This window comes from Rhodococcus sp. G6(2025) (assembly GCF_058628105.1).
Genome location: NZ_CP179750.1, coordinates 1,698,925 through 1,756,333, shown reverse-complemented (window position 1 = coordinate 1,756,333; position 57,409 = coordinate 1,698,925). Strand labels below are relative to the sequence as shown.

Below are 57,409 nucleotides of genomic sequence, written 5' to 3'. Positions count from 1 at the left end.
CGACTGCGGGAGCTGGGCGAACTCGAACAGGCCGCCGGCCTCCACCTTCCGGAGGGTTACACCGCGTTCCCGGAGCGAGTGAAGCGCACCAAACGAGCGTTGCTCGAATTCCTTGTCGATGCACGCAACCGCGGACTGTCGACGGCCGCCTACGGCGCGCCGGCCAAGGGCAACACCCTGCTCAACTACTGCGGGATCCGAGACGACCTGCTCGACTACACCGTCGACCGGAGCCCCCACAAGCAGGGCAGGTTCCTGCCGGGAACCCACCTTCCCATCCACGCGCCCGACCACATCCGCGACACCCGCCCCGACTACCTGCTGATCCTCCCGTGGAACCTGCGGGACGAGGTGATTCGGGACATGTCGTACATCCGCGACTGGGGTGGCAGATTCGTCGTCCCCGTCCCCGAGCTGGCCGTGCTCGACTGAGCCCAGATCCCTCACTGCGGGAATCGAATTCGTCACCCCGGACCGGACAGCGCGACACCTGCGTGTATCGTGCTGTTTCCGGCTTCGAGGGGAAACGGCAATGGCGGCAGGTACACGGGTCGGCTCGCAGTTCGGGCAATACCATCTCAGGGCGCTGCTCGGCCGAGGTGGAATGGGTGAGGTGTACGAGGCGTACGACACCACCAAGGATCGCACCGTCGCCCTCAAGATCCTCGACGTGGACCTCGCGAAAGACCCCACCTATCAGCAGCGGTTTCGTCGCGAATCGCATGCCGCGGCCCGGTTGCAGGAGCCGCACGTCATTCCGATTCACGACTGGGGCGAAATCGACGGCGTGCTCTACATCGACATGCGCCTGGTCGTGGGACAGGACCTGCGTTCGCTGCTCCGCACACGGGGCCCGATGGGTCCCGCACACGCGGTCGCGATCGTCGACCAGATCGCGGCGGCACTCGACGCCGCGCACACCGACGGTCTCATCCACCGCGACGTCAAGCCGGAGAACATTCTCGTCACGGCGGGTGAGTTCGCGTACCTCGTCGACTTCGGTATCGCACACTCGAGTTCCGACCTCCGCCTCACCACCCTCGGCAGCGCTGTCGGCTCCTACGCGTACATGGCGCCCGAGCGGTTCGACAATGCGCCGGTCGATGCGCGCGCGGACGTCTACTCGCTGGCATGTGTCCTCTACGAATGCCTCACCGGGTCCATCCCGTTCCCGTCCACCAGCATCAGCAGCGCGATCCGCGCCCACCTCACGACGCCGGTGCCCAGCCCCAGCTCGATTCGACCCGACGTGCCCGCCACGTTCGACGAGGTGATCGCCCGAGGTCTGGCCAAGGACCCCCGTGATCGGTACCCGACGGCCCGCGGCTTCGCGGCTGCCGCCCGGTCCGCGTTGACCGCTCGCGAGCGGAAGACCGAAACCGACATCGTGACCCGCCCGGAACCCTCGCCGGGCATGCGGTCCGAACCGACGCGCGTCGACGACCGCGGCCGTCCCCCCGTCTACCCGCCGACCGCGTTCCACAGCGGGCCGCCCGCGCCGCCCCCGGCGGCGCTGTACTACCCCGCGACTCCCTACGCCGCCCCGCCGCCGGCTCGACGGTCGGTGGCCGTGCCGGTGATCGTCACCGTGCTGGTGATCGCGCTGCTGGCACTCGGCGGGGTGGTCGGATGGCTCGTGCTGGATCGGAACACCCCGGACGCGTCCACTGACGCCGCCGCCACCAGCAGTCGGGTCCGCATCCCGGCCACGGAGGACGTACCCGTCACGTCGGCGGCGCCGACGACGGTCCCGCCTGCCGTGACGACACCCAGAACGACGACGGCTCCCCCACCGCCGATCGCCGGCGAGGTGTCGGGCGCCGACGGGCAGGGTTTCCTGCCCCCGTCCGATGCACGGTGCAACTACACCAACCCGGCGGTGTTCGTCGGTCGCACCACGAAGTCTCTCGTCGTGGTCTGCGAGACCGGAGTGGGGCGCTATTACTACCAGGGCGTGCGCATCAGCGACGGCGCCGCCATCTCCGTCGACGACCCGATCTCGAGCGGTTCCGGCTTCGTGGCCACCGGCGACGGCGGCACCCAGTACCGGCTCACCCCGTCCGCCCTGACCATCGTCGGCGGCGACGGACGGATCCTCGCGACCGAACCGATGGTCGAGTCCGCACACCGCTGAACCGCCGTCTACGACGACAACGGGACGAGCGGTCGGAATCGGTGAGAGTATAGGGCTGTGAGCGCACAGGCAGAGCATGAGGAGAGACGTCGCCCGACCCCGGAAACTCCCTTGGGCTACCTCGAGCAGCTACCCGCCCTCGTCCTGCTCGAACGCCTTCCGGTTCCCGTCCTGGCGGTCGAGAGCGACGGCACCGTCGTCCACGCGAACAGTGCTTTCGAGGAGATGCTGGGTCATCCCGTCTCGTCACTGCGCGGACGTCCGGTGTCCGAACTCCTCGATCTGGACGACGCACCGACGGGTGCCGGCGCGGTCGAGCACCTCCGCGAGTCCGCCACCACACTCGTCGACCTCGCACATCAGGACGGATCCCGAGTGCGCGCACTCGTCAGCCGGCCCATCCTCCGCCGGCAGGACGATCCGGTGACCCTCGTCTGCTTCCACGACGTCACCGAACAACTGTGGAACGGCGGCCGGGCGCCCGGCTTCTGACCCCGCCCCACAGACGCACGGACATTTGCCAGCTTCACACGCAATTTGCCTGGGATTCCGGCGAAACCGTCTGCAAACAGCGCGGGAGGGATCGAGTGCGGGTTAGGTTGACTGCATGGCGACCGGCAAGAGCAAGGCTCCCGCTGTCGAACTGGAGGTCGGCGACCGGACCGTGCGGATCTCGCACCCGGAACGCGTCTACTTCCCCGCCACCGGTGCCACGAAGCTCGACCTCGCGAATTACTACCTGAGCGTCGGCGACGGGATCGTCCGCGCCCTGCGCGAACGTCCCTGCATGATGCACCGCTTTCCGGACGGCCTGAGCGGCGAGAAGGTGCACCAGAAACGGTTGCCGCACGGTGCACCGGACTGGGTCCAGACGGTGCGGGTGACGTTTCCGCGGTACAACCGTCACGCCGACGAACTGTGCGTGACGCACCCGGCGGACGTGATCTGGGCGGTGCAGATGTCCACGGTCGAGTTCCATCCGTGGAATTCACGCCGCGCGGACGTCGAACGCCCCGACGAGTGGCGGATCGATCTCGATCCGATGCCCGAGTGCGGTTTCGATACGGTGCGGCGCGTGGCCGGGGTGGTGCACGAGGTGCTCGACGAACTGGGTGCGACGGGCTGGCCGAAGACGTCCGGCGGAAGCGGCATGCACGTCTACGTCCGGATCCGGCCCGACTGGAGTTTCGGCGATGTCCGGCGGGCCGCGCTGGCCTTCGCCCGCGAGGTGGAGCGCCGGGCCCCGCAGGACGTCACCACCACCTGGTGGCGGAAGGACCGGGATCCGCGCAAGCTGTTCGTCGACTACAACCAGAACGCCCGCGATCACACCATCGCCAGCGCGTACTCGGTGCGGGGTGTGCCCGACGCGACCGTGTCCACACCGGTGACGTGGGACGAGATCGACGACGTGGACCCCCACGAGTTCACGATCGCCACCGTCCCCGACCGCTTCGCGAAACTCGGTGACCTGCATGCCGGAATCGACGACGCCGTGTTCTCGCTCGAACCGCTGCTCGAGTGGGCCGACCGCGACGAGGCCGAAGGCGAATCGGATCCCGGTGGCGCGGAGGACTGATCGCGGACAACTGACCGAGGGCGTCCCCACAAAGCGACACGCGCCCCGACCGTGCGGCCGAGGCGCGTGTCTGGCATGCCGGACTCTTCCCTACCGTGGCGGCGGGGGCGGTGGCGGCGGAGGCGGTGGTGGGTTGGGATTGCAGAGTTGGCAGCCGTCGACCGGCGGCTTGGGAACCGGTGCGTGACAATCGTTCTGACATGGTCTGGCGCCGGCGATTTCGGCCGTCCCCACCAGTGAGATCGAGAGGGCTGCGAGGGCCGCCCCGATGGCAGCCACGATTCTGGCGGAAGTTCTGGAAGTCGACATGTGGGTTCCTCCTGTGAGCTGAAGAACGGTGTGCACCGTCCATAGAGCTTCGGCGAAACACATGACGGCGGCCAGGCACCCTGGGGGTGGAAATCGCGCACCCGCTATCCCATCCGGCTGATCACGTCCAGCACGTCGCGGAGCGCCGACACGGAATGCGCGGGGAGGAAAGCATCGCAGAGGGGCAGCGCGGCCGCCATCGATCCGGCGAGCGGCCGGAAGTCGGGATCACCGGCGCGGGGGTTGAGCCACACCAGTCGATGGGCGCGGCGCCGGACCCGGGTGAGGGCCTGCGCCAGGCGAGTCGGGTCGTCGCTGTCCCAGCCGTCGGACGCGATGACCACGACTGCGCCGCGCAGCGCGTTGCCGTGCGGGGACGCCAGCAGTTCGCTCACGCTGCCCGCGATGTGGGTGCCACCGAATCTGTCGACCACCTTGTCGTTCGCCTTACGGACCGCGGTCTCGGCGCTGTGGTGGGCGAGCACGGGCGTGAGCCTCGTCAGCGACGTGGAGAACGCGAACACCTCCGGCCTGCCCGCGGTCTGTCGTTGCACCGCCGCCCGCATCAGATGGAGATAGATCGCGGCGTACGGCTGCATCGACCGGCTCACGTCGCACAGCATCACGATGCGCCGCGGACGGCTCCGCGGACGGCTGCGCGCGAGGACCACCGGCTCCCAGCCCGTGGCCCTCGACTGGTTCATGGTGGCGCGCAGGTCGATACGCCGGCCGCGGCGATGCACTTCGCGACGTCGGGTGCGGCGGGACGGCCACGCGGCGGTGGCCTGCTCCAGCCAGGACCCGAGGAGCCGGAGGTCGCCGGCGTCGAATCGGGCGAAGGGTTCGTCGGCGCGGGCCACGAGCCTGCTGGGCAGGGTGTCCGGCACGGCGGTGAGCGCGTCGTGAATGTCGTCCTCGCCGCTGTCGTCGCCGCCGGTCATCATCGGTCGTGTCATCCACGGCACGCCCTCGACGTCCTGCGCCTCACCGGGCCGGTCGCGACCGTCTCGGACACCGGCGAGGGCGGTCTCTCGTCCCGCAGCGCCGCGTCGCGCGTGCGGATCCACGGACAGCACGGCGTCCTCGAAGACCGCGGAGAACACCGCGTCGAACGACGCGAGGTCGTCGACGCGGTTGACCAGCGTCAGACGCGCCGACCAGTACAGCCGCGACCGCGAAGCCGGCGGCGACAGATGAAGTGCCTGCACGAACACCGCGGGGCCACTCGCCGAGACGACGACACCACGTGAGCGCAACCGGGCGACGAGTGCCACCGCGAACGCCGCGAGATCGACGCCCCGCAGGACGCCCGACGCGCTCATCGCCTGCGGCGGCCCACCACGAGGACGACCACGATCCCGGCGAGGATGGCAGCGAGGATCGGGGCGTACCGTTTCCACGCACCCGCACCGGACAGCGCCAGCAGGTCCAGCGGCGCCGGTTCGGCGGCAGGCCGGGCCACGGAAAGGTTCGTGGTGCCGGCCGCCTCGGGCTCGGCCGTGGGCTGGTCGGCGGGTCCCCCGGCGAGCTTCGCTTCCAGCGACTCCGCGAACTGCCCCATGAGTTTCTCCGACACCTGCTGGATCATTCCGCTACCGAACTGCGCGAGTTTGCCGACGATCTTCATGTCGGTGTCCACGGTGACGCGGGTGCGGTCGCCGACCTCGTGCAACTGGGCGATGATCGTCGCTGACGCGTTGCCGGACCCGCGCGAGTCCCTCCCGCGGGCATCGATCACGGCGCGATGCTCCTTCGGGTCACGCTCGACGAAGGCGGCCTTGCCTTTGAACTCGCTGGTCACCGGGCCGACCTTGACCTTCACCTTCCCCAGGTAATCGTCACCCTCCCGCCCTGTCATCTGAGCTCCGGGGAGCAGGGGAGCAACCTCCTCGAGGTCGCTGAGCACCTCCCAGGCCTGCTCGATCGGGGCGCTGACGGTGAACTCGTTGGCGATCTTCATGGCAGTTGCCTCTCATCCGGTGGCCAGGCCGTGCGCGTAGTCGGTGAATGCGTCCTGAACTATTGTGCGGTCGTCCGGGGTCTTCGCGAGGGCACTCAGGCTCTGGATCGCGTCGTCGCGCACCAGATCGGCCACTCCCAGCGCCGCGAGTGCGGACACCCAGTCGATCGTCTCGGCGATTCCGGGCGGCTTGTCGAGATCGAGTTCGCGGGCCCGGCCGACGAAGCGGGTGGCGTGCTCGATGAGGGGCGACGCCGCCACGGGCACCGTGCGGCGCACGATGGCGGCCGCCCGCGCCGGCTCCGGATAGTCGATCCAGTGGTAGAGGCATCGTCTGCGCAGCGCGTCGTGGAGGTCGCGACTCCGGTTGGACGTCAGCACGACGACGGGGTGTTGTTCGGCCGTGAACGTTCCCAGTTCCGGAACGGTGACCGATGCCTCCCCCAGGAACTCGAGGAGGAGTGCCTCGAACTCGTCGTCGGCTCGGTCTATTTCGTCGATCAGCAGTACAGGCGGGGTCGGTCCTCGGTATCTCACACAATGGAGGATCGGACGTTCCAGCAGGAACTCCTCGGTGAACAGGTCGTCCTCGGTCAGGCCGTCGCCCCGCGATTCGGCCAGTCGGATGGTGAGCAACTGCCGCTGGTAGTTCCAGTCGTAGAGGGCTTCGTTCGCGGTGAGGCCCTCGTAGCACTGCAACCGGATCAGCGGGGCGCCGAGGACGGTCGCGAGAGCCTTCGCCGCGGTGGTCTTGCCGACTCCGGGTTCGCCTTCGAGCAGGAGCGGGCGGCGCAGGGCCGCCGCGAGATACAGAGCCGACGCGGTTCCGAAGTCCAGGAGATAGTCCTCGGCATCGAAGCGCCGGACCACGTCCGCCACGTCCTCGAATGCCGCCGTCATACCGCTCCCTTCTCCTGCGCGAACGATGCCCGGCAACCCGGCCCGCAGAACCAGAAATCGTCGCCGCCGCGCCGTAGGTGGGCGGTGTCCCGTCCCACGACGACGCGCATCCCGCACACCGGATCGACCGCCTCGGTCACCGCCGCTCGCCGAGTCGAATCATCTTCGGGCGCGCGAAGTCCCGCGGTCCGCAGTTCCTGCACCAACTCGGCCGCGATCGACACCGCGATCTCCGCCGACGTCCGCGCCCCGATGTCGAGACCGACGGGGGTGTGTACCCGCGACCGTTCGGACTCGGTGAGACCCAGAGTGTCGAGGATGGCCCCACCGCGTAGTCGGCTGGCGACGAGCCCGACATACCCGACCCCGGCGTCGAGCGCCGCACGGATGACCTCCGCTTCGGGTCCGCCGTGACCGGCGAGCACCACCGCCGTGGTGCCGGAGAACTGCTCGAAACCGGCGTCGTCGTGCTCGACGGTGAATCCCAGCAGTTCCGCTATGCCCCCCAACGCCTGCGCGATCGGCGTGGTGCCGAAGATCCGCACCAACGGCGGTGGCAGTTGCGGCTCCAGGAAGATCTCCATGGCGCCGCCGGACAGGCACGGATTCACCACGACGGACGCGCCCGGAGTCTCGGGGAACTGCACCGCCCCGTCGGGAAGGACCCGCAGCAACACGCTCTCGTTGGTTGCCAGCGCGCCCAGGGCGGCCATGCGTACCGAATTCTGCGCGCACTGACCGCCGACGAACCCCTCGATCGTCCCGTCCTGCAGGAGGATCGCCTCGTCGCCGGTGTGGCTGGACGTGGGCGGCTGCGCCCGCACCACGGTCGCATGGACGAACGGCCTGCGGTCGCGCGCCAGTTGCGCCGCACGCTCTTTCAGATCCATCGGGCCTCCTCGCAGCCGACGGGCGACATTCAGATCGGGGGTGTCGCGCGGCCCTGCATGGCCTCCCACACCCGGGACGGGGTGAGCGGCATGTCGGCGTGCCGGACACCGAACGGGGCGAGCGCATCCACGACCGCGTTCACCACGGCCGCGGGCGATCCGACCGTCGCGGACTCGCCGATGCCCTTCGCGCCGATCGGGTGATGCGGCGACGGGGTCACGGTGAAACCGGTCTCGAGCTTCGGGACCTCGAGCGCGGTGGGGATCAGGTAGTCCATCAGTGATCCGCCGAGGCAGTTGCCGTCCTCGTCGAACTCGATGATCTGCATGAGCGCCATACCGATGCCGTCGACGATGCCGCCGTGGACCTGCCCCTCGATGATCATCGGGTTGATGCGCGTGCCGCAGTCGTCGACGGCGAGGAACCGCCGCACCTTCACCACCGCGGTGCCGGGATCGACGTCGACGACGCAGAAGTACGCGCCGTAGGGGTACGTCAGATTCTCGGGGTTGTAACAGATCTGCGCGTCGAGGCCACCTTCGATTCCCTCCGGCAGGTCGCCGGCGCCGTGCGCCCGCATCGCGATGTCCTGGATGGTCACCTTCGCCGAGGGATCGCCCTTCACATGGAATTCGCCCTTCTCCCATTCCAGATCCGCGACCGAGGCCTCGAGCATGCCCGAGGCGATGATCTTCGCCTTGTCCCGGACCTTGCGGGCCACCAGCGCCGCGGCCGCCCCCGACACCGGTGTCGACCGGCTGCCGTACGTGCCGAGCCCGAACGGCGTGTTGTCGGTGTCGCCGTGCACGACGTCGATGTCGTCCGGTGGGATCCCCAGCTCCTCCGCCACGATCTGCGCAAACGTCGTCTCGTGACCCTGACCCTGGGTCTGCACCGACAACCGCACGACGGCCTTGCCCGTCGGGTGGACGCGCAGTTCGCAGCCGTCGGCCATGCCCAGGCCGAGGATGTCCATGTCCTTCCGGGGGCCGGCACCGACGGCTTCGGTGAAGAACGACATGCCGATTCCCATCAGCTCGCCGCGTTCGCGGCGTTCCTTCTGCTCCTCCCGCAACTGCTGGTAGCCGATCATGTCCATGGCCTTGCGCATGGTGGTCTCGTAGTCGCCCGAGTCGTACACCCACCCGGTCTTGCTGGTGTACGGGAACTGTTCCGGCCTGAGCAGATTCTTCAGCCGCAGCTCCGCCGGATCCATCTTCAGGTCGAACGCCAGGCAGTCGACGAGCCGCTCGACCAGATACACGGCCTCGGTGATGCGGAACGAGCAGGCGTACGCCACCCCGCCGGGCGCCTTGTTCGTGTAGACCGCCGTCATCGCGCAGTGCGCGGCCTCGATGTCGTAGCTGCCGGTGAAGACGCCGAAGAAACCGGCCGGATACTTCACCGGGGCCGCCGTGCCGTTGAACGCACCGTGATCGGCCAGTACCTTCGTGCGGATCGCGAGGATCTTGCCCTCGCTGGTCGCCGCGATCTCGCCGACCATGATGTAGTCGCGGGCGAAGCCCGTGCTCATCAGGTTCTCGCTGCGATCCTCCATCCACTTCACCGGTTTGCCCGTCACGAGCGACGCCACGATCGCGCACACGTATCCCGGGTAGATCGGGACCTTGTTGCCGAATCCGCCGCCGATGTCCGGGGACACCACCCGGATCTTGTGCTCTGGGATCCCCGAGACCAAGGCGTAGATCGTTCGGTGCGCGTGCGGTGCCTGCGACGTGGTGTACAGGGTGAGCTTGCCGGACACCTTGTCGACGTCGGCGATCGCACCGCACGTCTCCATCGGCGCGGGATGCACCCTGGGGTAGACGATCTCCTGCTTCACCACCACGTCCGCCTTCGCGAACACCGCCTCGGTCGCGGCGGCATCGCCTGTCTCCCAGTCGAAGCAGTGATTGTCCGTCTTGCCGTCGAGGTCGTCGCGGATCACCGGCGCGTCGGGCGAGAGCGCGGCGCGTGCGTCGACGACGGGATCGAGCATGTCGTATTCGACGTCGATCAGTTCCAGCGCGTCCCGGGCCGAATAACGGTCCTCGGCGATGACGAACGCCACCTCCTGGCCCTGGAATCGCACCTTGTCGGTGGCCAGCACGGCCTGCACGTCGTTGGACAGCGTCGGCATCCAGGCGAGGTTCTTCGCGGCGAGGTCGGCGCCCGTCACCACTGCCGTCACCTTCGGGTGTTCCTGTGCGGCAGTGGTATCGATGTTCACGATCCGCGCGTGCGCGACCGGCGACCGCAGGATCGCCAGGTGCAGCATGCCGGGGAGGGTGATGTCGTCGACGTAATTTCCGAGCCCCCGGATGAAGCGGGGGTCCTCCTTGCGCAGCATGCGGCCGTGGCCGCAGGGTTTCTTGTCGTTGTCGACGATATCCGCGCCGCCAGACGGCGGGCGGGATTCGACGGTGGTCATGATGCACTTCCAGTCGTCGCGTGTTCCTCGACTGTCATCGGTGCGCCCTCGGCGCCCCGCGTCTTGTCCTCCTGCACGTCCGCGTCGAAGTCGCCTGCCGGTTCCGGCTCGGCGGCCTCGCCCGCCCGATGGTCGGCAGCCCACTGGATCGAGCGCACGATCGTGGTGTACCCGGTGCAGCGGCAGATCTGCCCGGAGATCGCTTCCCGGATGGTGGCCTCGTCGGGGCTCTCCTCCCGGTCGAGTAGTGCCCGCGCCGTCATCATCATGCCGGGGGTGCAGAACCCGCACTGCAGTCCGTGGCACTGCATGAAGCCCTGCTGGACTGGATCGAGTTCGCCGTCGTGTTCGAGGCCCTCGACCGTGCGAACGTCGTGTCCGCTCGCCATCGCGGCGAGCATCGTGCACGACTTCACCGGATCGCCGTCCACGGTGACGACGCACGTGCCGCAGTTGCTGGTGTCGCAGCCCCAGTGGGTTCCGGTCAGGCCGAGCTGGTCGCGGAGGAAATGGACCAGCAGCATGCGCGGTTCCACCTCGGCGCTCACTGCCTCACCGTTGACGGTCATGTTCACCTGCATGGCTATGCCTCTTCTCCGGTCGGCTCGTGCTCCACGTCGCTGCGGAGCACCCGGTCGACCGCTGTACGGAGTGTGCGGATCGTGAGTTCGGATGCGAGATGGCGTTTGTAGTCGACGGTGCCGCGGGCGTCGGCGACGGGTTTGCAGGCCTGCGCGGCCATCCGCCCGGCCTGGGCGAACGCCTCCTCGGACGGGGGACGTCCGGTCAGGTAGTCGGCGACATCCGAAAGTCCGGACGGATCCGGGTCGACCGCTGTGAGGCCGACCGCTGCCCGGGCGATCTCGCCGCCCTCCACCGTGACGGCCGCTCCGGCCGCGGTGACCGCCCAATCCCCGGTCCGCCGTTCGACCTTGGCGTACGCGCTGGAGCTGTGGCCGTGGACGGGTATCACGATCTCGATGAGCATCTCGTTGTGTGCGAGCGCCGTCTCGTACGGCCCGACGAGGAACTCGGACATGGGGATCTCGCGGCGTCCGCCGGGCCCACGTACCACGCAGGTGGCGTCGAGAACAGAGCAGACAGTGGTGAGGTCCTCGGCCGGATCCGCCTGGCACAGCGATCCGCCGATGGTCCCGCGGTTGCGGACCACCGGGTCGGCGATCACCTTCTCCGCGTCGCGGAAGAGGGGGAACGCCGCCGCAAGTTCGTCCGATTCGAGCAGCCGGCGGTGCCGTGTCATCGCACCGATCCGCAGCCTCGACCGCTCGGTCGTGATGTAGCCGAGTTCACCCTCGAGGTCGTTGATGTCGATGAGGTACTCGGGATTGGCGAGGCGAAGTTTCATCATGGGGAGCAGGCTGTGGCCGCCTGCGACGAGGCGGGCTTCGTCGCCCAGCCGGTCGAGCAGGGCGATGGCGTCCTCGACGCCCGTTGCACGCTCGTATTCGAAGGATCCTGGTACTTGCATTGTGACCTACCTCACAAACGTGGATCCTCTCAGCCTGCGCAAGAACCGGTGGTCCGTCAACCCCGGGTGAAGCGCCCTAGTCGACGTAGGAATCGACGGGTTCCTCGTGGTGGATCCGGCCACTCGACTCCGCCAGCGGGCGCCCCGTGCCACCCCACCGGCGGGCGATGATCTCGGCGGCGATGGACACCGCAGTCTCCTCGGGTGTCCGGGCGCCGATGTCCAGGCCGATGGGGCTCGACAGCCGGTCGAGTTCGGTGTCGGTCAGACCGGCCTCACGTAGGCGTTCACGCCGGTCCAGGTCCGTTCTGCGGGAGCCCATGGCGCCGATGAACGCGACGTCCGGGAGGCGCAGCGCCGTCTCGAGGAGCGGGACGTCGAACTTGGGGTCGTGGGTGAGTACGCAGATCACGGTCCGGCCGTCGATGGCCTGGGCATCGGCCTGCGCAGCGAGATACCGGTGCGGCCAGTCCACCACCACCTCGTCGGCCGTCGGGAACCGCGCGTGTGTCGCGAACACCGGACGGGCGTCGCAGACCGTCACCCGGTATCCCATGAAAGCACCCTGCCGGGCCACCGCGGCGGCGAAGTCGATGGCCCCGAACACGAGCATGCGCGGCCTCGGCGCGTAACTGGCGACGAACACCTCCATGCCCTCGCCGCGTCGCTGACCGTCGGTGCCGTACGTCAGGACGGTGCTGCCGCCCGCCGCGAGGAGGCCCCTGGCGTCGTCGGTGACCGCGGAATCGGCCCGGTCCGAGCCGAGCGAACCGCTCACGCTCTCGGGCCGGACGACCAGCCGGCGCCCCACCCGAGCCGCATCGGGATGCGCCACGACGGTCGCCACCGCGACCGGCAGGTGATTGTCGATGTCCCGGGTGATCTCGCCGAGCTCCGGAAAATTGTCCCGCGACACGGGCTCGACGAAGATGTCGATGATTCCACCGCAGGTGAGACCCACCTCGAACGCGTTCTCGTCGCTGATCCCGTACCGCTGCAGCACCGGCGTACCGGACGCCGAAACCTCGGATGCGAGTTCGTAGACCGCTCCCTCGACGCACCCGCCGGACACCGAACCGGACGCGCTCCCGTCGGGCGCCACGACCATCGACGCCCCCGGCGGTCGCGGCGCCGAGCGGAACGTGCGGACCACCGTCCCGACACCCGCCGTCCCACCCGCGGTCCACACCGCCATCAGGTCCGCCAGCACGTCGCGCATCAGCACCCTTCCCGCTCGAGTCCGACGTGTGATACACGCTCAGCACCAAGCTTATTCCGCCGAGGCGAGTTTGGCCCGGGAGACGGGAACCTCGACTTCGACCGGCGACAGCGGGAACGGGGGCGTGCCCACCCCGGCGATCCGATAGTGGCCCCACGGGTCGCGCTCGGCGAGCGCCGCGGGCACTTCGGGACCGTCCCCGATCGTGAGGAACAACGGGGCGCGGTTGCGGCGTTTCGCCTCGTCGACGCCGGCGCCGACGACGCGGCCGTACCAGTGGTAGAGGCCGTCCAGTGGTTCGATGTGACCGTTCAGGAAGACCTCGACGGCCACGGTCAGGTCGCCGGACGTGAGCACGCCGGGCCCGCGGTACTCGGTGTCGTCCTCGCGCTCGGCGAGCGAACTCAGCTCGAAGTGCCGGTCGTCGGGGGTGCGCGTGTGCCGCCAGTAGGATGCGCTCGACCCGGGCCACGCCGCCCGATTGTGGCCGGTGGAATCGAGGTACCAGCTGTCGCAACCACCCGAATTCCACACCGAGCCCGCGAGTTTGCGGTGGACCACCCGGTTGAATTCGCGCTGCGCGCCCGCGCGCACCTCGATCCGGGTCGCGTCGCGCTTCTTCATCAGCGCCAGGCATCGGGTGATGTAGTGCGCCTGGGCCTCGATGACGAAGACGATCGACTGGTTGCCGCCACCGGAATTCGGCCCCATCATGAGGAAGAAGTTCGGGAACCCCGCGACCGCGACGCCCAGGTACGCCTCCATGCCGTCGCGCCAGGCCCGCTGGATCGTCAGGCCGCGGCGTCCCACGATGTGCTCGTTCTCGAACCGGTCGCCGACCGCGAATCCCGTGCCGTAGACGATGACGTCCGCCTCGTGCATCGTTCCGTCTTCGGTGCGGATCCCGCGTTCGGTGACCTCCGAGATACCCGAAGTGACCAGATCGACGTTCCCGCGTTGCAGGGCCGGGTAGAAATTGCTGGACACCAGAATCCGCTTGCAGCCGATGATGTAGTCGGGGGTCAGTGTGGCACGCAGTTCGGGATCACGCACCTGCCTGCGCAGCAGACCCCGGGCGGCCGACTCCAGCACCGTCATCAGTCGCGGGTGCAGGAACCCGGCGATCAGCGATTCGTGACTCCAGTAGATCGCACCGCGGTAAGCCTTCTGGACTCCGGGAACAGCCTTGAACACCGCCTTCTCCCCGGCGGTGATCGGACGGTCCAGCTTCGGCAGGATCCAGTGCGGCGTCCGCTGGAAGACGTCGACGTGCGCGGCCGTCCTCGCGATCTCCGGGACGAACTGCACGGCACTCGCTCCGGTGCCGATCACCGCCACCCGCTTACCGCTCATGTCGACCGAGTGATCCCACTCGGCGGAATGGAATGCCACACCCGAGAACGACTCCCGGCCGGGAAAATCCGGGACGCTGGGTTTGTGCAGCGGTCCCGGACCGGCGACCACGATGCGGGGGTGATAGACGGAACCCGACCGGGTCTCCACCCGCCACCGGTCGGTGGTGTCGTCGAACTCGTAGGAGATCACCTCGGAGCCGAACCGGATGTGTGGTGCCAGATCGTAGTCGCGGACCACCCGTTCGATGTAGTCGAGAATCTCGGGTTGCCGCGCGTACATCCGGGTCCATTTCCGGTTGGGCGCGAAGGAGAACGAATACATCAGCGACATCACGTCGCAACCACATCCGGGATACGTGTTCTCCCGCCACGTTCCGCCCACCCGATCGGCCTTCTCGAGAACGACGAAGTTCTCCTCGCCCGCCTCCTTCAGCTTGATCGCCATGCACAGTCCGGCGAATCCGGTGCCGACGACGAGGACGTCCGGCTCGGTGATTCCGGTTGTCACAGGAATCCCCCGCGCCGCCACAGCGCGCGGGACGTCGCTCGCATCAGCCCGTTCTTCTCGAGGAACGCGGCCAGCGACTCGAACCCGCGTCGTTGATTTTCGCGAAAGTGAGGATTTGCCAGTGCCTGTCGACGTGCCTCTTTCGGATCCAGCCCGGCCCGCTCGTACATGGCCGGGTTGGTGAACAGCCGCTGGAACAGCGGGCCGCCGATCCCCTGCACCGTTCCGACCCACAGCCGGTCGATCCGGTGGCCTTCCGCGACGCGGCGACGCACCCCCTCGCGCGCGAATCGGATGTGCCGGGACTCCTCGGTGACGTGGATCCGCATCAGCCGGGAAATCATCGGCTGCAGCTGCGGGTCCTCGAGGACGCGCCGCTGCGTGGCGTCGAAGATCTCCTCACCGATCAGCGCGGCCACCCAGAGCATGGTTCCGCGAAATGTCTTGGGCAGCACGTTGACCACGACTGCCTGATACCACCGGAGCTGGAAGGGCTTGGCGCCCATCTGCTCGATGGCGCGCCCGAACATCGTCATGTGCCTGCACTCGTCGCCCATCTCGGTGAGCGTGTATCGGGTGTGCAGCGAGCTCGGGTCGTTGTGCAGCAGCGCACGCAGGAGCGCCTGGTTGAGGATGTTCTCGAACCAGATTCCGACACTGAGGATGTTCGCCGATTCCTGCCGGGACAGCTCGATGCGCTGCGCCTCGCTCATCCGGTCCCACATCTCGGTTCCCCACAGGGACAGGACCTGCGGCGGCAGGAAGTACTTGCCGTCCTCGAGGGGCGCGTCCCAGTCGATATCGACCACGGGGGCGTACGAACGCTTGACGGAGCCTGCGAGGAGCCGGCCGGCGACTTCCTCCCGACCGATCGTGTGTGAACGCTGAGACATCGCTGATCCCTTCGTCGAGCGCGATTCCATCTCGTTGCCGTTTATAGGTAAAACGTAAACCCGGGTGTGACGCAGGTCAATGGTTATCTGTGACCCGAGTTCACATTTGTGGCTTCTGTTTGCGCCCACCACACCCGAACAGCACAATCAGGGCCGTGAGGACGCAGCCGACGACACCGACCCCCGGCGAACTCCGGGAACGGATCCTCGACGCGGCCGAGGAATGCCTGATCGAACTCGGTTACAGCACCCGGCTTCACGCGGTCATCGCCGAGCGAGCGGGACTGTCCCGGCCCACGCTCTACAAACACGTCGGCGATCAGTCCGCCATCCTCGAGGCCCTCTTCCAACGGGAGATCTCGCGGTTCTTCGTCGTGCTCGACCCGGTGCTGCGGGGACGGCAGAGCCAACTCCAGGTGCGATTCGTCGACGCCGTCGTGTTCGCCGTCCAGTACGCACGCGGACACCGGTTGCTACAGAAGGGATTGCGCGACGACCCCGACGTGGTGCTCCCCTGGTTCACGATCAAGGCGAAGCCGATGATCGAACTCGGGGCGCAACTTCTGACCCCCCACTTCGAGCGCCTTTTCGCTCCCGAGCAACTGTCGGGAGTGAGCCCCACCGCCATCTCCGAGTGGGCGTTCCGCATCATCGGCTCGCTCATCATCACGGAGGGGATCGTGGACACGTCCGACGAGCGGGCTCTGCGAGAGTTCGTCCGGTCCCTTCTGGCGATCGCGTTCATGCCACAACCGGACATTCATATTCCTTGACGCGTATATACGCGTAGGCGCATACTCGTGTCATGGCACCGGACGTGTTCACCGTGGTCGCCGAACCACAGCGCCGCAGAATCCTCGAACGGCTGCGGGCCGGCCACGCCAGCGTCGGCGAACTCGTCGACCAACTCGCCCTGCCCCAGCCGACCGTGTCCAAACACCTGCGGGTGTTGCGGCAGGCCGGATTCGTCACCTGCCGCACCGCGGCCCAGCAACGCATCTACAGCCTGCACCGCGAACCGTTCGACGAGTTCGACGCGTGGCTGCAGCCCTACCGCCGGCTGTGGGCGAATCACCTCGATGCGCTCGAGCGGCACCTCGAATCGAAGGAGACCCCGTCATGACCGAATCAGACGCACGCCGCGACTACCGCCCCGGCCCACTGCGGCACGTCGAAGCACGACCCGACGGCACCCGATGGGCTCTGACCTTCGTTCGCGACTTCACCCACTCGCCGGCGGCGCTGTGGACCGCGCTCACGGACCCCGGCGAACTTCCACAGTGGGCGCCGTACACCGCGGACCGGAACCTCGGAACAGTCGGTCCCGCGACCCTGATCATGGTCGACGGGCAGAACCGCACCGAACTCGACGGCACCGTGACCCGGGCCGACTCACCTCACGCCCTCGAACACGCCTGGGGTGACGACGTCCTGCTCTGGACGATCGAGGAAACCGACGCGGGCACCCGACTGACCCTGCGCCACACGGTCGACGACCAGCGAACCGCGGCGATGACGGCCGCCGGGTGGCACATGTGTCTGGACGTCGCCGAGGCCCTACTCGGCGGCAATCCGATCGGACCGATCGTCGGCGCCGAGGCGATGAACTACGGCTGGCGCGAACTCAACGAGCAGTACTCCGAACGCTTCGGCGTCGAACCGATCGATCCAACGCTGCAGTGAAATCGGAGACGGGCGTCCGCCGCTCCCCGTACCGTTGACGCATGGGACTGCAATGGGAAGCCGTGGTGGTCAACGCTCTCGATCCGACAGCCCTGGGACGCTGGTGGGCCGAGGCCCTGGGCTGGGGAGCCGTGACCGACTCCGACGGCGACGTCCACATCCGGCCCCGGGCCGACAGCCACCCGGAGATCCTGTTCGTGGCGGTTCCGGACCGGAAGCAGATACCGAACCGCCTGCATCTCGACTTCCAGCCCGACGATCAGCAGGCCGAGGTCGCGCGGCTTCTCGGGCTCGGCGCCCGGCACGCGGATGTCGGTCAGGGCGAGCAGAGTTGGGTGGTGCTCGCCGATCCCGAGGGCAACGAGTTCTGCGTCCTGTCAAGCCGGCGCTGACGCCGATCAGGCCACCTTCGCCCGCAGGGTCCGCAGCGTCTCGTGCTGCACGACGAGGACCCGGCCCACCGGGAGCCCGAGCAGGCCCGCGGTGTCGTGCACGGACAGCCCGTCGATGACCCGCAGCAGGACGATCTCCCGGGCGGTGGCGTCGAGATGGCGTAGCAGCACGGCCACTTCCGCCGGAATGTCCGGACTTCCGACCGCGCTGCCGTGGGCGTCCGCGACGGTCCGGCTCACGACGCGATACACCTCGCGGACAGGATGGTCACTGCGAGCGAGAGCCGGAAGTTCGCGCGCGACCGCGAGCAGCGCTTCGTGCGCCACCTCGTCCGCCGGCCGCGTGACCTGCGTGGAATTCCCCACGCGGGTACGGCAATAGCGCACCACCTGCGGCCACAGCGTCGTCATCACCCGCTCGACAGCCTCGCGATCCCCCGCCGCGGCGGCCGTCGCTGCCGAATGCAATTCCTCGTCGAGCACACTCATATGACCCTCGATCCCCCGACCTCGCCGTCTCCGGTCATCCGTCACGGCGCTTCCGTACTCATCTTCCGGCACACGAGGGGTCAACACATCCGGGAGGTTCCCCATTTCCCGGTGCGTGAAACCCCTTACATGTCCGGCTTCCTCCGCAGGTTCTTGGTCTGGCCGCGTTGCTTCTTGGCGTCGAGTCTTCGTCGGTGCGAACCCTTGGTCGCCTTGGTCGGACGCCGGGTGCGGGTTTCGGCGAGGACCGCCGCGCGCAACAACGCCGCCATCCGGGCCCGGGCAGCGCGCCGATTGCGCAGCTGCGAACGGGTTTCGGACGCCGTCACGGTGACCACCCCGTCAACGAGCCTGTGTCCCAACTGAACCTGCATGCGTTCGAGCTGGGACGGCGACAGCGTCGACAACGTCCACAGGTTCACTCGCAACTCCACCCGCGAGTCCGTGGTATTGACGCCCTGACCGCCGGGACCGCCGGCGCGGGAGAACCGCCACTGCAACTCGGCGGCCGGAACGACGAGCTACCGCGTGATCTCGAGGTCGTCGGTGACCTCGCCGCCGGGAAACACCGGAGGAACTTCGCTCACACTCCCAGCGCCCGAGCGAGCACCGGCCAGGAATCGTGCAGGTCGTCCTGCCAGTATCCCCACGAGTGTGTGCCCGAGTTACGGAAACTTGCGGTTGCAGGTATTCCCAGTTCCCCCAGGCGATCCGTGAATCGATGGGTGCAGTAGTTGGTCACCGCTTCGATGGGACCACCCGCGTAGATCTGACGCGCGAGCGTCGCGACGTTCCCGTCGATCCCGGGGCCGTCCAGGGTCTCGTGCCGCCCCGGCAGACCGTTGCCGTTGGAGAGGAACAGTTCCGTTCCGCGCAGTTCGGCGGCGTGAACGTAGGGATCGTTCGCCGCCCACGCCGGATCGTCCGCCTTCCCGTACATGTTGGCCGGGTTGCCGTAGCCGTAGTTGTCCATGGTGATCTTGATGAAGAGCTGACCGAGCGGATCACTGGTCAGAGCGCAACCGCTGTAGGCGGCCACACCGCGGAACAGGCCGGGAGCGGCAATCGCCAACTGCAGAGCGGCAGTACCCACCCGTGACATGCCGGCGAGCGCGTTGACTCCGTTGGTGCCGAGGGCCGCGTCGACGACCGGCGGAAGTTCCTGAGTCATAAAGGTCTTCCACTTGTTCACCCCCATCACCGGGTCGGGGCTCTTCCAGTCCGTCCAATACGCGTTCTCGCCGCCGGACGGGCTCACGACGTTCACGTTCTGGTCGTCCAGGAACTCTTCGACATCGGTCTTCTCCCGACGGACCTGACCGTCGAGGAAGTACAGCGTCGGCCTCGGCACGCTGGTGTCGGCGGGGCGCTGCACGTACACCGGAACGACCCGCTGCATCGACGCCGAGAAGACGTGCAACGTCAGGTGTCTCGAATCGATCACGGTGACGTGATCGAGCGTCGACCCGTTCGGCGCCACCGCGGAACCTAGCGCCTGACCGGTGTCGACGATCGGATCGGCGGCCGCCGCGACGGTGCCGCCGAGGCAGAGAGAGACCACGGTCACAGCCGTCACGGCCGCTGTTCGCAATTTCCCCCGAAAGATCTGTCGTGTCACGACCGAGTACCGCCCTCCACCCGCACGAATTCCGGTCCCGGGCATGCTAACAGTTCCCGCGATGCCGAGTAACGGAAGAGCCCTTCCGCGCGATGAACATCCGACCCCCCACGTTCATTGAAGGACCGGCATGACGCTTCCCCCGCCCTCATCACCTGCCACTCGTAAGAAGTGGCCCTGGATCACCGGCGGGATCGTCGTAGTCGTGGCCGCGGTCTCGTTCCTCAGCCCCGGACAGGACGACCAATCGGCCCAGGCCACAGCGGTATCCGCGTCCGTGACGCCCACGGTCGCCGATTCGACGACGGCGCGTGCCGCGTGGAGTTCGTCGCCACCGGTGCCGGTTTCGTCTGCGCTCGCCCTCTCACCCGTCGAACCCGCCGCGGCCGGCGGCGCCGACGCGACCGCCGCGTTGCAGCAACTCGCCGGCCTCGAGGTCAAGGGACGCGCACCGAAGACCGGCTACGACCGGGATCTCTTCGGCCAGGCGTGGACCGACGACGTGACGGTCGACGGCGGTCACAACGGGTGCGACACGCGGAACGACATCCTCGGGCGCGACCTCGAACAGATCGTGTTCAAGCCGGGCACCCGCGACTGCGCGGTACAGACCGGAACGCTGCTCGACCCGTACACGGGCACCACCATCTCCTTCGTCCGCGGTGAGGGCACGTCGAATGCCGTGCAGATCGATCACGTCGTCGCGCTGTCCGACGCCTGGCAGAAGGGGGCGCAGCAGCTCGACACCGCGACCAGGACGAACTTCGCGAACGATCCGCGGAACCTGAAAGCCGTCGACGGCCCCACCAACCAGCAGAAGTCGGACGGAGACGCCGCAACCTGGCTGCCCCCGAACAAGAGCTATCGGTGCACCTACGTGGCCGATCAGGTGGAGGTGAAGGCCGCGTACGGGCTGTGGGTGACCCAGGCCGAGCACGATGCGATCGCCCGGGTTCTCCAGGACTGCGGGGCGGCGACGCCTGCCGTCGCGCCCGCTCCGACTACCAGCACGGTCCCGGAAGCAGCACCTGCGCCCGCTCCCGCTCCCGTTCCCGCTCCGGCACCCGCACCGGTCCCGTTCGTCGACACGGCACCGCCGAGCGACGTCTACTACAAGAACTGTTCGGCGGCCAAGGCGGCCGGTGCCGCGCCGGTCCGCATCGGCGAGCCGGGCTACGGCACCCACCTCGATCGCGACGGCGACGGCGTCGGCTGTGAGAGCTGATCCGGGCCTGACGCGACAAGCACCTCCGCCACCAGTTAACCTGAACTGCCTGCAGGGACGTCGGGTACCTGTAGCGCATTCGTACATGTCAGAAAGATGAGATCGGCATGACCACTGCACCCGACGCACTCGGGCACCCCCCACATACCGACGAACCGGCAGTCGCCCGCACGTATTCGAAGCCGGCGTTGTCGGCGCGCGAGATCGAGGTTCTCCGCCACTGGTTGCGCGGCGACTCCAAGCTCGCCGTCGCCGCCGACCTCCACATCGCGCTCGGAACGGTCAACACGCACCTGACCCGCATCCGCGAGAAGTACGCGCTGGTCGGACGTGATGCGTCCACCAAGACGGCGCTGCTGGTGCGGGCCCTTCAGGACGGGATCATCACGATCGCCGAACTCTGACGTGTCTACGCCCTGCGCAGGGCGTTCCGGTCGATCTCGGCCACCGACGTCAGGCCGCTGAGACCCATCGTGAGGTCGAACTCGGCGATCACGTTGGCGGTGGCGTCCCGCGCACCGGCCTGACCTGCGAGGGCCAGGCCGTACAGGTGGGGTCTGCCGAGCGTCACCGCGTCCGCACCGAGGGCGAGGGCCTTGAAGACGTCTGCTCCCGTGCGGATTCCGCTGTCGAGGAGCAGCGTCAGCCTGCCGTCGACGACGGGCGCGATGTCCACGAGCGCGTCCAGCGACGACACGCTGCCGTCCACCTGCCGCCCACCGTGATTCGACACCACGATGCCGTCCACCCCGGCGTCGAGCGCGCGCCTGGCGTCGTCGGGGTGCAGCACACCCTTGAGGAGGATCGGCAGCGACGTCCTGCTGCGGAGGGTCTCGATATCGGCCCAGCTCAGCGACGGCCGGGAGTAGATGTCGAGGAACGTCTCCACGGCGGCCCGCGGTTCCGGCGACCGCAGGTTGTCGAGAAAGCGGCCCGGGAAGCGCCGGGTCATCGACACCAGCGACCGGATCGCGCCGAGCGTCACCTCGACGTCCGCCTTGCCTGCGGCGGCCTTGATCCGCTCGTGCACGATCCGGCGGAACACCGGATCGGACGTGTACTGCGCGATCCCCTGCCCCTGAGCGAAGGGCAGCGAGCCGAGGTTGAGGTCTTCCGGGCGCCAGCCGAGCATGGTCGTGTCGAGGGTGACGACGACGGCGTCCGCACGAATGTTCTCGGCACGCTGGAGCAGGCTGTCGACGAGATCGTCGTCGGTGCTCCAGTACAGCTGGAACCACCGGGGTGCGTCGCCCATCGCCGCCGCACTCTCCTCCATCGGTGCGCAGCCCTGGTTGGAGAAGATGTACGGCACACCCAGTTCGGCGGCCGCGGCCGCGATCGCCACATCCGCCTCCGGCCTGGCCAGTTCGGCCGCGCCCACCGGGGCGAGCAGCACCGGGGCCGGAATCCTGCGCCCGAACAACTCGACCCCGATGTCGCGCTTCGAGACGTCGCGCAACACCCGGGGAACGATCTGCCACTTGTCGAACGCATCGCGGTTGGCCTGCATCGTGCGACCCAGCCCCGCGCCGCCGTGGACGTACGCCCACCCCTTCGCGCTCATCTTCCTCTTCGCGCGTCGCTCCAGCGTGTCGAACTCGGTGGGAACGGAGGGTGTGCGGCCGAGGACGCCGTCGCGGTAGATCAGATTCTGGCGGGCCCGGCCCGGACTGTCCTGGTTCTCGCTCGCAGACATGCGCCGAGTCTTCCACAGGCCGGCACGAACCGACGGCAGGTCGCCGGGACGCGTAGGTTTGTGACCGGCACCACACCGAACCCCAGACATCCCAGGAGACCGAGATGCCCGACCGCCCGTCCCTCACCGGCGCTCCCTGCTGGATCGATCTCACCAGTTCCGACCCACGACAGGTCATTCCGTTCTACACCGGACTGCTCGGGTGGAGGTCGGACACCAACGAGGATCCGCAGTACGGCGGTTACTCCATCTTCAGCATGAACGGCAAACCCATTGCGGGCCTTGGCCCGCAACAGCAGGGCAACCCGTACGGCAACGTGTGGACCACGTACATCGCGTCCGAGGACGCGGAGGCCACCGCGGCGAAGGCCGCCGAGGCGGGCGGCCAGGTGATGATGCCCGCAATGGTCGTGGGCGACCAGGGCACGATGGCCATCCTCGGTGATCCGGCCGGCGCCGTGATCGGCGTGTGGCAGGCCGATCAGCACGACGGATTCGGTCTCGTGGACGAGCCCGGCGCGCCCGTCTGGCACGAAACGCTGTCGCGGAACTACGCGGCGGCGCTCCCGTTCTACGCGGACGTTTTCGGCTGGACCTTCCGGACCCTCGGCGACACAGACGAATTCCGGTACTCGCAGGCGAACCTCGGCGACCGCACCGTGGCCGGAGTCATGGACGCCGACTCGTTCCTGCCCGAAGGCGTCCCCTCGTTCTGGCAGTTCTACATCGGCGTCGAGGACACGGATGCGGCGGTCGCGAAGGTGACCGAACTGGGCGGCAGCGTCCGGCGCGAACCGGAGGACACCCCGTTCGGGCGGCTCGCGTCCGTCGCCGACCCGCTCGGCGCCACCTTTCAGATCACGACGCTGCAGTCCTGATCCGGTGACGGTGGCGCGCAGAACGCGCCACCGTCACACCGGGCCGAACGGCGCCTGCGCCTCCTTGGCGTCCCAGATGTCGAGGAGCGAGCGGAGAATCTCCTCCGACATGCCCAGACCCCCGAGATGGCTTTCCCCGTGCATCGTGTGGAACTCGGCGTCGGGAAGAAGCGACACCATGTGCTGCCCGTGCCGGAGCGGAATGATGTGGTCGCAGTCGCCGTGCCACCACCGCACCGGGGTCTTCACCGCATTCACCCGGAATCCCCAGTCCCGCGCGAACAGGACGAGGTCGGCGAACGGTGCACTGAGCTGCTTACGGCCGCCGTTGAGCAGATCGTCGAGGAACATCGCCTTGAACTCCGGCCGCGCGAGCAGACGGCGGTCGCCCTCCGGCGACAGCCGCCCGTACAGGTCGATGATCGGCGACGCGAACGGTCTCGCCAGCCTGATCACGGAACTCGCCGCCAACCCGACGGGGACACCGCCCGCCGACAGCACCGGAGCCGCCAGGACGGCGAGATCCATCAGCCCGCTGCGGATCGCGTCGGGACCCTTCGTCGGCGCGACACCCCCGAGGATTCCGGTCGCGACCACGCGGTCGGGCATCGCGTACGCCGCGGCCAGTGTGTAGGGCCCGCCACCGGACAGGCCGACCACGGCCATCTGGTCGACGCCCAGCGTGTCGGCGACCGTCCGCAGGTCTTCGGCGAAGTCGATCACGGCGCCGTAGCGGTGCGGCGTCGACGACCCGACCCCCGGCCGGTCGATCCCGATCAGCCGGACGTGCTCGCGTTCGGCGAACGCCCGGGCCTCCATCGGCACCTGACGCCGCGCACCGGGTGTGCCGTGCAGCCAGAACACCGCCCTGCCCTGTGCCGAACCGAACTCCGCGAAGCCGAGCCGACGCCCCTCGCCTACCGCGACCGTGCCCTCCAACTGCGGGCGTGCGATATCCACCATGCCCACAGCTTCGCACGTGACACCCGTCACGTTTCCGCCCGGGACCCGATCAGCGGTGTGCGGTGGACGTGAACTGGTAGGTCGCGGCATCGACGATCTGCTCGGGAGACACCTCGATCTCGCCGTTCAGCCACGCCGTCATGAGCTCCGCGAGCCCGCCCACGAACAGCAGCGCGGTGATCTCGTCCTGCGGCGACGACCACGCCCGGTCGCCGTAGAGTTCCTTCGATTCCTCCGCGACCAGCAGGGCGAACGCCCGCAACAATTCACGCCGTCGCGTCCGCAGCGGTTCGGCGCCCGCCGATTCGATGATCGACACCCGCCCTTTCCTCGGGTCCGCCGTCAGGATGTCGACGAACGTCGCGATCGCCGCCCGCGCCCGCACCTCGGGGTCGCCGGTCACGGTCTGGAGGGTGACCCGCGTCGCCTCCGCGATCTCCGCGGCAATGCCCTCGATCACCTGCACCAGCAGGTCGTCCCGGTCGCGGAAGCCCTCGTAGAAATAGCGTTCCGTCAGTTTCGCCTCGGCGCAGATCGCGGTCATGGTCGCCTTCTCGCCACCCACGGTGCCGAACACCTGCAGTCCTGCCTCGAGCAGTCGCGCGCGCCGGTCCGCGGCGCGTTCCTCCGAACTTCGACCGCGGTACTGGCGCGCCGGTGAACTCATGACTCGATGTTGACAGACCTACAGGTGTGACGCACACTACACACATCTGACAGAGAGTCCTGTCACATACGCCACGAGGAGGGCCGATGCCCAAAGTTCTCGCTGCTCCCCCACCACAAAGCACCCTGCAACCCATCTCGGGCAATGCCGGATTCCCCGTCATCGGACACTCACTGGACTACTTCCGCGACCCGATGGGACTGCTGCAGAGTCGCTGGGATCGCTACGGCCCCGTGTCGTGGCTGAGCATGGCAGGCAAACGGTGGGTCACCGTGCTCGGACCGGACGGCTGCCAGACGGTGCTGCAGAACAAGGACCGGGCCTTCGTCAACAGCGACGGATGGAGCGTGCTGATCGGGCCGTTCTTCCACCGCGGGCTGATGCTGCTCGACGGCGACGAACACCTCGCCCACCGGCGAATCATGCAGCAGGCCTTCACCCGCGACCGGCTGTCGCGCTATACCGAGGCACTCCATCCGGCCGTCGAGAAGGGGCTCGACGGCTGGCAGCCCACCCCGGGCTTCGCCGCGTACCCCGCGCTGAAGGAGCTGACGCTCGATCTCGCCACGAGCATCTTCATGGGCGGCGCCGAGGGGTCGACGCCCCGGGAGATGGCCGAGATCAACAAGGCGTTCATCGACAGCGTGCAGGCCGCCACGTCGGTGGTGCGGTATCCCCTGCCCGGAACGCGGTGGAAGCGCGGCATCGACGGGCGCGCACGACTCGAGGAGTTCTTCCGCCGCTACCTGCCCGCGCGGCGAGCGGGCGCCGGCGACGACCTGTTCTCCGCGCTGTGCCACATCGAATCCGAAGAGGGGCAACGGTTCAGCGACGACGACGTCGTCAACCACATGATCTTCCTGCTGATGGCGGCGCACGACACGTCCACCATCACGCTGTCGACGATGATGCAGTACCTCGGTCAGCACCCCGACTGGCAGGAGCGGTGCAGACGGCAGTCGGCGGCACTGGGCACGTCCACCCCGACCTACGGTCAACTCGACGAACTGACCGACCTCGACCTCGTCATGAAGGAATGCCTGCGCCTCGTTCCGCCGGTCCCGGTGGTCGCCCGCCGCGCGGTCGAGGACACCGAGGTGCTCGGCCACTACATCCCCCGGGGCACGTACATGTCGGTGGTCGTGCACTTCACCCATCACATGCCCGAGTACTGGCCCGATCCGGAGAGGTTCGACCCCGAACGGTTCGCACCCGAACGCCGCGAGGACAAGGTTCACCGGTTCGCGTGGGAGCCGTTCGGCGGCGGCGTGCACAAATGCCTGGGGATGCACTTCGCGGGCGCCGAGATCAAGACGGTCATGCACCACCTGCTGCGGCGATTCGACTGGCAGGTGAGCCCCGGCTACGTCGCCCCGCTCAACTACACCTCGCTGCCGTTTCCCTCCGACGGCCAGCCCGTGGACCTGTACCACCGTGTCGGCTGAGCCGACTCTCCACATTGCGGGCTGAGCCGATATCCCAAGTGCAGCCCGAGCCGATACACCATAGTGGAAGTCATGACCGTTACGGCGCCCCCGCTCGACGTGTATTCGCAGCCGACGCTGTCCGCCCTGATGCCGTCCGTCCTCGCCGCACTCGGCGTTGCCGGCGAACCCAACCGGCTGCACCTGCCGGACAGCAGGCACACCGTGGTGTTCTTGATCGACGGCCTCGGCTGGACATCGCTGCGTCGCCACCGCGAACACGCCCCGTTTCTCGACAGCCTGACGGGACGGCCGATCCGGGCCGGCTTCCCCACCACGACCGCCACCAGCATCGCGTCGTTCGGCACGGGGTTGCCGTCCGGTAGTCACGGCATCACCGGCTACCAGTCATACGTTCGTGAGGTTCGCGGCACGCTCAACTGGTTGTCGTGGCGCGCGGGCCACAAGGGCGACGAACTCACCCGGCTGGTGCCCGAGGTCGTCCAGCCCGCTCCGACCGTGTTCGAACGCGCCGCGGCAGCCGGTATCACGTGTACGACGGTGGTTCCCGCGAAGTTCGACGGGTCCGGGCTCACCCGCGCCGTCCTCCGCGGCGGCACGTTCGCAGGAATACACGCATACGGTGACCTGATCGCGCACGTCGTCACCGCGGCCCGGGCAGGCGACCGGACCCTCACCTACTGCTACCTCAGCGAAATCGACACGCTCGGTCACATTTACGGACCGGGATCCGAATCCTGGTTGCACCAGGTCGCCCTCGTCGACCGGCTCGTCGAGAGGCTCGCCGCGGGACTCGCGGCGGCACAACCCGACACCCACCTGTACGTCACCGCCGACCACGGCATGGTCATCGTCGACGACGCGGACAAGATCGACTTCGACGCCACTCCCGTCCTGTCGGACGACGTGGTGGCGCTCGCCGGCGAACCGCGGTGCAGGCACGTCCACACCCGCGCCGGAGCCGGGCACGACGTCGCCGACCGGTGGAGGAGTGAACTGGGACACCGAATGTGGATCGGCACGAGGGACGAGGCCGTCACGGCGGGACTGTTCGGCCCGGCCGTGCGGTCCGAGGTGCAGGGCCGTATCGGGGACGTCGTCGCCATCGCCCAGGGCGGGGTCGCGGTGGTCCGCCGCAAGGCGGAGTCGAGGCTGTCCGCCCTGCCCGGGCAGCACGGCGCACTCAGCGACGACGAGTTGCTGATTCCTCTGCTGCACGGCGCCACCACGTAAACCCGGGTCGCTCACCGGTCCGCGCGACCACTCCTGATAGAAATGACGAACAGCGTTGATTTCAGGAGAGATTCATGCCCCGCTCTGCGGTACCGAATACCGGCTCCATCATCACGACCATCCGCACGAAGTGGGCCTGGATCCTCGCCGGGCTGTTCGTCGTCGTGCTCGTCACGATGCTCACTCCGGACCCCGACGACACCCTTGCCGCCGGAACCGGACCGGTCGCACCCTCGGAAGTCACTGACGCACAACAGATACAGACGGCGTTCACGCAACTGTCCACCCTCGAGGTGAAGGGCCGGGCACCCAAGACGGGCTACGACCGGGAACTGTTCGGCGCCAGCTGGACCGACAACGTGTCGGTCGAACTCGGACGCAACGGCTGCGACACCCGCAACGACATCCTGCGACGCGACCTCGTCGACATCACGTCACGGGACCGCACCCGCAACTGCGTGGTGCAGTCGGGCACGTTGCGGGATCTCTACACGGGCACCATCATTGCGTTCACCCGGGGCACGAAGACGTCGGACGCCGTGCAAATCGATCACGTGGTGGCACTCTCGGACGCGTGGCAGAAGGGCGCTCAGCTCCTCGACGCGCAGACCCGGGCGGACCTCGCGAACGATCCCCGCAATCTGCAGGCGGTGGACGGACCCACCAATCAGCGCAAGAGCGACGCCGACGCGTCGACATGGCTGCCCCCGCTGGCGGCGTACCGCTGCACCTACGTGGCGCGGCAGGTGGAAGTGAAAGTGGCGTACCGGCTCTGGGTGACGCCGCCCGAGCGCGATGCGATGGCCGCGGTGCTCACCGGCTGCGGAGCCCGGTGATCACGCGCCGGGCGGGGTGAGCCGGTTCTCGGAGCCCGTGTCGACCGACGGGGCCGGCGCACCGGAATCCCAGTCGACGGAGTTGTTGGACCCGGTGAGTTCGAGGGAGTCGAGGGACACGGCGCGCACGAAGTTGTCGTTGCCACTCACCGTCATCGCACCGGAGTCGTCCACGCTCACGGAGTTCCCGCTGCCGCCGACCGAGATCCGCCCCGCCTGCTTGCCGAGCACGGTGACGGCGTTGCCCTGCACGTCGATCGACTCGACGACGTCGATGGTGGCACTGTTGCTGCGTCCCGAGATGGTGAGCGTTCCGGTCTGCCCGCCGACGACGTTGGTGTCCTGACCGTTCACGACGACCGCGTTCGACGTCGCGACGTTCGCCGAGACGCCGTTGGCCTCGATGGTGACGGTGCCGCACTCGCCGTCGAGGACGACCACGGCACCGTCCCTGTCGACGATCACGTCGCGGCCCGCGCAGTCACCGCCCGAGTTCAGTTCCACCGCAGAGCCGGACACCGTCGAGGTGCTGCCGCCGCCGGTGCTCCCGCCGCCGCAGCCCGCGAGGGCCACGGCGCCGGACATCAGCACCGCGACGGCGACCGACTGCCGGGTGACACTCATCGACCCCTGCTTTCCTGACCCCGACGGGCCCGGATCAGTTCTTCGCGAGTACCGGCATCGTCACGACCTGGGCCGCGTAGGACAGCCCGGCTCCGAAGGCGAGCAGCAGGGCGGTGTCGCCGGGCTTGGTTGCGCCGGACTGCAGCATCTCCTCCATGGCGAGCGGCACCGACGCGGCCGACGTGTTGCCGCTCTCGGCGATGTCGTCGGACACGGGCACGTTCTCGGGGAGCTTCATGCTGCGGGCGATCACCTCGGTGATCCGCGAGTTGGCCTGGTGCGGGACGAACGCGTCGAGATCGTCGACCGACATGCCGGCCTTCTCGATCGCCCGCAGGGCCACCTTGCCCATCTCGAAGGCGGCCCAGCGGAACACCGCAGTACCGGCCATCTTGATGTACGGGCGCGTGGCACCCGGCGTCGTGATGTATTCGTACCAATCCAGGTCCTGCACGATGGCGTCGGCCTGGGCGCCGTCCGAACCCCACTCCACCGGACCGATGCCGGCGACGTCGCTCTTGCCCACGACCACGGCGCCGGCGCCGTCACCGAAGATGAATCGCGTCGAGCGGTCGGTGGGGTCGGTGGTGATGCTCATCTTCTCGACGCCCACGACGAGGGCGTAGTCGACGGACCCTCCGCGAACCAGATCCGACGCCACGGTCAGCGCGGTGCAGAAGCCCGCGCAGCCACCGCCGAGATCGAACGCTCCGGGCCCGTTGGTGCCCAGGGCGTCGGCCACCACCGCCGCGGCGGGCGGGGTCAGCAGGAGGTACGTCGACGTCGCGACGATGACGCAGCCGATCTGCTCGGGATCGATCCCGCTCGCTTCGATCGCCTTACGCCCGGCTTCGATGGACATCGTGACGACGTTCTCGTCCTCCGCCGCGAACCGCCGGTTGCGGATACCCGAGCGCGACTGGATCCACTCGTCGTTCGAGTCGATCAGTTCACAGATCTCGTCGTTGGTGACGACCCGTTCGGGCCGGTACACGCCGAGCCCGAGAAGGGCGGACTGCCGACCTCCAGCCACGGTGGCAATCTGCTTTCCCATCGATCGATCTCCTCATCAGGTCCCGCGTGGTTACGCGCAGTGTGGACTTGTCGCCAGCACACGTTACGTCGGCGACCGCCCAGCGGGTAGCACCGGTTCCTGTTACTCGTCGGTAATATCGGTTCGGTGGGGGTGCCGATGAAACGAACACTGCGGTCAAACCGACACTTTCGTAAGAACAGACTTGTTAGACTTCTGGCGATTTCCAGCAGTTGATCACCGGTAGGGGGAGTGGTCTCTTCGGGCCACGCAGTGCCGCCTGCTGCTAGAGATGGAGTGTCCTTCGTGAAGCGAACCAGAGCTCTTGCAGCAGCGTCACTCGTCGGCGCGGCCGTGACGTTGATCGCATTCGCCGGCCCAGCCGCCGCGAATCCCAACGCCATCAATCCGATCCCCGGACTCAACGGCACCAACGGGATTCCACACCTCACCGGACGCACCCAGGCGGTCGCACAGCAGACCGGCATGCTCAGCCCGAACCGCACCCAGGATGCCAACGTCCTCGGCACCGACCTCGGCATCATGTGGGACAACGGCCAGGGGCAGGTCCTCACGGCGTTCGGCGACTCCGCCGGGCTCGGACTGCCCAACCTGCTGTCGGGCAGCCTGTGGGCCTGGCGCAGCAGCACACTGTTCCGCAGCACGGACGGCATCCTTGCCGACGGGATGAACTTCGACAGCTCTCCCCGCGACATCTTCGGCCAGTCCAAGGAGCTCGTCCCGAGCCCGAAGATCCCGTTCGTCGAAATCAGCCGCATCCCCACCGCCGGCGTCGCCGTCGGCAACACCCAGGTTCTGAGCATGATGTCGGTGAAGAACTGGGGACCGGCGGGAACGTGGGACACCAACTACTCCGGTCTCGTGTACTCACACGACAACGGCGAGAACTGGACCGTCGCCCCCGAGACGCAGCGCCCGAACGTCGGCGGCAACGCCAACTTCCAGATGAGCGCCTTCGTCAAGGCCGACGGCTTCGTCTACCAGTACGGAACACCCGCCGGCCGCGGCGGACTCGTCCACATCGCGCGGGTTCCGGAACCCCAGATCATGGACCTCGGCGCGTACGAATACTTCGACGGCGCCAAGTGGATCAAGGGCAACCCCGACGTCGCCAAGCCGATCATGCCGGGCGGAGTCGGCGAACTGTCCGTCGCGTACAACGAGTACCTCGGCCAATACCTCATGCTGACCACCGACCAGTACAACTCCGTGGTCATGCGCCGCTCCCCGTCGGTCACCGGACCGTGGGGCCCACCGGAGGTGCTCGTCGACACCCGGGAGCTGCCCACGGCGTACGGCGCCTACATCCACCCGTGGTCGTCGGGCCGCGACCTCTACTTCCTCACGACGGTGCACAACAACTACAACGTGCTCCTCATGCGGACCACACTCACTCCGTAGCCCGCGTACTAGCGTCGGGGCATGGATGCAGCTGCCTGGGACGAACGGTATTCACAGAGCGACTTGGTGTGGGGCGCGCCACCCAACGCCGTCGTGGTCGAGCGGGTCACCTCGCTCCCCCGCGGCCGCGCACTCGACCTCGCATGCGGCGAGGGCCGCAACGCGCACTGGCTCGCCACCCGCGGCTGGGAGGTGACGGGGCTCGACTACTCGGCCGTGGCCGTCGACAAGGCCCGCCGGGTGGCCGCCGAGGCACCCCGCTCGGTCCGCGAAAGGCTCGACTACCGCGTCGCCGACGTCACCGATACGGACCTCGGCGGCGAGTACGACCTCGTGCTCATGATCTACCTCCATCTCGCCCCCGAGGAGCGTCTGCAGGTTGTGAACCGCGCCATATCTGCGCTGAAACCTGAGGGAATCCTCATGATTTTGGGGCATGACGCCGTTAACTTGTCGCAGGGAGTCGGGGGTCCCCAGGACGCTGAAATCCTATACACACCAGACGATTTGGTGAACTCGTTCGGCGGGCAACTCTCCGTCGACGTCGCCGAACGACGATTCCGCGAGACGGACGCCGGAACGGCGATCGACGCGCTCGTCGTCGCCCACCGCCCGAGTCTTGGCAGTCAGGTAAATCGGGCGTAATATCGCTGATGTTACCGACGAGTAATAACTTGGGCGGTACTAACGGATAGACCGCACCATCTCACTGGGAGAGACAGAAGACATGGGCCATTACAAGAGCAACGTCCGCGACCTGGAGTTCAACCTCTTCGAGGTACTCGGTCTCGAGCAGCCGCTGAGTGAAGGCGTGTGGGGCGATCTCGACGCCGACACCGTCCGCAACATGCTCAGCGAAGTTGCCCGCCTCGCCGAGGGACCGCTGGGCGAGTCCTTCGCCGACGCCGACCGCAACCCTCCGGTCTTCGACCCCGAAAACCACACCGTCACCCTGCCGGAATCGTTCAAGAAGTCGTTCCGCGCACTGTGGGACGCCGAGTGGTACCGCATGGGACTCTCCGAGGAGATCGGCGGCGTACCCGTCCCCCGGTCCGTCGTGTGGGCCATCGGTGAGCTGATCCTCGGCGCCCAGCCGGCCGCGCACATGTACCAGGCCGGACCCGCGTTCGCGGACGTGCTGTTCCACAACGGCACCGAAGAGCAGAAGAAGTGGGCCGCCACCTGCGTCGAACGCGGCTGGGGCGCCACCATGGTCCTCACCGAACCCGACGCCGGCTCCGACGTCGGCGCAGGCCGCACCAAGGCCATCAAGCAGGACGACGGCTCCTGGCACATCGAGGGCGTCAAGCGGTTCATCACCTCCGCCGACTCCGACGACCTGTTCGAGAACATCTTCCACCTGGTCCTGGCCCGCCCCGAGGGCGCAGGCCCCGGCACCAAGGGACTGTCGCTGTTCTTCGTCCCGAAGACGCACTTCAACTTCGAGACCAACGAATTGGGCGAGCGCAACGGCGTCTTCGTCACCAACGTCGAGCACAAGATGGGCCTGAAGGTCTCCGCCACGTGTGAGGTCACCTTCGGCGGCCACGGCATTCCCGCCCAGGGCTGGCTCGTCGGCGAGGTCCACAACGGCATCGCGCAGATGTTCGACGTCATCGAGCACGCCCGGATGATGGTCGGCACCAAGGCCATCGCCACCCTCTCCACCGGCTACCTCAACGCCCTCGACTACGCGAAGGAACGCGTCCAGGGCGCAGACCTCACGCAGATGACGGACAAGGCCGCGCCGCGCGTCACCATCACGCACCACCCCGACGTCCGTCGCGCCCTCGCCATGCAGAAGGCGTACGCGGAGGGCCTGCGCGCCGTGTACCTGTACACCGCGGCGCATCAGGACGAGGCCACCGCCAAGCTGGTGTCCGGCGCCGACAAGGACCTCGCGTTCCGCGTCAACGACCTGCTGCTCCCCATCGTCAAGGGCGTCGGTTCCGAGCGGGCGTACCAGTACCTGACGGACAGCCTGCAGACCTTCGGTGGCTCCGGCTTCCTGCAGGACTACCCGATCGAGCAGTACATCCGCGACGCCAAGATCGACTCGCTGTACGAGGGCACCACCGCCATCCAGGCGCAGGACTTCTTCTTCCGCAAGATCGCCCGCGACCGCGGTGTGGCACTCGCCCACGTCGCAGGCGAGGTCAAGAAGTTCATCGACAGCGAGGCAGGCAACGGTCGCCTCAAGGCCGAGCGCGCCCTGCTCGCCACCGCCCTCGAGGACGTCCAGACCATGGCCGCCACCCTCACCGGGTACCTCATGGGTGCGCAGGAGCAGCCGTCCGAGCTGTACAAGGTCGGCCTCGGTTCCGTCCGCTTCCTGATGTCCGTCGGCGACCTGCTCATCGGCTGGCAGCTCCTCCGCCAGTCCGAGATCGCGATCAAGGCCCTCGACGAGGGTGCCTCCGACAAGGACAAGGCGTTCTACGAGGGCAAGGTCGCCATCGCGTCCTTCTTCGCGAAGAACGTTCTGCCGGAACTGACCGCCACCCGCAGCATCGTCGCCAACATCGACAACGACATCATGGAGCTCGACGAAGCAGCGTTCTGATCGGCTTCAGACGGCCCGGCGGCCGGGGTAGCTCCCCGGCCGCCGGGCTTTTTCGTGTCCCGACCATGTGGACTCCGGCACTCTTTCCCGGTCGACGCACCCCTTTTCGGCTCCCATAGGTAGTGCGCGAGCCGAGAGAGAGTGCGGGAGTTGTCCACAAGCCTCAGTTCATCCACAGCCGGGTCCTTCGGACCGGATTCTTCAGGCGGCTCCGGCGAGAATCGTTCCCATGGAACATGACCCGGGGGCGATGCTGCGACGCCAGGAGGCGTTGGACCGCGGCTACAGCGACGACGAGATCCGACGCCTGTACACACGCGGCGAATGGCAGCGCATCGGGCGCGGCGCATATCTCTCCGCGTCGATGTACTCGGCGCTCGGCGAGGAGGAACGTCATCGCTTCCTCATCGACTCGACAATTCACGCCGTGTCGGACGACGCAGTGCTCAGCCACCAATCCGCGGCCGTCGTGTACGGGCTGCCGTTGTGGAAGACGCCCCTCGACCGCGTGCACGTCACCAGAAACCGACGCGGAGGTGGCCGGATCAAGCGGCGGACCACGGTGCACTGCGCGCCCATCGGAGAGCGTGTGGCAGTGGTGGACGGGCATTCGCTGACCCTCCCGGTGCGGACCCTCATCGACCTCGCGAGAACTCTGCCGTTCGAGCAGGCCGTCGTGGTGGGTGACGCGGCCGTCCGGAGGTTCGGCATCAGCCGAGACGACCTGGACGCCGAAATCGCCCGCGCTGCGCGTCGTCACGGCGTCGATGCGGCGCGGAGGGTCGTCCGCTTCGTGAGCGGGCACAGCGAAAGCGTCGGTGAATCTCGAAGCCGGGTCATGTTGTCGCGTGCCGGGCTGCCCGCCCCGTCCCAGCAAGGCGAGGTGTTCGAACCCGGCGGGCGCCGAATCGGACGCGTCGACTTCCACTTCGACGGCATCGTGCTCGGGGAGTTCGACGGACGCGTCAAGTACGGACGGCTGTTGAAACCCGGGCAATCCCCCGGCGACGCGGTCTTCGCCGAGAAGCAACGCGAGGACGCGCTGCGCGACCTCGGATTCCAGGTGGTGCGGTGGATCTGGGACGACCTCGGGTCACCGCGGCTGGTGGCGGAGCGTGTCCGCCGCGCGATCGCGCGTGCCGGGTCGCCACGAGGCTGGGTGACGCAGGCACCGCTCCCGTCCGCCCAGCGGCTTACGGTGCGGTCGCTGTAGTCGCACCCTTTCTCGGTTCGCGCTCTACTTTTCGGGCCCGAAAAGCGGTGCGCGAACCGAGAAGTGGTGCGGCTACTCGCCGTCGTTCGGATTCGGCTTCGGGGTGGTGGGCTTCGGGCTTTCCGCCGGGGCGGAGGGGGCCGGCGAGGCGGCGGGGGTGCGCTCGTCGGGTTTGGGTGCGGCGGCGGGTTCCTCGCACTTGACGATCGGGACGGGGTCGTAGCGGACCGTCCTGGTGTTCCGGGAGATTTCCTGGCCGGTCGCGTGATCGGAGATCACCCGGGTGTCGCTGGCGGTGAATCCCGGTGCGCCACTGGAGGCGATGCAGTGATCGCCGGCGGGCAGGGTGACCGTGTCGGGCTCCGTCGGCTTGGTCCGGTTACCGGTGATCGACTCGACGTCGACCGTCTTGGTTCCCCAGAACCGGATGGTCAGATCCGAGGCGCCGCCGATGGCCTGGATCATCACACCCGTCTTGGCGGTGTTGCGGAACTGCAGGTCGATGGCGCCTTCGAAGACGGTGGCCTCACGCGCCTCGGGGTAACGCGAGATGTAGTACGAGTGCTCGGTGTGCGCGACGTCCTCCATGCCGGCGAAATACGCGGCGTTGTAGAGCGTCGTCGCCACCTGGCTCACACCGCCGCCGACCGCGGTGTCCGGGCGACCGTTATTGATGATGCCCGACTCCACATAGCCCTGGGCCGTGCCGCGCGGGCCGGTGTACCCGTTGAGGGAGAACGTGTCGCCCGGCTTGATGAGCGCCCCGTTGATCTCACTGGCGGCGAGCCGGATGTTGGTACCCGACGCGGCAGAGAAGCCGCCGGTCGTGAACTCGCCGATCACTTCCTTCACGCCGAGCGCCTGCGCGGCCTCCGTGGTGAGGGCGGGCGGGACAGGTCCGTACACCGCGGCAGTGGCGTGAGAACCGTTGCCGCGCAACAACTCGGGCAACGTCTCCAACGTCTTGGGCCACTGCACCAGGTCACCGACGACCGCGGGGACGACGGTGGGCGATCCGCCGTCGAGCGTGATCGTCGCGTCCTTCGGTGCGATCTCCGTCGAGACGAGCTGCGGCGCCAGGATGCCGATCGCGGCCTCGATGTTGTAGGTGGGCTTCAGCCCACCGTTGCCGTCCGGTTCGAAGCCGACGATGGCACCGATCTGCTGGCGCGCGGCGGTCGCGACCTTGCCGTCACGACCGGTCACCACCAGATCGGCGGAGGCAGCGGGCACCGCCACCTCGGCGAGCGCCCGCTGGACGCCTTCCTTCGTCACCGTCACGGGCACGACGTCGACAGGCAGGTCCACGGTCCGGCCGAACGCCCATTCCTCGGTCAACGCCGCCTCGGCGCCCTCGCCGTTCAGGTTCTGCCCGGTCGACGGGTCCACCGGAACCGGGGTCGGGCCCTCGAACACGACGGTCCCCTCACGGGACGCGCGATCGGTCTCACTGCGGAGGCCGTCGACGGCGGAGGCCAGCGCGGCCTCGTCACGGGTCGACACCACACCGATCTCGTCGGTGGTGAAGAACGACGTGAGCCTCGTGAACGGGTTGAGCGGCTGCGAATCGGCCCGGTCGAGGGTGGCCTCCCAGTCGACACCGAGCCCGGCGGCCGACGGAACGAGTTGCGTCGACACGTCGCCGGCAGTCACCGTCAGCGGCTGATCGGCGCGCGGGCCGACCTGCGCCTGCAGAATGGCCTCGGCCTCCTCGCGGGACGAACCGCCCACGTCGACGCCTGCCACCGTCACCCCGCGCGGGACGTTCCCGGAGGACACCGCGAGGTCCGCGGCGTACGCGATGCCGATCAGGGCGATCACACCACCGGTGACCGCTGCGATCTTCACCCAGGGAGCACGGGCAGGTTTGGTCGGTTCCGCGGACGGCTCGGCGGGCGCGGAAGTTTCCGGTGCCGGCTGCGGCGGGACCTGCGCCGCGGCAGCCGGAGCCACAACGGTCGGCTCGTCCGCCGGTGTGGTGTACGCCGCCGTGGGCCCGGGGACGGGTCCCGGCGGAATGGCGGGGATCACCTGCGTGACGTCCTCGTTGGCCGGGGGCTCCACCCACAACGGCGCGTCGGGAGCCTGCTCCTCGGAGCGTTCCCCGAGGTCACCGAGGTTCAGCTGCGTCGTCGGGGCGTCGTCGGCACTCGGCTGTTCCGCCTGATCCTCGAGAGCCGGGGCATCGTCGACGGCCGGAGCGTTTTCGGGTTCCGGGGCATCGTCGGGAGCGGGGACCTCGGCGGCCGGGTCGGCCACGGTCTCGGATTCGACACTCTCGGGCGTCGCGGAAGGGTCCGGCGTCGACCGTTCGGGTGCCTTGCTCCCCTTGTCGCCGTCTTCGTCGTTCACCGTGGCCCTCTCACCGAGTTGTCCTTCGTGCGGGCCTCAGCTTGCCGTCGGTGCTCGTTGCATTTCAAGCGCGATCCGATCCGAGCGAGGCCCGGTCGAGACCCCCACGTCAGCGTACCGGCCGCCGGAAATGCAAGAGCCCCGCGCTGCTGCCAGGTCGGGGGTCAGGCAGCAACACGGGGCTGACAGGGATATCGCCAGCTAATCTCCAGCGTTACACCTGTCGGAAAAGATTTCGGGGATCCGGCCACCCCTCGTTGCCGGATCCCCGCTCGCACTGCGCGCACGCTGGCCTTTCCGGTCTCCCAGCTACCGGAAAGGCCAGTCGGATCACGCCTCTATGATTGCCGTCACACCCTGGCCGCCGGCGGCGCAAATCGAGATCAGGCCGCGGCCCGAGCCCTTCTCCGCCAGCATCTTGGCGAGCGAGGCGACGATGCGGCCGCCGGTCGCGGCGAACGGGTGCCCCGCCGCCAGCGAGGACCCGTTGACGTTGAGCTTGCTGCGGTCGATGGACCCCAGTGCGCCGTCGAGGCCCAGGCGTTCCTTGCAGTACTCGTCCGATTCGAACGCCTGCAGCGTCGCCAGCACGACGGACGCGAACGCCTCGTGGATCTCGTAGTAGTCGAAATCCTGCAGGGTGAGGCCGTTGCGGGCCAGCAGGCGCGGGATGGCGTACGTCGGCGCCATCAGGAGCCCGTCCTTGCCGTGGATGTAGTCGACGGCCGCGGTCTCGGAGTCGACGAGATGCGCGAGCACCGGAAGCTTGCGCTCGGCGGCCCATTCGTCCGTGGACAGCAGGACTGCGGACGCGCCGTCGGTGAGCGGGGTGGAGTTACCCGCCGTCATCGTGGCGTCGCCCGCCTTCACCCCGAAGACCGGCTTCAGCTTGGCCAGCTTCTCGGCGCTGGAGTCGGGCCGCAGGTTGTCGTCGCGGGTGAGTCCGAGGAACGGCGTCACCAGGTCGTCGAAGAATCCGCGGTCGTAGGCGGCGGCCATGTTCTGGTGGCTGGCGGCGGCGAGTGCGTCCTGGTCCTCGCGGCGGACGCCGAATTCCTTGGCCGTGATGGCGGCGTGCTCGCCCATGGACAGCCCGGTGCGGGGCTCGCCGTTGCGGGGGATCTCGATGCCGAGCATGGACGGGCGGACGTTGCCGAGGAGCTTGATGCGGTCGCCGGTGCTCTTCGCGCGGTTCAGCGACAGCAGGAACTCGCGCAGTTCGTCGTTGACGCCGATCGGCGCGTCCGACGTGGTGTCGACGCCGCCGCCGACACCCGCATCGATGCGGCCGGCCGCGATCGCGTCACCGACGGCGACGATCGACTGCAGTCCGGTGCCGCAGGCCTGCTGCAGGTCGAAGGCCGGCGTGTACGGGCTGAGGGCGCTGCCGAGGACGCATTCGCGCATCAGGTTGAAGTCGCGGCTGTGCTTGAGCACGGCGCCGCCTGCGACGAGGCCCAGCTTCTCGCCCTGGAGGTTGAAGCGGCTCACCAGTCCGTCGAGGGTGGCGGTGAACATGTCCTGGTTGGACGCCTGCGCGTACTTCCGGTCGGAGCGGGCGAACGGAATGCGGTTTCCGCCGACGATCGCGACGGGACGCTGCTGCTTTCCGCCTGGCTTCGGCGCCGCTGCGGAGTTCGAGTTGGTGCGAGCTTTGCTGGTCACTGACGTCTCCAAGGATCTGGTGCGATTACCTGTTGGCTACTATTCTTACTCAGGAGTAAGTTACTTGTCGACACCGCACTTCACTCGGTGCTCGGTGACTGACCGCCAAACGACGACAGAAGGTAGGACCGTGGCAGCCAGCAAGGGAGCTCCCGACCTCTATTCCCAGTTCCTCTCATCCGCACCCGGCGCATTCATCGCCGCGAAAGCAGGACTGCCGCGACCCGAGAACCTGCGGCGATACAAGCACGGCGAACCGCCGCTCGCCGGCCCGGTCCTGATCGGCGGCAAGGGCCGTCTCGTCGAGCCGTTGCGCGAACTGCTGTCCGACTACCCCGCCGCGGGATCGGGTGACGACACGTACGGCGCATTGGTGTTCGACGCCACAGGCATCGGTTCGGTCACCGAACTCGAGCAGTTGTTCGAGTTCTTCCAGCCGGTCGTCCGCAACCTCGCGCCGTCCGCGCGCGTCGTCGTCATCGGCACCACCCCCGAGGAGACGTCCGGCGTCGACGAGCACATCGCCCAGCGCGCGCTCGAGGGCTTCACCCGCAGCGTCGGCAAGGAGGTCAAGCGCGGCGCCACGGCTCAGCTCGTCTACGTCTCGCCGAAGGCCTCCGCAGGACTGTCGGGTCTCGAATCCACGCTGCGGTTCCTGCTGTCGGCCAAGTCCGCGTTCGTCAGCGGCCAGGTCATCCGGGTCGGCGCCGAGGATTCCGTCGCACCCGCCGACTGGGACAAGCCGCTCGACGGGAAGGTCGCCATCGTCACCGGTGCGGCCCGCGGCATCGGCGCGACCATCGCCGAGGTCCTCTCCCGCGACGGCGCGCACGTCATCTGCGCCGACATTCCGGCCGCCGGTGAGGCGCTGTCGGAAACCGCCAACAAGGTCGGTGGCACGTCCCTCGCGCTGGACGTGACCGCGGACGACGCGGCCGACAAGCTCGCCGAGTTCGTCCTCGAACGGCACGGCGGCGCGGACATCATCGTCCACAACGCCGGCATCACCCGCGACAAGACCCTCGCCAACATGGACGAAGGCCGCTGGAACATGGTGATCGGCGTCAACCTCCTTGCACCGCAGCGCATCACCGATGCCCTCGTCGCCAAGGGTGCACTGAAGGAAGGTGGCCGCGTCATCGACGTCTCCTCCATCGCCGGTATCGCGGGCAACCGGGGCCAGACCAACTACGGCACCTCCAAGGCCGGTGTCATCGGACTCGTGCAGGCCTCCGCGCCGGTGCTCGCGGCGAAGAAGATCACGATCAACGCCGTCGCACCGGGCTTCATCGAGACGGCGATGACCGCGGCGATCCCCTTCGCCACCCGCGAGGCCGGACGTCGGATGAGCTCCCTGCTGCAGGGCGGCGAGACCGTCGACGTCGCCGAGACCGTGGCCTACTTCGCGAGCCCCGCGTCCAACGCCGTCACCGGACAGATCGTCCGCGTCTGCGGCCAGAGCCTGCTGGGGGCGTGATGTCCGGCAAGGTCGTGCAACTCACGGAGAAGCCGGGCACCCTCGACATCTACACCCGGGCCGTGCGCAGCGCGCTGCCGGTCATCGGCGCGAGCGGGCACAGCGCCCCGGACACGACGCTGGTCTTGAACGGGGTGCGCGTCGACCCCGACAACCTGGCGGTGTACGACCGGGTGACCGGGCTGCGATTCGGCGACCACCTGCCGCTGACGTACCCGTTCACGCTGGTGTTCCCGGTCGTGATGAAGCTGATGGTGTCCGACGGTTTCCCCTTCCCCGCCATCGGTTCGGTGCACGCGGAGAACGTCATCGAACAGTTCCGTCCCATCTCGGTGACCGAGCCCCTGGACGTGTCGGTGCACGCGGAGAATCTGCGTGAGCACCGCAAGGGACTCCTGATCGACGTGATCAGCGAGATCCGGGTCGGACGCGAACTGGTGTGGAAGCAGACGTCGACGTTCCTGCGTCAGCAGAAGACGTCGCTGTCCGGTCAGCCCGGTCCCGAGCCGAAGGCCGAGGAGGAGCCGCCGCGTCCGCTGCGGACGCTGCGGGTCGATCAGAAGACGATCGGCAGGTACGCCGCGGTGTCCGGTGACCGGAACCCGATTCACGTGTCGACGTTGGGCGCCAAGGCTTTCGGATTCCCGAAGACCATCGCGCACGGCATGTGGAGTGCGGCCGCTGTCCTCGGGTCGGTGGAGGGCCGGATCCCGGACGCCGTCACGTACAGCGTGCGCTTCGGCAAGCCGATCCTGCTGCCGACCACGCTGAACGTGTACGCCGATCAGACCGGCGACGGCTGGGATCTGTCGATCAAACACCCGAAGAAGGGGTACCCGCACCTCACCGCGACACTGCGCTGACGGGGACGAACGGGACGCTCGTTCGATCTGATCGAACGAGCGTCCCGTTCACTCCTGCTTCTTCTTGCCCGCGAGGCCGCGCCACGCCAGGGATTCCAGCAGATCGGCGGCGGCGTCGACCTCGATCTCGCCGCCGGCGACGCGGTCGGCCACGGCCTCACCCGCACCGACGAGGGCGATGGCGATCAGTTCGAAATCCTGTCCAGGCTGGGGATCCTTGGTGCTGGACTCGAGCAGGTGCGCGGTCAGCTCGATCAGCCGGTCGCGGCTCGACTGCACCGACCCCACGAACGCCTGCTGCCCCATCGCCTGGCGGTACAGCACCATCCACGACTTGCGGTGCTTGCCCACGAATCCGAGAAACCCTTCGAGGGCCCGGCGCAGCTGTTCGCGCGGGCTCAGCCCCGGATCGCCCGCCGGAGCGAGCGCTTCGACGAAGCGCAGGCCCTCGCGTTGGATGCACGCCGCGAACAGTTCGTCCTTGGAACCGTAGTAGAGGTACAGCATCGGCTTCGAGATTTCCGCCTTGGCCGCGATCGCGTCCATGGACGTTTCGTGAAAACCTCTGTCGGAGAAGACGTCGACAGCAGCGTCGAGCATCTGCTGCTCGCGCACTGCGCGCGGCAGTCGCTTGGTGCCGCCGGCCATTCGTCCTCCATCATCGTCGAACCCGCTATCTTACTCTACGGTAATAAAGTGGGCCCGACCGGCGGACGAGAAGAATACCAGCACCCGGTCGCGGACTCCGCACTAGCAGGCGATGACGCCCTTGGCGCGCGCGACGGTCAGGACCGCCTCGTCGACACGCTGCTGCGGCAGCTTGCCCGAGGCCACAACGCTTTCGAGGTGATCGAGCACCCGCGGGACGTCGTCGGTGGTGAGCCACAGGGCGACATCGACACCGGATTCCAGCGCGGTCTCGACGGCGACGGTGATGTCGTAGCGGTCGGTGATCGCCTGCATGCCGCTGAGGTCGTCGGTGAAGATCGGCCCGGTGAACGGCGGCGCCCCGTATCCGGTGCCACCGCGCAGCAGCGCCACGGCGTCGGGACTGATGCTGGCGGGAATCCCGGGTGCGGTCAGACCCGGCACCTCGAGGTGGCCGAGCATGACGCCGACACCCGTGGACACCAGGTTCCGGAACGGGACGAGGTCCTTCGTCTGCAACTGCTCGAGCGGCGGGGTGGTGACGGCCCCGGTGTGTGAGTCGCCGGACGCCGATCCGTGTCCGGGGAAGTGCTTGATGACGGGCAGGATTCCCGCGTCCCGCATTCCGCGCGCATACGCGTCGGCGTAGCGGGTGACCACGGCGGGATCGTCGGAGTAGGAGCGGTCGCCGATCACGCTGTCGTCCGGCTGGCTGCTCACGTCCACGTCGGGGGCGAAGTTCACGGTGACACCGAGGTCCTTCAGTCCGCGACCGCGCTCTAGCGCCATCTGGTACGTCTGTTCCTCCGTCATCGTGGCTGCGGTCTGCCGGGCGGACGGATCGGCACCGAGCAGGTTCTCGACGCGCGACACGCGCCCACCCTCCTCGTCGATCGTCACCATCAGGGGCAGCGACGACGCCGACGCCACCTGGGGAATCTCACGGTTCGCGAGCATGGACTCGTCGGTCCAGCTTCCGACGAAGATGCCGCCGATCTGCTCGTCACGGACCACCTGAGCCGCATCCGCCGTGCCGGTCACTCCGACGTTCAGCAGCTGAGCGAGCTTGCGCCGCAACGGCAAAGACTGCAGGAACTCCGTCTCGCACGACGCCGGCGCGGCGGCGGGCGCTGCGGTGCCGGTGTGCGACGCCGGCTCGACGGAGGACGGCGACGGTGTCGCCGACGACGACTCCGCGACCGTCCCGCCACCACCCGACGAACATCCGGCGACGAGGCCGGTACAGGCAGCGAGCGCGAGTGCATACTTGATCCGCATGGGTTCGACGGTAGCCCAGTTCGCCGTCGGCACCCCCGCGGCAGGCGCCGAATCGACGACCGCTGCCGCCCGTCTTGGTAATCTGGACACAGAGGAAGCCCGTACTCAGGAGGTCGTAGTGCCCGGTGGTTTGATGTTGATCGCCTACGACGGATCCGACAACGCCAAGCGTGCGGTGGAGTGCGCAGGTCGTTTCCTCGCCTCCAATCGCGCTGTGCTGGTGACGGTGTGGGAGCCGATGGTCCGTCAGGCCGCCCGCATGTCAGGTCTGTCCGGTGTGATGCAACCCGAGTGGGTGCCCGACGAGGAGACCGAGGACGTCGCGTTCTCCGACGCCAAGGTCACCAACGAAGAGGGTGTCCAACTCGCCGAGGCCGCGGGACTCGCCACCGAGGGTCGCTGCATCGAGTGCACCAGCACGATCTGGACGGCCATCGTCGAGACGTCCGACGAACTCGCGGTCGACATCATCGTCACCGGCACTCGGGGCACCACCGGCCTGCGGTCGTTGCTGCAGAGCAGCGTCGCCGACCACGTGTTGCGCCACAGTCACCGCCCGGTGCTGATCGTGCCTCCCGGGAAGTAGTCCGGACGCCCGACTACTGTCGGGTGACCATGGACGGCTTCCTTCTCTCCCGCGCCGACCGGACGTTGCGTACGTCCGGTGCGCGGCACGGGTACGACACCGCGGCAGCCGCTGTCGCGGCCCTCGCGAACGGTGATACCGAGTTGATCGTCGGAGCGCTGCCGTTCGATCCCCAGCGTCCTGCCGCGCTGACCGCCCCGGAATCGTGGGAGTTCACGGACGGTCCGTGGCGGCCCGGCACCGTTCCCGACCTCCCGCCCGTACGCCTCACGCGACAAATCCCCGACCCCGCCGAGCACGTGGTGCGGGTGCGGTCCCTCGTCGACCGCCTGCGCGAGGGCATCCTCGGCAAGGTGGTGGCCGCACGCAGCGTGACCCTCCGTTCGGACACTCCCATCTCCGCAGAAGCGTTGGCCGCGAGAATGATTCACCAGAATCCCACCGCGAACGGGTTCGCCGTCGACCTCTCCGCGGCCGGCGAGGGCTTCCGCGGACGCAGCCTCGTCGGCGCCAGTCCCGAGGTGCTGCTCAGTCGGCGCGGGCGACGCGTCACCTGCCGTCCCCTCGCCGGAACAGCCCCGCGGCGCGCCGATCCGGAGGCCGACGAGAAGGAAGGTCGCGGCCTCCTGGAGTCCACGAAGAACCTGGCCGAGCACGCGTTCGTCACTGCCTGGATCAGGGAGGTCCTGGCGCCGCTTTGCACCGAGTTGACCGTCCCGGACTCCCCGGTTCTGACGAGCACGCACGAGGTGTGGCATCTCGCGACCCCCATCGAAGGCGTGCTGCGCGACGCGTCGACCAGCGCTTTGAGCCTGGCCACCCGGTTGCACCCGACCCCCGCGGTGTGCGGCACCCCCACCGACCTCGCCCTCGCGACCATCCGGGACGCCGAGGAGGATCGGCGGTTCTACGGCGGCGCCGTCGGGTGGTGCGACGGCGACGGCGACGGCGACTGGGTGGTGGCCATCCGCTGCGCCGAGATCGCCGCGGACGGACTCGAGGCACTGGCGACGGCGGGCGGGGGCATCGTCGCCGAGTCCGACCCGGAGTCCGAACTCGACGAGACGACCACCAAACTGCGCACGCTGCTCCGGGCGCTCGGCGTGCAGCAGAGCCTGTGAACTGCAGAAACGGTGGCCCACGAGCACCAATCAGCAGTTCGGCGGCCCGTGGGTGATACCTTGACCCGAGCAATTCGTACGCGGGAGTAGCCGTGTGCGTCGATGGCACGACGGTGGGAGATGTCTGATGGGGAAGTTCCTTGTGCCCGGTGTGGTCAGCGCCGTGGTCGGTGTCGCTCTCGGCACCGTGGCGACGCTCGGCATCACCGCAGCCGCACAGGACAACACGCGTCCCGAGATCGACCGCAGCGGCAACGCGGATTCCTCGCTCCTGAACCAGGTTGAGTACGGCAGCCGCTGAGAGCGCCGGCTCAACAAGTTCCCGCACTTCCCCCGAGTCGGCGGCCATGTCGTCCATGGCGCCCTCGGCGGAGCCTCTGTCACGGCGGTGGCTGTTCGGCGCCTCTGTCGTAGCGTTTCTTCTCGCGTTTCTCCAAACCCCCGGCCGGCTCGCCGCTGACACCAAGTACGACCTGTCCCAGAATCCGATCGGATTCCTGGAACGGGCCGCGCATCAGTGGAGCAGCCAGGCCCCCATGGGCCAGGTGCAGAACCAGGCCTACGGCTACTTCTTTCCGCACGGCGCGTTCTTCGCGCTCGGCGACGTCCTGAGCGTCCCGCCGTGGATCACCCAGCGGATCTGGTGGGCCCTGCTGCTCGTCGCCGGATTCTGGGGCATCGTCCGTCTCGCCGAGGCGCTCGGCGTCGGCAGCCGTTCGTCCCGCATCATCGCCGGTGTCGCGTTCGCGTTCTCCCCCCGTGTCCTCACCACCCTCGGTTCGATCTCGTCGGAAACCCTCCCGATGATGCTGGCGCCGTGGGTCCTTCTGCCCGTTGTCGTCGCCCTCGCCCATGTGAGTGACAAAGCGTCCCGGGACACACGGTGGCACTCACCTGCACGGCTGGCGGCCCAGTCGGCGCTCGCCGTCGCGTTGATGGGTGCGGTGAACGCCGTCGCGACCGTCGCCGCGTGTCTCGTCGCAGGTCTGTGGTGGATCGCGCACCGGCCGAACCGTCGGTGGTGGGTGTTCACCGCCTGGTGGTTCCCATTCCTGGCACTGGCCACGCTGTGGTGGATCGTGCCGCTGCTACTGCTCGGCAAAGTGAGCCCGCCGTTCCTCGACTACATCGAGTCGTCCGGGGTGACCACGCAGTGGACGTCCCTCGCCGAGATCCTCCGCGGCACCGACAGCTGGACGCCGTTCGTCTCCCCCGAGCGCATCGCAGGCGCGGTCCTCGTCACCCAGCCCGCCGCGGTCGCGGCGACCGGGCTGATCGCCGCCGCCGGTCTCGCCGGACTGTGCATGCGGTCGATGCCGGCCCGCGGTCGCCTCACCCTGATCCTGTTCGTCGGTGTCGCCGGACTCGCGGCCGGGTACATCGGCGAACTAAGCTCCCCGTTCGCCGAGCAGGTGCGACTGTTCCTCGATTCCACCGGGGCACCCCTCCGGAACGTCCACAAACTCGAGCCGCTCGTCCGACTGCCCCTCGTGCTCGGGCTGGCGCACCTGCTGGCGAAGGTGCCGCTGCCCGGGTCCGTGCCGGTCGCGCGGTGGCGCAGCGCGTTCGCGCACCCCGAGCGCGAACCGATGGTCGCGGTGACGAGCCTGGTGCTGGTCGCCCTCACCCTGGCGACGTCGCTGGCGTGGACGGGCAAGCTCGCACCGCGGGGCACGTATTCCGAGGTCCCCGACTACTGGCAGCAGGCCGCCTCGTGGCTGGAGGACAACGCCGGGGGCACGAGCCCCGACGGTTCCGACGCGGAGCGTGCGCTCGTGGTGCCGGGCGCACCGTTCGGCAGCCAGCTCTGGGGTCTCACCCGCGACGAGCCGATGCAGGCGCTGGCGTCCACGCCGTGGGCGTCCCGCGACGCCGTCCCGCTCACCCCGCCCGGCACCATCCGGGCCATGGACTCGATCCAGCGGCTGATCACGGACGGCCGCCCGTCGGATGGCATGGCGCAGACCCTGCTCGGCCAGGGCATCCATTACCTCGTCCTCCGCAACGACCTCGACCCCGAGACGTCGCGGTCGACGCGCCCACTGCTCGCGCACCAGGCCGTTACCGGCTCGCCCGGATTCACGCAGGTCGCGGAATTCGGCGAGGACATCGGTCCCGGCGACGTCGAAGGCCTGGTGATCGACAGCGACCTGCGTCCCCGGTACCCGGCGATCGAGATCTTCGAGGTGTCGATGCCGGACGGTTCGCCGACGACGAGCGGGCCGTACACCGCGAACCTCGACGGCATCCCCCGGGTGCAGGGCGGTCCGGAATCGCTGCAACGCCTGCGGGAGAACGGCGCCCTGCCCGGAGCCGGACCGGTATTGCTGGCCGCGGACGCGACGCGCGCCGGACTGCCGGTCGACGACGTCACCGTCACGGACACGCCCCGGAACCGGGAAACCGATTACGGCCAGGTCGACAATCACAGTTCGGCACTGCGCACCCCGGACGACGCCCGCCGCACGTTCAATCTCGTCCCCGACTATCCGGTGGCGGACACCCCGCTGGTGGAGGGGCAGTGGGAGGGCGCGACGCTGAGCGTGTCGAGTGCGGCGTCCGACGCCACGCAACTCGGCGGCACCTCCCCGGCCAGCAGCGCCGCCGCGACCGTCGACGGTGACCCGGCGACGGGCTGGTTCAGCAACGGCATCGAGCGGGCGCTGGGCCAGTGGCTCCAGATCGACTTCGACACCCCACTCACGAGTTCTCTGCTGCACATCACGACCAGCCCGGCGGCGATCGGCGCCCCCGTCCGCTGGATGGAGGTGTCGACCCCCAACGGCAGCACGGCCGTGAAGGTGGATGCCCCGGGCAAACCGATCGCCGTGTCCGTTCCCGGCGGTGTCACCCCGTGGGTGCGGATCACCGCGACCCGAACCGAGAACGGTTCCGCGGGAACGCAGTTCGGCATCAGCGAGGTGTCGGTCGAGGACTTCTCCCAGCGTGACGCCCCGGTCACCGTGCCGATCCGGTACCGGACCGTGTTGCCTTCCACCCCTCAGGGTGCGTCCGTCTCGGGTTGGGATCTCAGCCAGGAACTCCCCGGCCGCAACTCGTGCGCCGAGTCCCCGGACCGCGTGCGGTGCAGTAACGCCTTCGTCCTGCCGCCCGAGGAGGTCGGCACGTTCGAGAGAACGTTGTCGGTGCCCGAACCCACCGCGGTCACGCCGCAGCTCGTGCTGCGGGCACGGCATGGCGCACCACTGGAAGAGATTCTCACTCAACGGGATTCGCCGTCCGCCCATGGGACCAGCAACATCACCGACCTTCGTGGGTCGGCGTTCGCCGCCACCGACAACGATCCGCGTACCAGCTGGTCGGCGAAGCAGGACACCACCAGCGGCAAGGGCGCGAAACCGACCCTCACGATCGACCTTCCCCAACCCACGCTGGTCACCGGCCTGCAACTGACGCCCAGCGCGGGCGCCGTGCCCGCCGCCCCCGACCGGGTCGCCGTCGACCTCGGGAACGGACCGCAGGTGCGCGACGTCGACGAGGACGAGGACGACGGGACCGTGACGGTCGAACCCCGGGTGACCGACCGGATAGTGCTCAGCCTCGTGTCCTGGAAGAGCACCCTCGATCAGAACGCGCTGGGTTTCGCCCAGCTGCAGCCGGCGGGCCTCGCCGAGGTCGGGGTGCTGGGCGAGGACGGCGTCCTGCTGCCCGGTTCGGGTCCGGCCGACGACGCCGGCGCCCGCCCGGTGACGGTGCCCTGCGAGGAGGGGCCGGTCGTGACGATCGGCGGGCAGCCGGTGCGCACGAGCGTCACGGCAACCGTCGGGCAAGTGCTCTCCGGTGACCCGGTTCCCGCAACCCTCTGTGACACCCCCGGCCCCGTCCCGCTGGGAGCCGGATCCCAGGACGTGACCGTCGACCCGGGGTCGGCGTTCTTCGTCGACAGTCTCCGCCTCGACGCCGGACCGCAGGCCCAGGCCGTTCCGACCGAGCAGGTGTCGGCCACCGCATGGACGGAGAACCACCGGGAACTCACGGTGCCCCGCTCGGACGCCGAGCGCGTCGTCGTCGTCCCCGAGAGCACCAACGTCGGCTGGGTGGCCACCGCACCGGACGGCAGCGAACTGACACCGATCGTCGTGGACGGCTGGCAGCAGGGGTGGATCCTGCCCGCGGGAACCGAGGGGACGGTGACCCTCGACTTCCCCACCGACCACTGGTACCGCCTGGGGATCTTCGGCGGTCTACTCCTGCTGATTCCGCTGATCGCCGCCGCACTGTGGCCGCGCCGCGCACGCGAGCGCGATCCCGGCCCGGCACCGCGGACCTGGGGCAGCGCGACGGTCGGGTGGCTGGGAATCCTCGCTGCCGCCACCGTGATCGGTGGTCCCGTCGGCGCGGCGACGACGGTCGTGGTGACGCTGCTGGCCGTCACCCTCGTCCGGCTACGCGGAACCGCCACCACCGCGCGCGTGCTGGTGGGGGTCGCCGGAGCGTCGACGATGCTCGGCATGGCGATGCTCTCCACCGGCCCGTGGCGCGCACCCGGCGGGTACGTGGGGCACTCGTTCCTCGTTCAGTTCCCGCTGCTGCTGGCGCTCGTCGCCACCGGGCTGGCGGTGCTGCCGCTCGGACGGTCCGTGCTCCTGGCGCGCGCCTCCCAGCGCTTGACGGCGCGGCGAGCAGGTTCCTCCACCAACGCGTAACTGGCCGACGCGACCGCGACGCTCATCACGGTCGTGAGGAACAGGATGTAGACGAAGTGGCCGGTGAACGGAACGAGCCCGAACACCGGAAAGACGATCGACAGCACCGCGAGGTGCCAGATGAAGATGCCGTACGACCAGCGGCCCACTGCGAGAGCGAGCGGACTCGCGAGGTAGCGGTGGGTGGACGTGTCGGACAGCACCAGCGGGGCCATCAGCGCGAAGCTGATGACGGCGCCGAGCGCCATCTTGACGGCGTACTGCCACGGATCGGGACGCACCAGCCCCTCCGGGCCGGCCAGATCGGTCGCGGTGAGCGCGAATGCCACTGCGGCGACGAGAAACATCCGGACGCGATGATGCGCCCAGCGGTGCATTCGCCCGGGCGGACTCACCGCCAGCTCGGCCAGCAACATCCCCGCTCCGAACCAGGGCAGGTACCCCGGCAGCCAGTTGTCGTGATGAATGCCACCCGGCGTCGACACCGGCACGAATGCCCACGTCAGACTCACCGCGATCAACGCGAGAATCGCCGGAACCCGCAGCCGCGCAGCCGGACCCCGCAACCGGACCAGCGCGAACGCCAGCAGCGGAAGCACCAGGTAGAAGGCCACCTCCACCGACAGACTCCACATCTGGGTCAAACCGTCGGTGAGCGTAAGGGGCACGAACACCTGCACGAGACCGAGATTCGCCCACCACGTGCGGTAACTCGCGTTCGCGGTGGGCAGGAACGTCAACACCACCGCCACGGCGACCCAGTACGCGGGCAGGATGCGCGTCGCCCGCGAGATCCAGTACCGGACGATTCCCTGGGCGGGGCCCATCCCCCGCGCCGCCCCGGCATGGCTGCGCCACAACAGGAATCCGGACAGCGCGAAGAAGACCGCCACCGCCAGATCGAATCGTCCCCAGATGCGCCCGAGAACGGGCACGTGCGTCGCACCGGTCTGGAACGCGACGTGCGTCACGAGCACCCCCAGCGCCGCGAGACCGCGCATTCCCTCGAGTGCGGGAATGAAACTGCGCGGCGGTGCGGTCGTGCTCGTGGTGGTGGCCGAGGTGCTCATCACCAACAGTGTGCCTGGTCCGGGGGCTGTGACGGAAAACTCCGTTCGAGTCACTTCGCTGGCGAACGGCCGATGCGTTTACTATCCGATGGGGCAAATGCGCATTCGAGACTGTTAGTGTTTTGCCTCACGTGGTGTCGATGTGGGCTCCATGCGATCCGTGCAGCCGTGCTGCCGGTGGGGGAATCTCAATCGACAGAATTGGGTTAGGAGAGAAAGCATGGCGGAGCGCTCAGGGCCGAGCCGGATACTTGCTTGCATTCTGGTGGGCCTCGGTGCCTTCCTCTTGGCCGTCGCCATTCTCATTCCCACCTACACGGTGGGCAAATTGGAGAAGACGCCCTTGGACCTCGAAGTGACCACGATCGCCGAAGGTTCCGGCAGCGTGCTCAACTCGCAGGCTCTTCTCGCAGGCAAGGCCGAAGTCAACACGAACGTTCCACTGGTGTCACAGCGCTACGTCACCACCGAAGACCCCGCGGACGCGGACGTCGTCACTCTCCAGGCGGGGCAGACGCTGCGTCGCACCGACAAGCAGGGCGACACCGGACTGCTGTCCGCGATCGTCGACCGCAACACCGTCGACCGCAAGACGTCGATGCCGACCAACGACCCGGTGGGCACCATCCAGACGCAGCCCAACCAGCCTGCCGAGGAAGTTCCGCGCGACGGACTGCAGTACAAGTTCCCGTTCAACTCGGAGAAGCAGAGCTACCCCTACTTCGACCTGAACGCGCGCGCCACCCAGGACATCAACTTCGTCGAGGAGACGGAGATCAACGGCCTGAAGGTGTACCACTACAACCAGACGATCGAACCGGTCGACTTGTCGAAGGTGGTCAGCTCGCCCACCAACAAGCTGACGCTGCCCGCCGAGGCGTGGGGCGTCCCCGGTGGCACCCTCCCCGTCACGATGACCCGCTGGTACACCAACGTGCGCGACCTGTGGGTCGAGCCCGAGACCGGTGTCGTCGTCAAGGGCCAGGAGCAGCTGCACCAGTACTACGCCCGCAACAAGGACAAGCCGGAGATCGACGTCCTGAAGGTGGAACTGCCGTTCAACGAGCAGACCATCGAATACCAGGTCCAGCAGGCCAAGGACGGCATGGACAAGATCAGCACGTTCGGTCGCACCGTGCCGATCATCGCCGGCATCCTCGGTGTCATCGCACTGATCGCGGGACTCGTCCTGGGTCTGCGCGGCGGCAAGGGCAGGCAGCCCGCGCACACCGCCGGCGACGACTACCCGCCGAGCGACGGTGGCCGCCACGTCGACCTGGACAAGTCGGAGGCTCCCACCGAGCAGCACGACTGGACCACGGACAAGACGGAAGAGATTCCCGTGCAAGATCCGCGCAGGTACGACGAGCGCTAGACGTAAGGAGCCGGACGCCACGTAGTCCGGTGCGAAGGGGACCTCGGTAGTGCACCGAGGTCCCCTTCGTCGTTCCCGGGGGCGGCCCGTGCGGTGTCGCCCGATGTCACAGGCGGCTCGTCGGACCGCCCGGATGTCAGATCGGGCGCGGGGCATCGCGCCGCGCGCTGCGCACGGCGAGGACGCTGGCGACCAGTGCGGTGCTCGACGCGACCGTCACGGCGACGGCGATGAACTGCCCGATCGTGGACGCGAGGGTCAGCATGCCGGTCATCTCGACGGCGAAGCCGATCCAGGCGATCACGGCGAGGTGCGTCCGCTCCCCCGCGATGGCGGACAGCAGGGCGCCCTGCAGGACGGCCAGGCAGGCACCGTGGAGCGCGAACAGCCACAGCAGCGACTGGACGGGCTGGTATGCGTCGCCGACGAGAAGCGGGACGAGGGGGGCGGCCACCGCGACGGCCGCGACGAGGACCGCGCCGAGTCCGACGAGGACGGCGAGCGCCGACCGGATCGCCTGGACGGAGTGCGCGGGATTCGCCATCCGCGGATAGAGCACCACCCCGACGGCCTGCGGCAGCCAGAACGCGGCCTTGGTGGCGACGGCGCCCAGCGCGTACAGGCCGGCGTCGTCGTTGCTGAGCACGATCCGGGCGATCACCAGGTCCATCGACGACAACGCGATCAGCGCCAATTGCACCTGCGACGCCTTCAGCACGGCCGCGACGCCGATCCGGGTGCTCGACTCCCCGGTGATCGCGGAATCGGCGAACAGGCGCGCACACAGGGCCACCAGCCCCGTGCCGACCGCACTCGCGGCGAGGGCGAGGCCCGGCCCGGCGCCGACGGCCAGAACCACGACCGCGGGTACGACCTTCGCGATACCCGCGGCCGCGAGGACGACGCTGAGCGGACCGAACCGTGCCGCGCCCTGCAGCAGTCCCTGCTCGGTGGCGAGCAGGACCAGGACGGGCGCCGTGATGAGCGCCGAGAACGTGGCGAGCATGCCGGTGTCGAGGGCCCACGACACGAGGGGGGCGAGCAGCATCGCGGCGACCGCGACGATCACCGCGCAGCGGTACCCCAGCAGGCGGACCGCGTGGGCTCCCTTGCCCCGGACCACCTCGCGGGCGACGACGGTCTGCAGCGCGAGAGCGGGGACGGCGAGGACGAGTTGGGCCGCGAGCAGGCTCGCGAACTCCCCGTAGCCGGCCGGGCCGAGCCAGCGGCTCGCCGGCAGATGCAGCAGGTAGGACGCGATGTTCGCGATCATCGAGCCCGCCGTCACCATCGTCACCCCGGCGACCGCCGAGCTGGTGAGGGTCTGGCGTGGCATGCGCCCCATGATGCACTACGTGCCCTGCGAGCCGGGTCGATGCACCACGTATCGTGACGGCCCATGACCGCCCGGCGCCGAGCATCGTTCGTCGCGCCGGTCTACAGCCTCCTTCTGGCGCTGCTGATCCTCGGGCCGCTGCTCGGTCCGGGCTATCTGCTGTTGCGGGACGCGGTCAGCACTCCCCGCTCGTATCTCACCGACTCGGCGCTCGGCCTCACGGACGCCGCCGCGCGGGCCGTGCCGCAGGACGCTCTGCTCGCGACGCTGAGCGTTTTCGTCGACGGCGGCCTGGTGGTGAAGGCGATCCTGCTGCTGGCGCTGTGGGCGGCGGGCTGGGGTGCCGCCCGGATGGTCCGCACCGTCCTGCCGACGGCGGGGCTCGGACCGCAGCTCGTCGCCGCGACGGTGACGGTGTGGAACCCGTACGTCGCCGAGCGACTGCTGCAGGGGCACTGGAGCCTGCTGACCGGGTACGCGGCGCTGCCGTGGACGGTGTGCGCGGCGGTCGCGATTCGACGGGGTCACCGCCGGGGGTGGTTCGCCCTCGCGGCCTGCCTCGCCGCGGCCGGTCTGACCCCCACCGGGGCGTTGCTCGCGGCGGTGACGACGGTGGCCGTCCACGCGCTCCCCGGCGGACGATCGGCCGCGTGGCTCCGGATGACGGGCGCGCTGGGCCTGTTCGTCATCGCGAGCGCGCCGTGGCTGGCGGCCACGGCACTGGCCGGCGGCGGCGGGGACGGCTCCGATCCCGCAGGGGTCGCGGCGTTCGCGGCGCGCGCCGAACCGGGGCTGGCGACCCTGGGCAGTCTCGCCGGACTCGGCGGCGTGTGGAACGAGACCGCCGTCCCGGACACCCGGACCACACTGTTCGCCCTCGTCGGAACGGTCCTGCTGCTCGGGGTCGTCCTGTGCGGACTCCCGGCACTGTGGCGGCGGCGACGGCATCCCGTGGTGGCCGCACTGACAGCGCTCGCGCTGGTGGCGGTGCTGCTGCCTACACTCGGCGCGACCGCGTGGGGACTCGACGTCGGCCGCTGGCTGGTGCAGAACGTCCCCGGCGCGGGATTGCTCCGGGACGCGCAGAAATGGGTGGCGCTCGCGGCGCCGCTGTATGCGCTCGCCGCCGCGGCCGCGGTACTGCGACGCCCCGGCACGTGGTCCGTCTCGGCCGTCCTGGTCGTGCTGCTCGCCCTCCCCGACCTCGCGTGGGGCGTCGGGGGCGCGCTGCGCCCGGTCCACTATCCGCCGTCGTGGGAGCAGGTGGCCGCCGAGGTGGCGCACGAGTCGGACAGCGGGGACGTCGCCGTGCTGCCCACCGGCATGTTCCGCAAGTTCTCCTACAGCGGTGCCGCTCCCGTCCTGGACCCCGCCCCGAGGATGCTGCCGGATGACGTGCTGCAGACGGGCGAGCTGGTGGTGGCCGGTGGCACGGTGACGGGCGAGGGGTCCCGGGCGCAGCAGGTGGAACGGGTGCTGCTCACCGGCGGTTCCGCCGCCGAACTCGCGCCGCTGGGCGTCCGGTGGGTCCTGGTCGAGCGCGACACGCCCGGGCCGCGCGGCGAATCTGCGACCACCCTGGCCGGTCTGGAGCGACAGTTCTCGGACGGGCATCTGGAGCTGTATCGCCTCGGCGGCGACGTCGCGCGGCACGAGGCGTCCGACCGGGCGCGTGCGACGGTGGTCGCGGCCCACGTGCTGTGGGGCCTGCTGCTGGCCGGCGGTCTACTCGGCGCGGGCGTGCTCGAGGCCCGGACGCGCCAGCGCCGGCGACACCAGCCCTGACGTCCGTAGGCCCGCGGCCGTGCCCGCCAGCACCTCGTGGACGCCGTTACCGGTGTGCTTCCAGGAGAACTCACCCGCGCGGACCCGTGCCTTCTCGCCGAGGACCATGCGCGTCTCGGGGTCGAGCAGGAGGGTGTTGACGGCCGCGGTCAGTTCGCCGACGTCGGCCGTCGCCGCTTCCGCACTGCCGACCAGCACACCGGTCACGCCGTCGACGATCGAATCCGTCAGCCCCTTGGAGCTGCGGTAACCGACGGTCGGGACCCCGTGCTGTGCGGCCTCGATGACGGCCAGACCCCAGCCCTCCTTGCGGGACGGCATGACGTGCACCCAGGACTGCGACAGCAACTGGTGCTTACGGGTTTCGTCGACGTGCCCGTGGAACGTGACGGCGTCGCCGATGCCCAGTTCGTGCGCGCGGTCGCGGAGATTCTGTTCCCACCAGCCGCCACCGATGACGTCGAGGTGCACATCGGCGATCGTGGGACGCAACGCCGCGACGGTCTCGAGGGCGTCCTCGATCTGCTTGTGCGGCACCAGCCGGGACAGGACGCACACACTGGGGTGCACGGTCCGGGTGTCGGCGCCGCCGATGTCCACGCCGACAGGAATGTCGTCGGCGCCGTTGCGTACCACCGCGATCCGTTCGCGCTCGACACCGAGTTCGACGAGTTCGTCGGCGGACGGCAGCGACACGGTGAGGTACTGGTCGTCCCGGTGGGTGCGCGGCGACAACCGTGATTCCACCCACCAGCCGATCTTGCCCATCAACCGGCCCGCCACGGGCCACTGCTCGCGATGACAGTGATGCACGAGCAGCGTCACGGGTGCACCGGCGACGACGCGGGAGAAGAACGGGATGCCGTTCTGGGTGTCGATGACGGCGTCGGGCCGGATACCTCGCAGCGGTCCGAAGCCGAGCCGGCCCGCGGCGATCGCGGCGAGGGCGCGGGGGTAGACGCTGTACCGTCCGCCCGCCCGGCTGATCTCGATGCCGTCGACGGTCTCCTTCTTGGCGGCGCCGCGGTAACCGGCGGTGCGGAGGGTGACCTTGATTCCCCGCGCCGCGAGCTGGGCGCCGACCTCCTCGAGGTACCGCTCACTGCCGCCGCCCTGCGGGTGACCGGTGTCGCGCCAGCAGAGCAGCAGAACCTCTCGCACGTTCATATACTCCTGTGGTCGGTGCGGTACATGTGGTCTCGGGGCGGGACGTTCCGCGCTGTAGTCCCCGAACACCCTATCGGTCGCGTTCCACCGGATGTTGCAGCCACCGCGAACGGATTGCGGCCCCGGCGGCTGCACTCGCTAAGGTTCAGTCTCGTGACGACGCCTCCCGTGACCCGGCGATTCGGTCGACGGGCAACGCTGAAGCGGTCGTTCGGCCTGCTCAGCGACTTCCGGCACGAACAGACCGCACCCGACCTGTTCTACGGCGCCCTCGCCCGCGACTCCGTCGAACTGATCGGTGACCTGTACGGCGGTCTCACCGACTCGGATCTCACCGGGACGACGGTCCTGGACGTCGGCGGCGGCCCCGG

50 protein-coding genes and 2 pseudogenes (2 of these 52 running past the window's edge) are annotated in these 57,409 nt (G+C 68.5%); 27 read left to right on the top strand and 25 right to left on the bottom strand.

Features of this window, described 5'->3' with window-relative positions; genetic code table 11:
* The 4 genes from ACLIVD_RS08075 to ligD form a co-directional block, all read left to right on the top strand.
* Positions 1–432: the 3' portion of a class I SAM-dependent methyltransferase gene (locus ACLIVD_RS08075; RefSeq protein WP_283330914.1), read on the top strand. 801 nt of this gene lie to the left of the window's left edge; 432 of the gene's 1,233 nt are visible here — the last part of the coding sequence; the start codon falls outside the window, past its left edge; the stop codon is at positions 430–432.
* A 100-nt stretch (positions 433–532) separates the two neighbouring features.
* On the top strand, positions 533–2,134 hold the full coding sequence (locus ACLIVD_RS08070) for a serine/threonine-protein kinase (RefSeq protein ID WP_491932229.1): 1,602 nt from the start codon (positions 533–535) through the stop codon (positions 2,132–2,134).
* A gap of 57 nt (positions 2,135–2,191) precedes the next feature.
* Positions 2,192–2,626, top strand: coding sequence for a PAS domain-containing protein (locus ACLIVD_RS08065; RefSeq protein ID WP_283351650.1), 435 nt, complete (start codon positions 2,192–2,194; stop codon positions 2,624–2,626).
* 115 nt (positions 2,627–2,741) lie between these two features.
* The gene (gene ligD, locus ACLIVD_RS08060; RefSeq protein WP_105417328.1) at positions 2,742–3,713 is read left to right on the top strand and encodes a non-homologous end-joining DNA ligase; all 972 of its coding nucleotides are present in this window, start codon (positions 2,742–2,744) and stop codon (positions 3,711–3,713) included.
* Positions 3,714–4,126: 413 nt separating this feature from the next.
* On the opposite strand, the gene ACLIVD_RS08055 is transcribed toward ligD, so the two are convergent.
* The 10 genes from ACLIVD_RS08055 to ACLIVD_RS08010 all read right to left on the bottom strand — a co-directional run bounded on the left by ACLIVD_RS08055 (position 4,127) and on the right by ACLIVD_RS08010 (position 15,698).
* Entirely contained in the window at positions 4,127–5,344 is a 1,218-nt protein-coding gene (locus ACLIVD_RS08055; RefSeq protein WP_283351649.1) for a vWA domain-containing protein, read from the bottom strand.
* Positions 5,341–5,982, bottom strand: coding sequence for an SRPBCC family protein (locus ACLIVD_RS08050; protein WP_105417324.1), 642 nt, complete (start codon positions 5,980–5,982; stop codon positions 5,341–5,343). The genes ACLIVD_RS08055 and ACLIVD_RS08050 overlap by 4 nt, the downstream gene beginning before the upstream one ends.
* Positions 5,983–5,994: 12 nt before the next feature.
* Positions 5,995–6,882, bottom strand: coding sequence for an AAA family ATPase (locus ACLIVD_RS08045; RefSeq protein ID WP_255968770.1), 888 nt, complete (start codon positions 6,880–6,882; stop codon positions 5,995–5,997).
* Positions 6,879–7,772, bottom strand: a complete 894-nt coding sequence (locus ACLIVD_RS08040; RefSeq protein ID WP_491932228.1) for an XdhC family protein — start codon at positions 7,770–7,772, stop codon at positions 6,879–6,881. The genes ACLIVD_RS08045 and ACLIVD_RS08040 overlap by 4 nt, the downstream gene beginning before the upstream one ends.
* Positions 7,773–7,801: 29 nt before the next feature.
* On the bottom strand, positions 7,802–10,204 hold the full coding sequence (locus ACLIVD_RS08035) for an aerobic carbon-monoxide dehydrogenase large subunit (RefSeq protein ID WP_491932227.1): 2,403 nt from the start codon (positions 10,202–10,204) through the stop codon (positions 7,802–7,804).
* Complete coding sequence (locus ACLIVD_RS08030) at positions 10,201–10,785, bottom strand: (2Fe-2S)-binding protein (RefSeq protein WP_105417316.1); 585 nt, start codon at positions 10,783–10,785, stop codon at positions 10,201–10,203. The genes ACLIVD_RS08035 and ACLIVD_RS08030 overlap by 4 nt, the downstream gene beginning before the upstream one ends.
* A 2-nt stretch (positions 10,786–10,787) precedes the next feature.
* Positions 10,788–11,693, bottom strand: coding sequence for an FAD binding domain-containing protein (locus ACLIVD_RS08025; protein WP_317570015.1), 906 nt, complete (start codon positions 11,691–11,693; stop codon positions 10,788–10,790).
* 76 nt (positions 11,694–11,769) lie between these two features.
* On the bottom strand, positions 11,770–12,912 hold the full coding sequence (locus tag ACLIVD_RS08020; protein ID WP_283330905.1) for an XdhC family protein: 1,143 nt from the start codon (positions 12,910–12,912) through the stop codon (positions 11,770–11,772).
* A gap of 51 nt (positions 12,913–12,963) precedes the next feature.
* On the bottom strand, positions 12,964–14,775 hold the full coding sequence (locus ACLIVD_RS08015; RefSeq protein WP_491932225.1) for a DUF4873 domain-containing protein: 1,812 nt from the start codon (positions 14,773–14,775) through the stop codon (positions 12,964–12,966).
* Positions 14,772–15,698, bottom strand: coding sequence for an AurF N-oxygenase family protein (locus ACLIVD_RS08010; RefSeq protein ID WP_491932224.1), 927 nt, complete (start codon positions 15,696–15,698; stop codon positions 14,772–14,774). Before ACLIVD_RS08010 ends, ACLIVD_RS08015 begins: the two co-directional genes overlap by 4 nt.
* 125 nt (positions 15,699–15,823) lie before the next feature.
* Between ACLIVD_RS08010 and ACLIVD_RS08005 the strand changes: the two genes are divergently transcribed.
* The 4 genes from ACLIVD_RS08005 to ACLIVD_RS07990 are packed head-to-tail and all read left to right on the top strand — an operon-like array spanning position 15,824 to position 17,743.
* Entirely contained in the window at positions 15,824–16,441 is a 618-nt protein-coding gene (locus tag ACLIVD_RS08005) for a TetR/AcrR family transcriptional regulator (RefSeq protein WP_280780664.1), read from the top strand.
* A 32-nt stretch (positions 16,442–16,473) separates the two neighbouring features.
* The gene (locus ACLIVD_RS08000; RefSeq protein ID WP_009478258.1) at positions 16,474–16,791 is read left to right on the top strand and encodes an ArsR/SmtB family transcription factor; all 318 of its coding nucleotides are present in this window, start codon (positions 16,474–16,476) and stop codon (positions 16,789–16,791) included.
* Entirely contained in the window at positions 16,788–17,351 is a 564-nt protein-coding gene (locus tag ACLIVD_RS07995) for an SRPBCC family protein (protein WP_280780663.1), read from the top strand. The genes ACLIVD_RS08000 and ACLIVD_RS07995 overlap by 4 nt, the downstream gene beginning before the upstream one ends.
* 41 nt (positions 17,352–17,392) lie before the next feature.
* Positions 17,393–17,743, top strand: coding sequence for a VOC family protein (locus tag ACLIVD_RS07990; protein ID WP_280780662.1), 351 nt, complete (start codon positions 17,393–17,395; stop codon positions 17,741–17,743).
* Positions 17,744–17,749: 6 nt separating this feature from the next.
* Here the strand turns inward: ACLIVD_RS07990 and ACLIVD_RS07985 are convergent, their stop codons facing one another.
* The 3 genes and pseudogenes from ACLIVD_RS07985 to ACLIVD_RS07975 form a co-directional block, all read right to left on the bottom strand.
* A complete protein-coding gene (locus tag ACLIVD_RS07985) occupies positions 17,750–18,232 on the bottom strand; it encodes a sigma factor-like helix-turn-helix DNA-binding protein (RefSeq protein ID WP_280780661.1) in 483 nt (160 codons plus the stop codon).
* 125 nt (positions 18,233–18,357) lie between these two features.
* Positions 18,358–18,801, bottom strand: a pseudogene (gene arfB, locus ACLIVD_RS07980) (alternative ribosome rescue aminoacyl-tRNA hydrolase ArfB).
* A gap of 14 nt (positions 18,802–18,815) precedes the next feature.
* On the bottom strand, positions 18,816–19,808 hold the full coding sequence (locus ACLIVD_RS07975) for an alpha/beta hydrolase (protein ID WP_283351639.1): 993 nt from the start codon (positions 19,806–19,808) through the stop codon (positions 18,816–18,818).
* Between the two features lie 172 nt (positions 19,809–19,980).
* Between ACLIVD_RS07975 and ACLIVD_RS07970 the strand changes: the two genes are divergently transcribed.
* Positions 19,981–21,075, top strand: coding sequence for a GmrSD restriction endonuclease domain-containing protein (locus ACLIVD_RS07970; protein ID WP_491932223.1), 1,095 nt, complete (start codon positions 19,981–19,983; stop codon positions 21,073–21,075).
* A gap of 107 nt (positions 21,076–21,182) precedes the next feature.
* Positions 21,183–21,479, top strand: a complete 297-nt coding sequence (locus ACLIVD_RS07965) for a response regulator transcription factor (protein ID WP_280780657.1) — start codon at positions 21,183–21,185, stop codon at positions 21,477–21,479.
* Positions 21,480–21,484: 5 nt separating this feature from the next.
* Here the strand turns inward: ACLIVD_RS07965 and ACLIVD_RS07960 are convergent, their stop codons facing one another.
* Positions 21,485–22,771 (bottom strand): alpha-hydroxy-acid oxidizing protein, encoded by a 1,287-nt coding sequence (locus ACLIVD_RS07960; protein WP_491932222.1) that lies wholly within the window; start codon positions 22,769–22,771, stop codon positions 21,485–21,487.
* Between the two features lie 104 nt (positions 22,772–22,875).
* On the opposite strand from ACLIVD_RS07960, the gene ACLIVD_RS07955 reads away from it, so the two are divergent.
* A complete protein-coding gene (locus ACLIVD_RS07955; protein ID WP_283351637.1) occupies positions 22,876–23,649 on the top strand; it encodes a VOC family protein in 774 nt (257 codons plus the stop codon).
* Between the two features lie 33 nt (positions 23,650–23,682).
* Here ACLIVD_RS07955 and ACLIVD_RS07950 read toward each other — a convergent pair whose 3' ends face one another.
* Both ACLIVD_RS07950 and ACLIVD_RS07945 read right to left on the bottom strand, forming a co-directional pair.
* Positions 23,683–24,612, bottom strand: coding sequence for an alpha/beta fold hydrolase (locus ACLIVD_RS07950; protein WP_011597417.1), 930 nt, complete (start codon positions 24,610–24,612; stop codon positions 23,683–23,685).
* A 49-nt stretch (positions 24,613–24,661) separates the two neighbouring features.
* Positions 24,662–25,279 (bottom strand): TetR/AcrR family transcriptional regulator, encoded by a 618-nt coding sequence (locus ACLIVD_RS07945; protein ID WP_283330895.1) that lies wholly within the window; start codon positions 25,277–25,279, stop codon positions 24,662–24,664.
* Between the two features lie 86 nt (positions 25,280–25,365).
* On the opposite strand from ACLIVD_RS07945, the gene ACLIVD_RS07940 reads away from it, so the two are divergent.
* From ACLIVD_RS07940 to ACLIVD_RS07930, 3 genes are all read left to right on the top strand, one after another.
* The gene (locus ACLIVD_RS07940; RefSeq protein ID WP_283330894.1) at positions 25,366–26,724 is read left to right on the top strand and encodes a cytochrome P450; all 1,359 of its coding nucleotides are present in this window, start codon (positions 25,366–25,368) and stop codon (positions 26,722–26,724) included.
* Between the two features lie 72 nt (positions 26,725–26,796).
* Positions 26,797–27,957 carry an alkaline phosphatase family protein gene (locus ACLIVD_RS07935; RefSeq protein WP_283351635.1) on the top strand — a complete coding sequence of 387 codons (1,161 nt, stop codon included), beginning with the start codon at positions 26,797–26,799 and terminating at the stop codon, positions 27,955–27,957.
* Positions 27,958–28,031: 74 nt separating this feature from the next.
* A complete protein-coding gene (locus ACLIVD_RS07930) occupies positions 28,032–28,793 on the top strand; it encodes an HNH endonuclease family protein (RefSeq protein WP_283330892.1) in 762 nt (253 codons plus the stop codon).
* Here ACLIVD_RS07930 and ACLIVD_RS07925 read toward each other — a convergent pair whose 3' ends face one another.
* A complete protein-coding gene (locus tag ACLIVD_RS07925; protein WP_283330891.1) occupies positions 28,794–29,417 on the bottom strand; it encodes a DUF3060 domain-containing protein in 624 nt (207 codons plus the stop codon).
* A gap of 34 nt (positions 29,418–29,451) precedes the next feature.
* Positions 29,452–30,471, bottom strand: coding sequence for a beta-ketoacyl-ACP synthase III (locus ACLIVD_RS07920; protein WP_105417277.1), 1,020 nt, complete (start codon positions 30,469–30,471; stop codon positions 29,452–29,454).
* A 285-nt stretch (positions 30,472–30,756) separates the two neighbouring features.
* Here ACLIVD_RS07920 and ACLIVD_RS07915 point away from each other — a divergent pair, with 285 nt between their 5' ends.
* The 4 genes from ACLIVD_RS07915 to ACLIVD_RS07900 all read left to right on the top strand — a co-directional run bounded on the left by ACLIVD_RS07915 (position 30,757) and on the right by ACLIVD_RS07900 (position 35,648).
* On the top strand, positions 30,757–31,872 hold the full coding sequence (locus ACLIVD_RS07915) for a glycoside hydrolase family 183 protein (protein WP_283330890.1): 1,116 nt from the start codon (positions 30,757–30,759) through the stop codon (positions 31,870–31,872).
* Between the two features lie 21 nt (positions 31,873–31,893).
* Entirely contained in the window at positions 31,894–32,517 is a 624-nt protein-coding gene (locus ACLIVD_RS07910; RefSeq protein ID WP_491932221.1) for a class I SAM-dependent methyltransferase, read from the top strand.
* A gap of 82 nt (positions 32,518–32,599) precedes the next feature.
* A complete protein-coding gene (locus ACLIVD_RS07905) occupies positions 32,600–34,435 on the top strand; it encodes an acyl-CoA dehydrogenase (protein ID WP_005243698.1) in 1,836 nt (611 codons plus the stop codon).
* A gap of 229 nt (positions 34,436–34,664) precedes the next feature.
* On the top strand, positions 34,665–35,648 hold the full coding sequence (locus ACLIVD_RS07900; protein WP_283351631.1) for a hypothetical protein: 984 nt from the start codon (positions 34,665–34,667) through the stop codon (positions 35,646–35,648).
* Between the two features lie 72 nt (positions 35,649–35,720).
* On the opposite strand, the gene ACLIVD_RS07895 is transcribed toward ACLIVD_RS07900, so the two are convergent.
* Together ACLIVD_RS07895 and ACLIVD_RS07890 are read right to left on the bottom strand one after the other, a co-directional pair.
* On the bottom strand, positions 35,721–38,000 hold the full coding sequence (locus ACLIVD_RS07895) for a VanW family protein (RefSeq protein WP_491932220.1): 2,280 nt from the start codon (positions 37,998–38,000) through the stop codon (positions 35,721–35,723).
* 330 nt (positions 38,001–38,330) lie between these two features.
* On the bottom strand, positions 38,331–39,665 hold the full coding sequence (locus ACLIVD_RS07890; RefSeq protein WP_005575008.1) for an acetyl-CoA C-acetyltransferase: 1,335 nt from the start codon (positions 39,663–39,665) through the stop codon (positions 38,331–38,333).
* 130 nt (positions 39,666–39,795) lie between these two features.
* Between ACLIVD_RS07890 and ACLIVD_RS07885 the strand changes: the two genes are divergently transcribed.
* Complete coding sequence (locus tag ACLIVD_RS07885; protein ID WP_283351629.1) at positions 39,796–41,142, top strand: 3-oxoacyl-ACP reductase; 1,347 nt, start codon at positions 39,796–39,798, stop codon at positions 41,140–41,142.
* Positions 41,142–42,005, top strand: a complete 864-nt coding sequence (locus ACLIVD_RS07880; RefSeq protein WP_491932219.1) for a MaoC/PaaZ C-terminal domain-containing protein — start codon at positions 41,142–41,144, stop codon at positions 42,003–42,005. Before ACLIVD_RS07885 ends, ACLIVD_RS07880 begins: the two co-directional genes overlap by 1 nt.
* 48 nt (positions 42,006–42,053) lie before the next feature.
* On the opposite strand, the gene ACLIVD_RS07875 is transcribed toward ACLIVD_RS07880, so the two are convergent.
* Together ACLIVD_RS07875 and ACLIVD_RS07870 are read right to left on the bottom strand one after the other, a co-directional pair.
* Complete coding sequence (locus ACLIVD_RS07875; RefSeq protein WP_491932218.1) at positions 42,054–42,653, bottom strand: TetR/AcrR family transcriptional regulator; 600 nt, start codon at positions 42,651–42,653, stop codon at positions 42,054–42,056.
* A 102-nt stretch (positions 42,654–42,755) separates the two neighbouring features.
* Entirely contained in the window at positions 42,756–43,931 is a 1,176-nt protein-coding gene (locus tag ACLIVD_RS07870) for a glycoside hydrolase family 3 N-terminal domain-containing protein (RefSeq protein ID WP_283330885.1), read from the bottom strand.
* A 118-nt stretch (positions 43,932–44,049) separates the two neighbouring features.
* Here ACLIVD_RS07870 and ACLIVD_RS07865 point away from each other — a divergent pair, with 118 nt between their 5' ends.
* From ACLIVD_RS07865 to ACLIVD_RS07850, 4 genes are all read left to right on the top strand, one after another.
* Complete coding sequence (locus tag ACLIVD_RS07865) at positions 44,050–44,517, top strand: universal stress protein (RefSeq protein WP_005243718.1); 468 nt, start codon at positions 44,050–44,052, stop codon at positions 44,515–44,517.
* Positions 44,518–44,546: 29 nt separating this feature from the next.
* Complete coding sequence (locus tag ACLIVD_RS07860) at positions 44,547–45,638, top strand: isochorismate synthase (protein ID WP_317569993.1); 1,092 nt, start codon at positions 44,547–44,549, stop codon at positions 45,636–45,638.
* Positions 45,639–45,765: 127 nt separating this feature from the next.
* On the top strand, positions 45,766–45,939 hold the full coding sequence (locus tag ACLIVD_RS07855) for a DUF2613 domain-containing protein (RefSeq protein ID WP_005258546.1): 174 nt from the start codon (positions 45,766–45,768) through the stop codon (positions 45,937–45,939).
* A gap of 46 nt (positions 45,940–45,985) precedes the next feature.
* Complete coding sequence (locus tag ACLIVD_RS07850) at positions 45,986–50,305, top strand: DUF3367 domain-containing protein (RefSeq protein ID WP_491932217.1); 4,320 nt, start codon at positions 45,986–45,988, stop codon at positions 50,303–50,305.
* 23 nt (positions 50,306–50,328) lie between these two features.
* Here ACLIVD_RS07850 and ACLIVD_RS07845 read toward each other — a convergent pair.
* Positions 50,329–51,375, bottom strand: a pseudogene (locus ACLIVD_RS07845) (acyltransferase family protein); the annotation flags it as partial.
* A gap of 220 nt (positions 51,376–51,595) precedes the next feature.
* On the opposite strand from ACLIVD_RS07845, the gene pgfA reads away from it, so the two are divergent.
* Positions 51,596–52,750: a cell envelope lipid trafficking protein PgfA gene (gene pgfA, locus ACLIVD_RS07840; RefSeq protein WP_283330882.1), complete on the top strand. Its 1,155-nt coding sequence runs from the start codon at positions 51,596–51,598 to the stop codon at positions 52,748–52,750.
* Positions 52,751–52,886: 136 nt separating this feature from the next.
* Here the strand turns inward: pgfA and ACLIVD_RS07835 are convergent, their stop codons facing one another.
* Positions 52,887–54,086 (bottom strand): polysaccharide biosynthesis protein, encoded by a 1,200-nt coding sequence (locus tag ACLIVD_RS07835; RefSeq protein ID WP_477951792.1) that lies wholly within the window; start codon positions 54,084–54,086, stop codon positions 52,887–52,889.
* A gap of 63 nt (positions 54,087–54,149) precedes the next feature.
* Here ACLIVD_RS07835 and ACLIVD_RS07830 point away from each other — a divergent pair, with 63 nt between their 5' ends.
* A complete protein-coding gene (locus ACLIVD_RS07830; RefSeq protein WP_491932216.1) occupies positions 54,150–55,871 on the top strand; it encodes an MmpA family trehalose lipid delivery protein in 1,722 nt (573 codons plus the stop codon).
* Here ACLIVD_RS07830 and ACLIVD_RS07825 read toward each other — a convergent pair.
* The gene (locus tag ACLIVD_RS07825) at positions 55,812–57,032 is read right to left on the bottom strand and encodes a glycosyltransferase family 4 protein (protein WP_280780861.1); all 1,221 of its coding nucleotides are present in this window, start codon (positions 57,030–57,032) and stop codon (positions 55,812–55,814) included. The genes ACLIVD_RS07830 and ACLIVD_RS07825 overlap by 60 nt on opposite strands.
* Before the next feature lie 174 nt (positions 57,033–57,206).
* On the opposite strand from ACLIVD_RS07825, the gene ACLIVD_RS07820 reads away from it, so the two are divergent.
* A protein-coding gene (locus ACLIVD_RS07820) for a class I SAM-dependent methyltransferase (RefSeq protein ID WP_280780860.1) crosses the window boundary here: on the top strand, positions 57,207–57,409 show its start. Its footprint extends 553 nt past the window's final position; only the first 203 of its 756 coding nucleotides appear in the window; the start codon lies at positions 57,207–57,209; its stop codon lies beyond the right edge, outside the window.

Excerpts from the sequence above, each read along its gene's own strand:
- ACLIVD_RS08055 (WP_283351649.1), bottom strand. The coding sequence starts at position 5,344 with ATGAGCGCGTCGGGCGTCCTGCGGGGCGTCGATCTCGCGGCGTTCGCG.
- ACLIVD_RS08050 (WP_105417324.1), bottom strand. The coding sequence starts at position 5,982 with ATGAAGATCGCCAACGAGTTCACCGTCAGCGCCCCGATCGAGCAGGCC.
- ACLIVD_RS07995 (WP_280780663.1), top strand. The coding sequence starts at position 16,788 with ATGACCGAATCAGACGCACGCCGCGACTACCGCCCCGGCCCACTGCGG.
- ACLIVD_RS07920 (WP_105417277.1), bottom strand. The coding sequence starts at position 30,471 with ATGGGAAAGCAGATTGCCACCGTGGCTGGAGGTCGGCAGTCCGCCCTT.
- ACLIVD_RS08045 (WP_255968770.1), bottom strand. The coding sequence starts at position 6,882 with ATGACGGCGGCATTCGAGGACGTGGCGGACGTGGTCCGGCGCTTCGAT.
- ACLIVD_RS07970 (WP_491932223.1), top strand. The coding sequence starts at position 19,981 with ATGACGCTTCCCCCGCCCTCATCACCTGCCACTCGTAAGAAGTGGCCC.
- ACLIVD_RS07950 (WP_011597417.1), bottom strand. The coding sequence starts at position 24,612 with ATGGTGGATATCGCACGCCCGCAGTTGGAGGGCACGGTCGCGGTAGGC.
- ACLIVD_RS07960 (WP_491932222.1), bottom strand. The coding sequence starts at position 22,771 with ATGTCTGCGAGCGAGAACCAGGACAGTCCGGGCCGGGCCCGCCAGAAT.
- ligD (WP_105417328.1), top strand. The coding sequence starts at position 2,742 with ATGGCGACCGGCAAGAGCAAGGCTCCCGCTGTCGAACTGGAGGTCGGC.
- ACLIVD_RS08035 (WP_491932227.1), bottom strand. The coding sequence starts at position 10,204 with ATGACCACCGTCGAATCCCGCCCGCCGTCTGGCGGCGCGGATATCGTC.
- ACLIVD_RS07990 (WP_280780662.1), top strand. The coding sequence starts at position 17,393 with ATGGGACTGCAATGGGAAGCCGTGGTGGTCAACGCTCTCGATCCGACA.
- ACLIVD_RS07910 (WP_491932221.1), top strand. The coding sequence starts at position 31,894 with ATGGATGCAGCTGCCTGGGACGAACGGTATTCACAGAGCGACTTGGTG.
- ACLIVD_RS07900 (WP_283351631.1), top strand. The coding sequence starts at position 34,665 with ATGGAACATGACCCGGGGGCGATGCTGCGACGCCAGGAGGCGTTGGAC.
- ACLIVD_RS07945 (WP_283330895.1), bottom strand. The coding sequence starts at position 25,279 with ATGAGTTCACCGGCGCGCCAGTACCGCGGTCGAAGTTCGGAGGAACGC.
- ACLIVD_RS07855 (WP_005258546.1), top strand. The coding sequence starts at position 45,766 with ATGGGGAAGTTCCTTGTGCCCGGTGTGGTCAGCGCCGTGGTCGGTGTC.
- ACLIVD_RS08040 (WP_491932228.1), bottom strand. The coding sequence starts at position 7,772 with ATGGATCTGAAAGAGCGTGCGGCGCAACTGGCGCGCGACCGCAGGCCG.
- ACLIVD_RS08000 (WP_009478258.1), top strand. The coding sequence starts at position 16,474 with ATGGCACCGGACGTGTTCACCGTGGTCGCCGAACCACAGCGCCGCAGA.
- ACLIVD_RS07880 (WP_491932219.1), top strand. The coding sequence starts at position 41,142 with ATGTCCGGCAAGGTCGTGCAACTCACGGAGAAGCCGGGCACCCTCGAC.
- ACLIVD_RS07870 (WP_283330885.1), bottom strand. The coding sequence starts at position 43,931 with ATGCGGATCAAGTATGCACTCGCGCTCGCTGCCTGTACCGGCCTCGTC.
- pgfA (WP_283330882.1), top strand. The coding sequence starts at position 51,596 with ATGGCGGAGCGCTCAGGGCCGAGCCGGATACTTGCTTGCATTCTGGTG.
- ACLIVD_RS07935 (WP_283351635.1), top strand. The coding sequence starts at position 26,797 with ATGACCGTTACGGCGCCCCCGCTCGACGTGTATTCGCAGCCGACGCTG.
- ACLIVD_RS07875 (WP_491932218.1), bottom strand. The coding sequence starts at position 42,653 with ATGGCCGGCGGCACCAAGCGACTGCCGCGCGCAGTGCGCGAGCAGCAG.
- ACLIVD_RS07940 (WP_283330894.1), top strand. The coding sequence starts at position 25,366 with ATGCCCAAAGTTCTCGCTGCTCCCCCACCACAAAGCACCCTGCAACCC.
- ACLIVD_RS07965 (WP_280780657.1), top strand. The coding sequence starts at position 21,183 with ATGACCACTGCACCCGACGCACTCGGGCACCCCCCACATACCGACGAA.
- ACLIVD_RS07925 (WP_283330891.1), bottom strand. The coding sequence starts at position 29,417 with ATGAGTGTCACCCGGCAGTCGGTCGCCGTCGCGGTGCTGATGTCCGGC.
- ACLIVD_RS07830 (WP_491932216.1), top strand. The coding sequence starts at position 54,150 with ATGACCGCCCGGCGCCGAGCATCGTTCGTCGCGCCGGTCTACAGCCTC.
- ACLIVD_RS07850 (WP_491932217.1), top strand. The coding sequence starts at position 45,986 with ATGTCGTCCATGGCGCCCTCGGCGGAGCCTCTGTCACGGCGGTGGCTG.
- ACLIVD_RS08030 (WP_105417316.1), bottom strand. The coding sequence starts at position 10,785 with ATGCAGGTGAACATGACCGTCAACGGTGAGGCAGTGAGCGCCGAGGTG.
- ACLIVD_RS08025 (WP_317570015.1), bottom strand. The coding sequence starts at position 11,693 with ATGCAAGTACCAGGATCCTTCGAATACGAGCGTGCAACGGGCGTCGAG.
- ACLIVD_RS08020 (WP_283330905.1), bottom strand. The coding sequence starts at position 12,912 with ATGCGCGACGTGCTGGCGGACCTGATGGCGGTGTGGACCGCGGGTGGG.
- ACLIVD_RS08010 (WP_491932224.1), bottom strand. The coding sequence starts at position 15,698 with ATGGAATCGCGCTCGACGAAGGGATCAGCGATGTCTCAGCGTTCACAC.
- ACLIVD_RS07860 (WP_317569993.1), top strand. The coding sequence starts at position 44,547 with ATGGACGGCTTCCTTCTCTCCCGCGCCGACCGGACGTTGCGTACGTCC.
- ACLIVD_RS08070 (WP_491932229.1), top strand. The coding sequence starts at position 533 with ATGGCGGCAGGTACACGGGTCGGCTCGCAGTTCGGGCAATACCATCTC.
- ACLIVD_RS07930 (WP_283330892.1), top strand. The coding sequence starts at position 28,032 with ATGCCCCGCTCTGCGGTACCGAATACCGGCTCCATCATCACGACCATC.
- ACLIVD_RS07905 (WP_005243698.1), top strand. The coding sequence starts at position 32,600 with ATGGGCCATTACAAGAGCAACGTCCGCGACCTGGAGTTCAACCTCTTC.
- ACLIVD_RS07985 (WP_280780661.1), bottom strand. The coding sequence starts at position 18,232 with ATGAGTGTGCTCGACGAGGAATTGCATTCGGCAGCGACGGCCGCCGCG.
- ACLIVD_RS07955 (WP_283351637.1), top strand. The coding sequence starts at position 22,876 with ATGCCCGACCGCCCGTCCCTCACCGGCGCTCCCTGCTGGATCGATCTC.
- ACLIVD_RS07835 (WP_477951792.1), bottom strand. The coding sequence starts at position 54,086 with ATGCCACGCCAGACCCTCACCAGCTCGGCGGTCGCCGGGGTGACGATG.